This is a genomic window from Mycobacterium ahvazicum (assembly GCF_900176255.2).
Lineage (GTDB): Bacteria > Actinomycetota > Actinomycetes > Mycobacteriales > Mycobacteriaceae > Mycobacterium > Mycobacterium ahvazicum.
Genome location: NZ_FXEG02000002.1, coordinates 224347 through 280243 on the forward strand (window position 1 = coordinate 224347; position 55897 = coordinate 280243).

The 55897-nt window shown below is 66.8% G+C and carries 59 protein-coding genes and 1 pseudogene (2 of these 60 running past the window's edge); 34 read left to right on the forward strand and 26 right to left on the reverse strand.

All coding sequences use genetic code 11. The annotated features are described in order from the left end of the window. Positions 1-199, reverse strand: the 5' portion of a protein-coding gene (locus MAAFP003_RS03250) for an N-acyl-D-amino-acid deacylase family protein (RefSeq protein WP_096284402.1). It extends 1532 nt beyond the left edge of the window; only the first 199 of its 1731 coding nucleotides appear in the window; its start codon is at positions 197-199; its stop codon lies beyond the left edge, outside the window. Positions 200-331: 132 nt separating this feature from the next. Between MAAFP003_RS03250 and MAAFP003_RS03255 the strand changes: the two genes are divergently transcribed. Next, on the forward strand, positions 332-847 hold the full coding sequence (locus MAAFP003_RS03255; RefSeq protein ID WP_096284404.1) for a mycothiol transferase: 516 nt from the start codon (positions 332-334) through the stop codon (positions 845-847). A gap of 9 nt (positions 848-856) precedes the next feature. Beyond that, a pseudogene (locus MAAFP003_RS03260) lies at positions 857-1704 on the forward strand (hypothetical protein). Here the strand turns inward: MAAFP003_RS03260 and MAAFP003_RS03265 are convergent. The 7 genes from MAAFP003_RS03265 to MAAFP003_RS03295 are packed head-to-tail and all read right to left on the reverse strand — an operon-like array spanning position 1701 to position 8870. Further along, on the reverse strand, positions 1701-2402 hold the full coding sequence (locus MAAFP003_RS03265; protein WP_096284406.1) for an anti-sigma factor: 702 nt from the start codon (positions 2400-2402) through the stop codon (positions 1701-1703). The pseudogene MAAFP003_RS03260 and the gene MAAFP003_RS03265 sit on opposite strands and share 4 nt — an antisense overlap. Next, positions 2399-2962 (reverse strand): sigma-70 family RNA polymerase sigma factor, encoded by a 564-nt coding sequence (locus tag MAAFP003_RS03270; RefSeq protein ID WP_096284408.1) that lies wholly within the window; start codon positions 2960-2962, stop codon positions 2399-2401. The genes MAAFP003_RS03265 and MAAFP003_RS03270 overlap by 4 nt, the downstream gene beginning before the upstream one ends. 44 nt (positions 2963-3006) lie before the next feature. Next, entirely contained in the window at positions 3007-3810 is an 804-nt protein-coding gene (locus MAAFP003_RS03275; protein ID WP_096290844.1) for a DUF1295 domain-containing protein, read from the reverse strand. Next, complete coding sequence (locus MAAFP003_RS03280) at positions 3810-5078, reverse strand: class I SAM-dependent methyltransferase (protein WP_096284410.1); 1269 nt, start codon at positions 5076-5078, stop codon at positions 3810-3812. Before MAAFP003_RS03280 ends, MAAFP003_RS03275 begins: the two co-directional genes overlap by 1 nt. Then, positions 5075-5773, reverse strand: a complete 699-nt coding sequence (locus MAAFP003_RS03285) for a DUF1365 domain-containing protein (RefSeq protein WP_096290845.1) — start codon at positions 5771-5773, stop codon at positions 5075-5077. Before MAAFP003_RS03285 ends, MAAFP003_RS03280 begins: the two co-directional genes overlap by 4 nt. Beyond that, entirely contained in the window at positions 5767-7077 is a 1311-nt protein-coding gene (locus MAAFP003_RS03290; RefSeq protein ID WP_096284412.1) for an NAD(P)/FAD-dependent oxidoreductase, read from the reverse strand. The genes MAAFP003_RS03285 and MAAFP003_RS03290 overlap by 7 nt, the downstream gene beginning before the upstream one ends. A gap of 47 nt (positions 7078-7124) precedes the next feature. Further along, complete coding sequence (locus MAAFP003_RS03295; protein ID WP_096284414.1) at positions 7125-8870, reverse strand: cytochrome c biogenesis protein DipZ; 1746 nt, start codon at positions 8868-8870, stop codon at positions 7125-7127. A gap of 109 nt (positions 8871-8979) precedes the next feature. Here MAAFP003_RS03295 and MAAFP003_RS03300 point away from each other — a divergent pair, with 109 nt between their 5' ends. From MAAFP003_RS03300 to MAAFP003_RS03310, 3 genes are all read left to right on the forward strand, one after another. Further along, positions 8980-9669 carry a TetR/AcrR family transcriptional regulator gene (locus MAAFP003_RS03300; RefSeq protein WP_096284416.1) on the forward strand — a complete coding sequence of 230 codons (690 nt, stop codon included), beginning with the start codon at positions 8980-8982 and terminating at the stop codon, positions 9667-9669. Positions 9670-9801: 132 nt separating this feature from the next. Further along, the gene (locus MAAFP003_RS03305) at positions 9802-10245 is read left to right on the forward strand and encodes an MmpS family transport accessory protein (protein WP_243393753.1); all 444 of its coding nucleotides are present in this window, start codon (positions 9802-9804) and stop codon (positions 10243-10245) included. Continuing rightward, entirely contained in the window at positions 10242-13196 is a 2955-nt protein-coding gene (locus tag MAAFP003_RS03310; RefSeq protein WP_096284419.1) for an MMPL/RND family transporter, read from the forward strand. The genes MAAFP003_RS03305 and MAAFP003_RS03310 overlap by 4 nt, the downstream gene beginning before the upstream one ends. A gap of 4 nt (positions 13197-13200) precedes the next feature. Here MAAFP003_RS03310 and MAAFP003_RS03315 read toward each other — a convergent pair whose 3' ends face one another. From MAAFP003_RS03315 to MAAFP003_RS03335, 5 genes are all read right to left on the reverse strand, one after another. Beyond that, positions 13201-13479 (reverse strand): hypothetical protein, encoded by a 279-nt coding sequence (locus MAAFP003_RS03315; protein WP_096284421.1) that lies wholly within the window; start codon positions 13477-13479, stop codon positions 13201-13203. Between the two features lie 141 nt (positions 13480-13620). Further along, positions 13621-14073 (reverse strand): DUF5078 domain-containing protein, encoded by a 453-nt coding sequence (locus tag MAAFP003_RS03320; protein ID WP_096284423.1) that lies wholly within the window; start codon positions 14071-14073, stop codon positions 13621-13623. A 65-nt stretch (positions 14074-14138) separates the two neighbouring features. Continuing rightward, entirely contained in the window at positions 14139-15059 is a 921-nt protein-coding gene (locus MAAFP003_RS03325) for a crotonase/enoyl-CoA hydratase family protein (RefSeq protein ID WP_096284424.1), read from the reverse strand. A 15-nt stretch (positions 15060-15074) separates the two neighbouring features. Then, a complete protein-coding gene (locus MAAFP003_RS03330; protein WP_243393754.1) occupies positions 15075-15401 on the reverse strand; it encodes a hypothetical protein in 327 nt (108 codons plus the stop codon). Beyond that, entirely contained in the window at positions 15398-17434 is a 2037-nt protein-coding gene (locus MAAFP003_RS03335; RefSeq protein ID WP_096284428.1) for a prolyl oligopeptidase family serine peptidase, read from the reverse strand. The genes MAAFP003_RS03330 and MAAFP003_RS03335 overlap by 4 nt, the downstream gene beginning before the upstream one ends. 82 nt (positions 17435-17516) lie before the next feature. Here MAAFP003_RS03335 and exaC point away from each other — a divergent pair, with 82 nt between their 5' ends. From exaC to MAAFP003_RS03365, 6 genes are all read left to right on the forward strand, one after another. Next, complete coding sequence (exaC, locus tag MAAFP003_RS03340) at positions 17517-19040, forward strand: acetaldehyde dehydrogenase ExaC (RefSeq protein WP_096284430.1); 1524 nt, start codon at positions 17517-17519, stop codon at positions 19038-19040. Continuing rightward, the gene (locus MAAFP003_RS03345) at positions 19040-19528 is read left to right on the forward strand and encodes a DUF779 domain-containing protein (protein WP_096284432.1); all 489 of its coding nucleotides are present in this window, start codon (positions 19040-19042) and stop codon (positions 19526-19528) included. Before exaC ends, MAAFP003_RS03345 begins: the two co-directional genes overlap by 1 nt. Positions 19529-19546: 18 nt before the next feature. After that, positions 19547-19825: a putative holin gene (locus MAAFP003_RS03350; protein WP_096284434.1), complete on the forward strand. Its 279-nt coding sequence runs from the start codon at positions 19547-19549 to the stop codon at positions 19823-19825. After that, entirely contained in the window at positions 19818-20441 is a 624-nt protein-coding gene (locus MAAFP003_RS03355) for a hypothetical protein (RefSeq protein ID WP_096284436.1), read from the forward strand. Before MAAFP003_RS03350 ends, MAAFP003_RS03355 begins: the two co-directional genes overlap by 8 nt. Before the next feature lie 69 nt (positions 20442-20510). Further along, a complete protein-coding gene (gene lpdA / locus MAAFP003_RS03360) occupies positions 20511-21920 on the forward strand; it encodes a dihydrolipoyl dehydrogenase (RefSeq protein ID WP_096284438.1) in 1410 nt (469 codons plus the stop codon). A gap of 6 nt (positions 21921-21926) precedes the next feature. Further along, positions 21927-22202, forward strand: coding sequence for a hypothetical protein (locus MAAFP003_RS03365; protein WP_096284440.1), 276 nt, complete (start codon positions 21927-21929; stop codon positions 22200-22202). A gap of 4 nt (positions 22203-22206) precedes the next feature. Here the strand turns inward: MAAFP003_RS03365 and MAAFP003_RS03370 are convergent, their stop codons facing one another. Both MAAFP003_RS03370 and ramB read right to left on the reverse strand, forming a co-directional pair. After that, positions 22207-22785 (reverse strand): carboxymuconolactone decarboxylase family protein, encoded by a 579-nt coding sequence (locus MAAFP003_RS03370; RefSeq protein WP_096284443.1) that lies wholly within the window; start codon positions 22783-22785, stop codon positions 22207-22209. Then, on the reverse strand, positions 22782-24206 hold the full coding sequence (ramB, locus tag MAAFP003_RS03375) for an acetate metabolism transcriptional regulator RamB (protein WP_096284445.1): 1425 nt from the start codon (positions 24204-24206) through the stop codon (positions 22782-22784). The genes MAAFP003_RS03370 and ramB overlap by 4 nt, the downstream gene beginning before the upstream one ends. A 163-nt stretch (positions 24207-24369) precedes the next feature. On the opposite strand from ramB, the gene MAAFP003_RS03380 reads away from it, so the two are divergent. The 4 genes from MAAFP003_RS03380 (at position 24370) to MAAFP003_RS03395 (ending at position 28812) form a co-directional block, all read left to right on the forward strand. Further along, on the forward strand, positions 24370-25164 hold the full coding sequence (locus tag MAAFP003_RS03380) for an acyl-[acyl-carrier-protein] thioesterase (protein WP_096284447.1): 795 nt from the start codon (positions 24370-24372) through the stop codon (positions 25162-25164). 263 nt (positions 25165-25427) lie between these two features. After that, positions 25428-26714: an isocitrate lyase gene (aceA, locus tag MAAFP003_RS03385; protein WP_096284449.1), complete on the forward strand. Its 1287-nt coding sequence runs from the start codon at positions 25428-25430 to the stop codon at positions 26712-26714. A gap of 265 nt (positions 26715-26979) precedes the next feature. Further along, on the forward strand, positions 26980-27843 hold the full coding sequence (locus MAAFP003_RS03390; RefSeq protein WP_096284451.1) for a 3-hydroxybutyryl-CoA dehydrogenase: 864 nt from the start codon (positions 26980-26982) through the stop codon (positions 27841-27843). 108 nt (positions 27844-27951) lie between these two features. Next, complete coding sequence (locus MAAFP003_RS03395; protein WP_096284453.1) at positions 27952-28812, forward strand: cyclopropane mycolic acid synthase family methyltransferase; 861 nt, start codon at positions 27952-27954, stop codon at positions 28810-28812. A gap of 50 nt (positions 28813-28862) precedes the next feature. Here the strand turns inward: MAAFP003_RS03395 and pcaA are convergent, their stop codons facing one another. Both pcaA and MAAFP003_RS03405 read right to left on the reverse strand, forming a co-directional pair. Further along, complete coding sequence (gene pcaA, locus MAAFP003_RS03400; RefSeq protein ID WP_096284455.1) at positions 28863-29726, reverse strand: cyclopropane mycolic acid synthase PcaA; 864 nt, start codon at positions 29724-29726, stop codon at positions 28863-28865. A 179-nt stretch (positions 29727-29905) separates the two neighbouring features. Continuing rightward, a complete protein-coding gene (locus MAAFP003_RS03405; RefSeq protein WP_096284457.1) occupies positions 29906-30607 on the reverse strand; it encodes a TetR/AcrR family transcriptional regulator in 702 nt (233 codons plus the stop codon). Positions 30608-30743: 136 nt separating this feature from the next. Between MAAFP003_RS03405 and MAAFP003_RS03410 the strand changes: the two genes are divergently transcribed. From MAAFP003_RS03410 to deoC, 6 genes are all read left to right on the forward strand, one after another. Further along, positions 30744-32111, forward strand: coding sequence for a DUF445 domain-containing protein (locus tag MAAFP003_RS03410; RefSeq protein WP_165796292.1), 1368 nt, complete (start codon positions 30744-30746; stop codon positions 32109-32111). Between the two features lie 86 nt (positions 32112-32197). Continuing rightward, positions 32198-32605, forward strand: coding sequence for a helix-turn-helix domain-containing protein (locus MAAFP003_RS03415; protein ID WP_096284459.1), 408 nt, complete (start codon positions 32198-32200; stop codon positions 32603-32605). A gap of 312 nt (positions 32606-32917) precedes the next feature. Then, entirely contained in the window at positions 32918-33526 is a 609-nt protein-coding gene (locus tag MAAFP003_RS03420; protein ID WP_096290847.1) for a heparin-binding hemagglutinin, read from the forward strand. 73 nt (positions 33527-33599) lie between these two features. Continuing rightward, on the forward strand, positions 33600-33887 hold the full coding sequence (locus MAAFP003_RS03425) for a DUF2516 family protein (protein WP_207768449.1): 288 nt from the start codon (positions 33600-33602) through the stop codon (positions 33885-33887). 4 nt (positions 33888-33891) lie between these two features. Next, positions 33892-34323, forward strand: a complete 432-nt coding sequence (locus MAAFP003_RS03430) for a DUF2599 domain-containing protein (RefSeq protein WP_096284461.1) — start codon at positions 33892-33894, stop codon at positions 34321-34323. Then, positions 34323-34988, forward strand: a complete 666-nt coding sequence (deoC, locus tag MAAFP003_RS03435; protein ID WP_096284463.1) for a deoxyribose-phosphate aldolase — start codon at positions 34323-34325, stop codon at positions 34986-34988. The genes MAAFP003_RS03430 and deoC overlap by 1 nt, the downstream gene beginning before the upstream one ends. Before the next feature lie 61 nt (positions 34989-35049). Here the strand turns inward: deoC and MAAFP003_RS03440 are convergent, their stop codons facing one another. Genes MAAFP003_RS03440 through MAAFP003_RS03450 form a run of 3 tightly spaced genes read right to left on the reverse strand, consistent with a single transcriptional unit; the run spans position 35050 to position 37388 of the window. Beyond that, on the reverse strand, positions 35050-36006 hold the full coding sequence (locus MAAFP003_RS03440; protein ID WP_096284465.1) for an LmeA family phospholipid-binding protein: 957 nt from the start codon (positions 36004-36006) through the stop codon (positions 35050-35052). Beyond that, complete coding sequence (locus MAAFP003_RS03445; RefSeq protein WP_096284467.1) at positions 36003-36845, reverse strand: carbon-nitrogen hydrolase family protein; 843 nt, start codon at positions 36843-36845, stop codon at positions 36003-36005. Before MAAFP003_RS03445 ends, MAAFP003_RS03440 begins: the two co-directional genes overlap by 4 nt. A 21-nt stretch (positions 36846-36866) precedes the next feature. Continuing rightward, positions 36867-37388 (reverse strand): DUF2505 domain-containing protein, encoded by a 522-nt coding sequence (locus MAAFP003_RS03450; protein ID WP_096284469.1) that lies wholly within the window; start codon positions 37386-37388, stop codon positions 36867-36869. A 26-nt stretch (positions 37389-37414) separates the two neighbouring features. Between MAAFP003_RS03450 and MAAFP003_RS03455 the strand changes: the two genes are divergently transcribed. Further along, positions 37415-38488, forward strand: a complete 1074-nt coding sequence (locus tag MAAFP003_RS03455) for a UDP-N-acetylmuramate dehydrogenase (RefSeq protein WP_096284471.1) — start codon at positions 37415-37417, stop codon at positions 38486-38488. Between the two features lie 39 nt (positions 38489-38527). Beyond that, positions 38528-39913 carry a L,D-transpeptidase gene (locus tag MAAFP003_RS03460; RefSeq protein WP_096284473.1) on the forward strand — a complete coding sequence of 462 codons (1386 nt, stop codon included), beginning with the start codon at positions 38528-38530 and terminating at the stop codon, positions 39911-39913. Here MAAFP003_RS03460 and MAAFP003_RS03465 read toward each other — a convergent pair. Further along, positions 39885-40646: an SDR family oxidoreductase gene (locus MAAFP003_RS03465; RefSeq protein WP_096284475.1), complete on the reverse strand. Its 762-nt coding sequence runs from the start codon at positions 40644-40646 to the stop codon at positions 39885-39887. The two genes, MAAFP003_RS03460 and MAAFP003_RS03465, sit on opposite strands and share 29 nt — an antisense overlap. A gap of 177 nt (positions 40647-40823) precedes the next feature. Here MAAFP003_RS03465 and MAAFP003_RS03475 point away from each other — a divergent pair, with 177 nt between their 5' ends. The 6 genes from MAAFP003_RS03475 (at position 40824) to regX (ending at position 46994) form a co-directional block, all read left to right on the forward strand. Continuing rightward, positions 40824-42131 (forward strand): ROK family protein, encoded by a 1308-nt coding sequence (locus tag MAAFP003_RS03475; protein WP_096284477.1) that lies wholly within the window; start codon positions 40824-40826, stop codon positions 42129-42131. 48 nt (positions 42132-42179) lie between these two features. Further along, on the forward strand, positions 42180-43514 hold the full coding sequence (mshA, locus tag MAAFP003_RS03480) for a D-inositol-3-phosphate glycosyltransferase (RefSeq protein ID WP_165796293.1): 1335 nt from the start codon (positions 42180-42182) through the stop codon (positions 43512-43514). Continuing rightward, entirely contained in the window at positions 43511-44020 is a 510-nt protein-coding gene (locus MAAFP003_RS03485) for a type III secretion system chaperone family protein (protein WP_096284478.1), read from the forward strand. The genes mshA and MAAFP003_RS03485 overlap by 4 nt, the downstream gene beginning before the upstream one ends. Positions 44021-44120: 100 nt before the next feature. Beyond that, a complete protein-coding gene (locus MAAFP003_RS03490) occupies positions 44121-44870 on the forward strand; it encodes a phosphoglyceromutase (RefSeq protein WP_096284480.1) in 750 nt (249 codons plus the stop codon). Between the two features lie 161 nt (positions 44871-45031). Beyond that, entirely contained in the window at positions 45032-46261 is a 1230-nt protein-coding gene (locus MAAFP003_RS03495; RefSeq protein WP_096284482.1) for a sensor histidine kinase, read from the forward strand. 49 nt (positions 46262-46310) lie between these two features. Further along, complete coding sequence (gene regX / locus MAAFP003_RS03500; protein ID WP_090599796.1) at positions 46311-46994, forward strand: two-component sensory transduction protein RegX; 684 nt, start codon at positions 46311-46313, stop codon at positions 46992-46994. 28 nt (positions 46995-47022) lie between these two features. Here the strand turns inward: regX and MAAFP003_RS03505 are convergent, their stop codons facing one another. The 4 genes from MAAFP003_RS03505 to MAAFP003_RS03520 form a co-directional block, all read right to left on the reverse strand. Continuing rightward, complete coding sequence (locus MAAFP003_RS03505; protein WP_207768450.1) at positions 47023-47523, reverse strand: NUDIX hydrolase; 501 nt, start codon at positions 47521-47523, stop codon at positions 47023-47025. Positions 47524-47603: 80 nt separating this feature from the next. Further along, positions 47604-49463 (reverse strand): GMC family oxidoreductase N-terminal domain-containing protein, encoded by a 1860-nt coding sequence (locus MAAFP003_RS03510; protein WP_096284486.1) that lies wholly within the window; start codon positions 49461-49463, stop codon positions 47604-47606. Continuing rightward, positions 49460-49789 carry a hypothetical protein gene (locus MAAFP003_RS03515; RefSeq protein WP_096284488.1) on the reverse strand — a complete coding sequence of 110 codons (330 nt, stop codon included), beginning with the start codon at positions 49787-49789 and terminating at the stop codon, positions 49460-49462. The genes MAAFP003_RS03510 and MAAFP003_RS03515 overlap by 4 nt, the downstream gene beginning before the upstream one ends. Then, positions 49786-50733: a hypothetical protein gene (locus tag MAAFP003_RS03520; RefSeq protein ID WP_096284490.1), complete on the reverse strand. Its 948-nt coding sequence runs from the start codon at positions 50731-50733 to the stop codon at positions 49786-49788. The genes MAAFP003_RS03515 and MAAFP003_RS03520 overlap by 4 nt, the downstream gene beginning before the upstream one ends. A gap of 51 nt (positions 50734-50784) precedes the next feature. On the opposite strand from MAAFP003_RS03520, the gene MAAFP003_RS03525 reads away from it, so the two are divergent. Further along, positions 50785-51504, forward strand: coding sequence for a FadR/GntR family transcriptional regulator (locus tag MAAFP003_RS03525; RefSeq protein ID WP_207768451.1), 720 nt, complete (start codon positions 50785-50787; stop codon positions 51502-51504). Positions 51505-51514: 10 nt separating this feature from the next. Here MAAFP003_RS03525 and MAAFP003_RS03530 read toward each other — a convergent pair whose 3' ends face one another. After that, complete coding sequence (locus MAAFP003_RS03530) at positions 51515-52300, reverse strand: DUF3109 family protein (RefSeq protein ID WP_096284494.1); 786 nt, start codon at positions 52298-52300, stop codon at positions 51515-51517. 128 nt (positions 52301-52428) lie between these two features. On the opposite strand from MAAFP003_RS03530, the gene MAAFP003_RS03535 reads away from it, so the two are divergent. The 4 genes in view from MAAFP003_RS03535 to MAAFP003_RS03550 are tightly spaced (at most 25 nt apart) and all read left to right on the forward strand, a layout consistent with a single transcriptional unit that may run on beyond the window. Beyond that, complete coding sequence (locus MAAFP003_RS03535; RefSeq protein ID WP_207768452.1) at positions 52429-53445, forward strand: Ppx/GppA family phosphatase; 1017 nt, start codon at positions 52429-52431, stop codon at positions 53443-53445. Next, entirely contained in the window at positions 53442-54521 is a 1080-nt protein-coding gene (locus MAAFP003_RS03540; protein WP_096284496.1) for a hypothetical protein, read from the forward strand. The genes MAAFP003_RS03535 and MAAFP003_RS03540 overlap by 4 nt, the downstream gene beginning before the upstream one ends. Before the next feature lie 15 nt (positions 54522-54536). Next, the gene (locus MAAFP003_RS03545) at positions 54537-55379 is read left to right on the forward strand and encodes a sugar phosphate isomerase/epimerase family protein (RefSeq protein ID WP_096284498.1); all 843 of its coding nucleotides are present in this window, start codon (positions 54537-54539) and stop codon (positions 55377-55379) included. Positions 55380-55404: 25 nt separating this feature from the next. Then, positions 55405-55897: the 5' portion of a thioesterase family protein gene (locus MAAFP003_RS03550; RefSeq protein WP_096284500.1), read on the forward strand. 332 nt of this gene lie beyond the right edge of the window; the window shows 493 of its 825 coding nt (coding positions 1-493); its start codon is at positions 55405-55407; its stop codon lies off the right edge, out of view.

Sequence of the window (55897 nt, forward strand, 5' to 3'; positions counted from 1 at the left end):
CGTCGTAGTGCGTGTGCAGGTCGACGAATCCCGGCGTGATCAGCAGGCCGGTCGCGTCGATCTCGCGTACGGCGCTGTCGCCGTTCACCGACCCGACGGCCGTGATGACGCCGCCGGTCACCCCGACGTCGCCGACGTAGGGCTCACCCCCCAGCCCGTCGACGATGGTGCCATTGCGAATCAGCAGGTCGTAGCTCACCTGATCAATCTACGACCGTGCCCCGAGTCGTGCCACGACCAATCCGGGATCGACTACGCGGGTATTGACTGCGCGATCCGCACGGCAACAACGTCTGAGCGGGCTAGCACGGAGGTCCGTAGTGTCGTCGGTATGTCAGATGCCGACGCCGCCGCCCGCGAGTTACTGCGCGATGCCTTCACCCGGTTGATCGAACACGTCGACGAGCTCACCGATGGACTGACCGATGAAGTGTCCAACTACCGGCCCACCCCGGACGCCAACTCCATTGCCTGGCTGATCTGGCACAGCGCCCGGGTGCAGGACATCCAGCTGGCCCACGTCGCCGGTGTCGAGGAGGTCTGGACCCGCGACGGCTGGGTGGACCGCTTCGCGCTGGATCTGCCGCGCCGGGACACCGGTTACGGCCACGGCGCCGCGGAGGTGGCGAGGGTGCGCGCGCCTGCCGAGTTGCTGTCCGGCTACTACCACGCGGTGCACAAGCTCTCGTGTGAGTACATCGCTAGCGTCACCGCCGACGAGTTGGCCCGCGTCGTCGACAGCAACTGGGATCCGCCGGTGACGGCCAGCGCCCGGTTGGTGAGCATCATCGACGACTGCGCCCAGCACCTCGGGCAAGCCGCGTACGTGCGGGGCATCGCGCCGTAGATTGACGGCGTGCGATTCCTCGCGACGCTGACGCTGTGGCTGGCCACCACGATTGCGCTGGCGGTGGCCGTCGGCGGGGCGTGGGTGCAGCTCAACCTCGTCGACGAGAACGGCTACGCGGCGGTGGCCCAGAAAGCGGCGGGGGACCCCGCCCCGCAGTCCGCGATGGCCGGGGAGCTCACCAGCCGGACGATGACGCTGATCGCCGAGCATGGCGGTGGACGCACTCCGGTGGACAGCGCGCAGGTGCGCGACGCGGCCGGCACCTACACCGCCGGTCCGTCCTTCCCGCCGATGTTCGCGACGGCGAACCGGGCGGCGCACCGCTGGCTGTTCGCCGATGCGGGGTCCGATGATTCCTGGACGGTCGACGTGGCACCGATGCTCAACGACCCTGCGTTTCGGCAGATTTTGAGCGAGCACAACGTGTCGGTGCCCGCCACGCTGACCGTTCCGCTGACGGCGTCGGTGCCCCACTCGCTGCGGCAGGGAGAGCTGAGCCGGGTGGGCGCGTGGGGCAGGTGGGCGAGAGCTTGGGGGCGGTGGCACTGTGCGGGCTGTTGGCACTGCTGACGCTGCTGGCCGCCCGGCGCCGCGGCAAGGCGCTGACCGGTCTGGGTGTCTCGGCGCTGCTGGTCGGCGCGGCCGGGTGGGTCGGCATGGAGGTCGGTGCTCGCTACGTCAACGACGCGCTCAATCGCACCAGCGGCGACATCCGCCAGGTCGCCGATGTCATGGTGCGCACCGCCGAAACCGGGATGCGGGTCTGGCTGAACCTGACGTTGGCCGCCGGCGCGGGGCTGGTCGTGGTCGGCGTGATCGTCGCCGTGCTCGGCAGCCTGGTGAAGAAGGCCTAGCTCAGCGGCAAGGTCGCCAATATCGGGCTGGTGGGCTGGGGTGAGCCCGAGCCGGGTTCGACGGTGAAGGCCAGGGCCGTCGACTTGCCGAGGTTGGTCAGCGTCGCTGTCGTCGAGGGCGAGACGGCCGCGGTGCCCATCGTCCCCGCCGACGTCGGGCCCTTGGAGTCGATCAACCACATCTGGTAGACGGTGCCCGGACTGGGCGGCGGCACGTTGTTCATCACCAGCACTCCGGCGCCGCGATCGCGGGAGAACACCACCGTGGCCGTCCCGTTGGCCAGCGGGCGCGAAACCGTCCGCACGTCGGGGGCCGCCATCACCTGCTCGGCCACCGACTGCGTCGGCGTCGGGCGTAACAGCGTCTGCAGGCCGAATGCGGTCAGGGCCGCCACGATCGCCGCCGCGACCGATATCAATGCCGTGGTGCGCCAACGGTTTCGGCGCTTCGCCAGACTTGGGGTGGCCAGGGCCAGCACGGCGGACCGCAGATGCGCGGGCGGTTCGGCGACGGTGGAAGCCGAGACGACGGCCATCGTCTCGCGCACGGCGCGGACTTCCTCGGCGAAAGCCGACGCGACCGGCGCCGGTGCGGCCGCGAGGCGCGAGTCGATGTCCGCGCGCTCCGCGTCGGAGACCGCGTGCAGGGCGTACGGAGTCGCCAGCTCGAGCAGCTCGAAATCAGTGGGTTCGGTCACGGCACGTCCAGGCAGTTACGCAGCCCGCGCAGGGCGTCGCGGATGCGCGATTTGATCGTCGACAAATTGGCGGCCAGACGTTGCGCCACCTCCGTGTACGTCAGTCCGCCGTAGTACGCCAGCTCGATGCACTGCCGCTGCGCATCGGTCAGCCCGCCCAGGCAGTCGGCCACCCGGCGGCGCTCGTCGCCGGCGATCGCCGAGTCGGCGACCACGTCATGGTCGGTGTCGACGTTGGCCGCGCCGTAGCGCGATTCACGGCGACTGCCGGCCTGCTCGGCGCGCACCCGGTCGATCGCGCGCCGGTGCGCCATGGTCAGCAGCCAGGACAGGGCGGAGCCGCGGGCCGGGTCGTAGTCCGAGGCCGAACGCCACACCTCGAGATAGATCTCCTGCGTCGTTTCCTCGCTGTAGCCGGCGTCGCGCAGCACCCGGATCACCAGCCCGAACACCCTGCTCTTGGTCAGGTCGTAGACGGCGGCGAAGGCGTGGGTGTCTCCCCGCGCGACTTCAGGCAGCAACTCGTCCAGGTTGCTGCTCAGCTGCGGAAGTCCGGTCATTGTCAGGTAGCCTATCGCTGTTCACCTGGCCGCCTCGGCGACGGCTATCGACGTGCTGGTCTCGGCGGTCTCGGGACAAAACACGCGGTCCTTTGCTGATATTCCGCGAAGCCCGGCCGGCCGGTCATCAATTTCTCGGTCAGCCGGACCCCGGTCACATAGACCAGGAAGTAGGTCATCAGCAGCGGTGAGCCGACTGTCGCCAGCGACCACCAGCCGGTGATGGTGATCAGCCACAGACCCCACCACACGGCGGCGTCGCCGAAGTAATTGGGGTGACGCGTCCACGCCCACAGGCCGCGGTCCATCACCACACCGCGATTGGCCGGATCGGCCTTGAAGATCCGCAGCTGCCGGTCTCCGACCGCTTCGAAGGCGACGCCGACCAGCCACACCACCACACCGAACACCGGGACGGCGATCAGCGCTCTCGGGGTGGGCCCGGTCACCGCCGACAGCTGCAGCGGGAAGGAGACGAACCAGGTGATCAACGCCTGCAGCAGAAAAACTTTGCGCGCCACCTGCCCGGGCGTGGCATCGCCCAGCATGGCGGCATAGCGCGGATCCTCACCCTTACCGGCGGTCTTGCGGTGGATGTGCCAGCTCAGCCGCACGCCCCAGATCGTCACCAGCGCCAGCAGCAGCCAGCGCCGGACCGGGTCACCTTGGCCGAGCGCCGCGGCGACGGCGGCGATCCCGACGAAGCCGATACCCCAGGCCACGTCGACGACGTTGTAGCGGCCGATGCGTTTGCCGATGGTGAAGGTGACCGAATGCACCACGGCCAGAACCGCAACCGAGGCGCCGCACACCTGGGCCAAGTTCTGTACGAAGCTCACCTCACTCATCAGCACCCCTCGCGCGCGAACGTCCACTGGTAGACGTTCAAGTATCCCGATCGAAAGCCCGCCTCCGAATACGCCAGATACAGCTCCCACATGCGCTGGAACACGTCGTCGAAGTCCATCTGCGCCAATCGGTCTTGCCGCTGCAGGAAGCGCTCCCGCCACAGCCGCAGCGTCTCGGCGTAGTGCGGGCGCAACGAGGTCATGTCGACCGTGCGTAAACCGGTGCGGCGCTCGGTGATTGCGGAGATGGCCTGGGTGGACGGCAACAGTCCACCCGGGAAGATGTACTTCTGGATCCAGGTTCGCGTGTTGCGGCTGGCCATCATCCGCGAGTGCGGCATCGTGATCGCCTGGATCGCAACGCGGCCGCCCAGTCGCACCAGCCGTTCGAGGGTGGTGAAATACCGCTGCCACGCATGGAATCCCACCGCTTCGATCATCTCGACCGACACCACCGCGTCGTAAACTCCGTCAACGTCCCGGTAGTCGCAGAGGTCGATCGTCACCTTGTCGGTCAGCCCCGCCGCGGCAACCCGAAGCCGCGCCAGCTGCTGCTGCTCGACCGACAGGGTCAGCGAGCGGATCTCGGCTCCGCGGGTGGCCGCGCGGATGCACAGCTCGCCCCAACCGGTGCCGATTTCGAGCACCCGGCTGCCCCGGTGAACTCCGGCGAGGTCGAGCAGCCGATCGATCTTGCGCTCTTGCGCGGCAGCCAGATCCGACGCCGACGCCGGCAACCGGTCGAACAGTGCGCAGGAGTACGTCATGGTCTCGTCGAGGAATTCGGCGAACAGGTCGTTGGACAGGTCGTAGTGCTCGGCGATATTGCGCCGGGTGCGATCCCGGCTGGCACTCCACCACCGCGGTCGGAAGGCCGGCCCGATCGGACGCAGCCATTGCAGCGAGCGCGGCACCAATTCGTCGACCGAGCCGGCGAACACCGTAAGCATCCCGCTGAGGTCGTCCGACGACCATTCTCCTGCCATGTAGGACTCGCCGAAGCCGATCAGGCCGTAGCGCCCGATCCGGCGCGCCATCGCTTGCGGTTGGTGGACAATCAAACTCGGCACCGTCGGGTCGGCGGCACCGACCACCGTGCCGTCCGGGTAGGCCACCCGCAGCGGGAGCCGAGCGGCCGCGCGTCGCAGCAGCCGGTCGGCGGCGGCGGCAGAGGCCGCGCTCAGCGGCGCGGACGGCACCTTCGCGATTGCCGGCCAACGTTCGGAATCGATTGCGGCCGAGGGTTTTCGGATGGTTGATACGGTCATCGCCGTACCAACGGAACTCGACGTAACCACAGTGTGATCCCCTGAATTCGGATACGGACGGCCACCACCAGCGGCGCCAGCGGCGAAATGAGTTGCATGATCGCGACCTGCCCGGCGCTCGCCGGCCGCCGCTGCCCGTGCATGTTGGCCACGAACGCGGGCTGGCGGTCGCGGCGCAGTTCGATGGTGATGTTGACTTCGTCGTCTGGCCGCGGTGCTCGCACCAGGTAGTAGCCGTCCACCGCATTGAACGGCGAGACATAGAACTTCTTCTCGGTGACCACCGGCACGTCGGCCGGGGGCAGCAGGTAGGCGTGGCGCTCGCCGTAGGTGTTGTGCACCTCGGCGATCACATGGCGCAGTTGGCCGTCGCGGTCGTGGCACCAGAAGACGCTCAGCGGGTTGAAGACATACCCGAGCACGCGCGCCTGCAGTAGCGCGGTGACCCGACCTTCGGGCGCGGCCATTCCTCGGTCGGCGAAGAAGGCACCGAGCCGGTCGCGCAACGAGCCCGGCTGCCCCGCGGCGAAGTGATCCGAGGCGCGGAACCGGGCGAACGGGCGCAGCCACCAGGGCAGCCGCGGCAACTCGTCGACGTCGACATACCAGCTGTAGCTGCGGTATTCGAACGAATGGCGCACCGGGGCCTGTCGCGAATGACGGATCGTGGTGCGGTAGATCGCCGGTGTCAGCATCGGGCCACCGCGTCGCACTGATTCGCCGTCGGCCAGTCGGCACCGAGGCGCCGCGCCGCGGCCAGCCCCGAGGCGGCGCCGTCCTCGTGGAAGCCCCAGCCGTGGTATGCGCCCGCGAAGACCAGCCGATCGTCGTCCAGTGTGGGCAACAATGCTTGTGCCGCAACCGATTCCGGCGTGTACAGGGGATGGCTGTAGGTCATTTCGGCGATCACCGACGCCGGATCGACGCGGTCGTGACCGCCCAGTGTCACCAGGTACCGGCGGTCACCGTCCAGCCGCATGAGTCTGCTGACGTCATAGCTGACCACGACATGGTCCTTCCCGGGGGTAACCAGGTAGTTCCATGATGCGCGCGCACGGCGATTCCGCGGTAGCACCGATTCGTCGGTGTGCAGCTGCGCCCGATTGGTCGAGTACGGAATCGCGCCCAGCACCGCGCGCTCCCAGGGGGTCGGATCGTCGAGCAACAGCAGCGCCTGGTCGGGATGCACGGCGACGACGGCCGCGTCGAACAGCCGCGGCGGGTGGTCGCCCGCCTGCAGCCGCACGCCGTCGCGCACCCGGCGCAGGGAGTTCACCGGCGTCCCGGTCGACACCTCGGCGAGCCGCGCGGCGATGGCCTGTACGTAGTGCGCCGAACCCCCGGTCACGGTGCGCCAGGTGGGCGAGCCGAACACCGACAGCATGCCGTGGTGGTCGAGGAAGACGAACAGATAGCGCGCCGGGTAGCGCAGGGCGTCGTCGCCGGCACACGACCACACCGCCGCGACCAGCGGGGTGATGAAAAAGTCGATGAAATACGACGAGAAGCGGTGCCGGCGCAGGAAGGATTCCAGCGTCTCCAGTTCCTCCGGCTCGGTGCTGTCATCGCGCAGCAGCAGCGCGGCGGCGCGATGGAATCGGGTGATCTCGGCGAGCATGCGCAGGTGGCGGGGCCGCAGCGACTGTTTGCACGCGAACAATCCGCTGAGGCCCAGGGCGCCGGCGTATTCGAGCCCGATCTCGTCGGCGCGCACCGACATCGACATCTCCGAGGGCTGGGTAGCCACGCCCAGCTCGCCCAGCAGCCGGCCCAGCGTCGGGTAGGTCCGGTCGTTGTGCACCAGAAAAGCCGAGTCGACGCCGATCACCCGGTCGCCGTCGTCCAGGAAATGGGTGTGCGCGTGGCCCCCGAGCCGTACGTCGGCTTCATACAACGTGACGCGGTCGCGGCCGGACAGCAGGTAGGCGGCGGTCAGGCCGGCCACGCCGCTGCCGACGACGGCAACCGACCGTGCGGGTGAGGAGTCCACGACTCTCATTCGTAGCCACGCAGCTGGCGGATGGGCTGCTTCGTGCTTACGGATGTCTAGCCGAAAGTGAACGAAAACACCTGCAAGCCCCTGCTCACTTGCAGGTCGAATTGATCGCGGTGGGCACCGCCATCGGACACGATCTCGTGCAGCGTGGGGACGCCGCTGATCGGTGTGGCGGTGGATTTCCCGTCGCGGGTCATCGTGATGGTTCCGGTGCCGCCGACGACGACGAAGACGTTCTTGGCGGTGTAGTTCAGCCGGATCGCGGCGTCGTCGCTTTCGGCGGTGATGCCCTGGTCGTCGAGGGTCCACCGGCCGCGCAGGGCGAATTTGTCGTTAGCCAGCTGCGGCGGGAAGCTGAACCCGGTGGTGCCCGCCTGGTAGCTGCCGTCACCGCCGTAGGTGGTGGCTTTGTCGGGCGCCAGGTAGGTCTCGGGGGTCAGGTTGGTCTTGGGGGTGGTGTCGGCCCCGTTGACCGGCGGGGGCAGCGCGACATTCGGATTGGCGTCTACCAGCAGTTGGCGGATCAGCTTCTCGGTGCCGTCGTAGTCACCTTCGCCGAACTTGGTGTGCCGCAGCGTTCCGTTCCCGTCGATCAGGTATTCGGCCGGCCAGTACATGTTGTTGAAGGCGTTCCAGGTCGCGTAGTCGTTGTCCATCGCGATCGGGTAGTCGATGTGCAAGCCGGCCGCACCGCTGGCCACGTTGCCGGGAACCCGTTCGAAGGCGTACTCGGGGGTGTGCACCCCGATGACCACCAATCCGCTGTCGCGATACCGGTTGTACCAATCGACGACGTGCGGGATGGCGCGTTGGCAGTTGATGCAGGAGTAGGCCCAGAAGTCGATCAGCACCACCTTGCCCCGCACCGAGGCGGAATCGAGCGGTTTGCCGCCCGGGGTGTTGAGCCATCCGGTGATGCCGGTGATAGCCGGCGCCTGCCCGCACTGTTGCAGCTCGGTAGCGCCGTCGGCGCAGTTGGTGGGCAGCCCGTTGCTGGTGTTGCCCTGATTCAGTTCCAGCACGCTACCCGTGGTGGTCCCCGGTGGGCGGCTCGGAACCAAAGACCGTTGGATGTCGTTGGCGCCCAAGCGATTTTGCATCGCAGTCGTGTAGTCGGGTACGGCGCGCTGCAGCAGTGCGGGCAGGTTGAACACCAGCGCCACCGCCAGCACGATCATCATGATTCCGCCGGCGACCTGAATCTGGCGCTGATGACGGCGGAAAGCGGTAACCCGTTGCGCGACTTGCCGTCCGGCCAGCGCGAAAGCCAACAGCGGTATCGCGTTGCCGAGCGCGAACGTCGCGGTCAGCACGAACGTGGCCGGTCCCAGCGATGTCGTGCCGCCGGCCACCACGATCGCGGCCAGCACCGGCCCCGCGCAGGGTACATACAGGGCACCCAACGTCAGTCCCAGGCCGAAACCATCAGTGCTGCCGCTGTTTTGGCGTTGCGGTAGGAAGGTGAACGGCCGTTCGATCAGGTGTTGAAGCGGCGGGAAGATCAATCCCAGGCCGATCAGAGTGAGCACCACCAGGGCGGTCCACCGGATGGCGTCCTGCGGCAGGTGCAGTGCCGACAGCAGTGCGGAGCCGATCAGGGTGGCCAGGCTGAAGCTGCACACCAGGCCCGCGATCACCAGGTAGGGACGCATGGCCGAACTCAAACCGCGACTGCGGGCTTTGCCACTGCCGCCGTCCATGCCGGACAGAAAAATCACCGGAAGCACGGGCAGGATGCATGGCGAGATGCCGGTGATCAGGCCACCGAGTAGACCGATGAGCGCAATTGTGTGCATACGAGTTATTCGAGGCGGCGGAGGTTACGGACGGGATACAAGACGCTGACGACTCTCCACGGTAACCGCCCTGAAAAACACGTTATGTGCGTTATACAAATCACATGCTGTGCGTTACGCTCGGCCGGTGGCGCAACTCACGTTTCAGCGCGCCCGCACGGCAGAGAACAAGCGCCGGCGTGCGGCCGCACTCGTCGAGGCCGCACGCTCCCTGGCGCGCGAGACCGGTGTCGCGTCGGTGACGCTCACCGCCGTCGCCGGTCGCGCCGGCATTCACTACTCGGCGGTGCGCCGCTACTTCACTTCGCACAAAGAAGTCCTGCTCCATCTCGCCGCCGAGGGGTGGGTGCGATGGTCGGACACGGTGTGCGCGGAGCTGGCCGAGCCGGGCCCCATGTCGCCGGCGCGGGTGGCCGAAACGTTGGCCAACGGGCTGGCGGCCGATCCACTGTTCTGCGACCTGCTCGCCAACCTGCACCTCCACCTCGAACATGAGGTGGAGGTGGAGCGGGTGGTCGACATCCGGCGAACGATCTCGGCCGCCGCGGTCGCCCTCGCCGACGCCATCGAGCGCGCGCTGCCCAAGCTCGGCCGCTCGGGAGCGTTCGACAGCTTGATCGCCGCCTATTCGTTGGCGGCCGCCTTCTGGCAGATCGCCAACCCGCCGGAGCGGCTCACCGATGCCTACGCCGACCAGCCGGAGGCCGTGCCGCCCGAGGAGTGGAATATCGAATTCGGCCCCGCTCTCACCCGGGTACTCACCGCCACTTGCATCGGCCTTCTCGCTGAATCGCCATGACCAGCAAGCGAATTGGGATCGAACTCGGGGCCGGCGCAGTGTCGGCGAACCTGGAGCGGCCCGACGCGCGCCGGAGGCCGGCTAACGCACTCGGACGGGCGGTCGGTCGCTCGGTGAGCAGGAGGTGAGTGGGTGGCAAAGGCGCCTGTTGCCAATGCGGTGCGACGACTGTGGATCGTTCTCGTCATCGCGGTCGTGATCGCGGTCGCGGCCTTCTGCGTCCTTCGCCTGCGCTCTTTCTTCGGCAATCACGACACCTCGGGGATCGGCAGCAGCAGCCTGGACGACATCAAGCCGTTCAACCCCAAGCACGTGGTCTACAAGGTGTACGGGTCGGGGAGCACCGCCAATATCAACTACCTGGACATCAACGCCCAGCCGCGGCGCATCGACAACGTGCCACTGCCCTGGACGCTCTCGGTCACCACCACGCTCCCGTCGGTGAGCGTCAACGTGGTCGCGCAAACCGACGGAGGCCAGATCGGCTGCCAGATCATCGTGAATGACGTAGTCAAGGACGAAAGGTCGGTCACCGGAGTGAACGCCGAAACCTTTTGCATAGTGAAGTCCGCATGACCGACAACCAGGCCGCCGGGCTTCCCCACATGCCGCTGTTTGCGCGGTCGGTGTACAGATTCGCGCCCGTGATCGTCGTGGGCTGGGTAGCGCTGGTGGTGTGCCTGTCCATGTTCGTGCCCGACCTGGAAACGGTCGGCAAGCAACACACGGTGCCGATGAGCCCGAAAGAGGCGGCATCGATGCAGGCGACGCAGCGCGTCGGCAAGGTCTTCAACGAATTCACCAGCGACAGCGCGATCATGATTCTGCTGGAGGGCGACAAGCCGCTCGGTGACGACGCGCACCGCTTCTACGACCAGCTGATCAAGAACCTCGAAGCCGACACGACGCACGTCGAGCACGTCCAGGACTTCTGGGGCGATCCTCTGACGGCGGCCGGCTCCCAGAGCTCGGACGGCAAGGCCGCCTACGTGCAGGTGTATCTGCGGGGTAATCAGGGCGAGACCAAGGCCAACGAGTCCGTCCGATCGGTTCGCCAGCTGGTGGACTCGACGCCACCGCCGCCCGGGGTGAAGGCGTATGTGACCGGTGCGGCGGCCCTGACCGCGGATCAGTCGGCGGCCGGTGACAAGGGCGTCATCCTGGTCACCCTGCTCACGTTCGCCGTGATCATCGTGATGTTGCTGTGGGTGTACCGCTCGGTCATCACCATGTTCATCACGCTGGTGATGGTGGTGCTCGAGCTGTTCGCGGCGCGCCAGGTGGTCGCGTTCCTGGCGCATAACGAGATCATCGGCCTGTCAACCTTCGCGGTGAACCTGCTGGTGTTGATGGTGATCGCGGCGAGTACCGACTACGCCATCTTCGTACTGGGCCGGTATCAGGAGGCACGATCGCTCGGCGAGGACCGAGAACAGGCCTTCTACACCATGTTCCACGGGACCGCGCACGTCGTGCTGGGGTCCGGTCTGACCATCGCCGGCGCGATGTATTGCCTCAGCTTCACCCGCCTTCCGTATTTCCAGAGCCTCGGCGTCCCGTGCGCGGTGGGCACGCTGGTCGCCGTGCTCGCCGCACTCACGCTCGGCCCGGCCATATTGGCGGTGGGCAGCCGCAGCCGCTTCCACCTGTTCGACCCCAAGCGCACGATGCGGACCCAGGGCTGGCGGCGCGTGGGCACCGCGATCGTCCGGTGGCCGGGGCCGATCCTGGGGGTCTCGATCGGCATCGCGCTCATCGGCCTGCTGGCGCTGCCCGGGTACAAGACCAATTACGACAACCGCCAGTACCTGCCGCCGAGCACGAAGGCGGTCGTCGGATACGAAGCCGCGGAGCGGCACTTCTCCAATGCCCGGATGAACCCGGAACTGCTGTTGATCGAGACCGATCACGACATGCGGAATCCGGCAAACATGTTGGTACTGGACCGAATTGCCCGGGGCGTCTTCCATATCCCCGGCGTCGCCCGCGTCCAGACGATCACCAGGCCGCTGGGGGCGCCGATCGAGCACACGTCGATCCCGTTCCAGATCAGCATGCAGAACACGACGCAGGTCGAGAACCAGGAGTACATGAAGAAGCGGATGGCCGACATGCTCACGCAGGCCGACGCGATGCAGATGTCCATCGACACGATGCAGCGGATGTACGACATCACATCGAAGATGGCCGCCGTGACTCACCACATGGACGGCCTCACGCACGAAATGCTGGACGTCACAAGCAATATGCGGGACGAGATCGCCAACTTCGATGACTTCTTCCGACCGATCCGCAGCTACTTCTATTGGGAGAAGCACTGTTTCGACATTCCGGTTTGCTGGTCGCTGCGATCCATCCTGGACGCCCTCGACGGCCTGGATCAGATCGTCGAAAAATTCCAGTACCTGTCGAATGACATCGGTCAGCTGGATGCGTTGCTGCCGCAGATGCTGGCGCAGATGCCGCCGATGATCGCCACGATGTCGACGATGAAGCAGATGATGCTGACGATGCACAGCTCGATGAACTCGATGTACGACCAGATGGACGTGATGAGCCAGAACTCGACGGCGATGGGTCAGGCGTTCGACGCGGCCAAGAACGACGACTCCTTCTACATTCCGCCGGAGGTTTTCGACAACCCCGACTTCAAGCGCGGCCTGAAGATGTTCCTGTCGCCCGACGGGCACGCCGCCCGTTTCATCATTTCCCATGACGTCGCTCCGGCGACGCCCGAAGGCATTTCGCACGTCGACCCGATCAAGTTGGCGGCCAAGGAAGCGATCAAGGGGACGCCACTGGAGGGGTCCAAGATCTGGCTGGGCGGCACGGCCGCGGTCTATAAGGACATGCGAGACGGGTCCAAGTACGACCTGATGATCGCCGGGATATCGGCGGCCAGCCTGATCCTGATCATTATGCTGATCATCACCCGCAGCCTCGTCGCCGCGATCACCATCGTGGGCACCGTGCTGCTTTCGTTGGGAGCCTCCTTCGGCCTCTCGGTGCTTGTCTGGCAGGACATCTTGGGCATCCAACTGCACTGGATGGTGCTGGCGATGTCGGTCATCCTGCTGCTGGCCGTCGGATCCGACTACAACCTGCTGCTGGTATCCCGATTCAAAGAGGAGATCCACGCGGGGTTGAAGACCGGAATCATCCGGTCGATGGCCGGCACCGGTGCGGTGGTGACGTCGGCCGGTCTGGTGTTCGCCGCCACGATGGCGACATTCGCGATCAGCCCGCTACGCGTGATGGGGCAGGTCGGAACCACCATTGCCCTGGGCCTGTTGTTCGACACCCTGATCGTGCGGTCGTTCATGATGCCGTCGGTCGCGGCGTTGATGGGGCGCTGGTTCTGGTGGCCGACGCAGGTGCGCACCCGCCCGGCCAGTCAGATGCTGCGGCCCTACGGGCCTCGCCCGGCGGTCCGCAAACTGCTCGATGCGCCCGTGCTGGTGCCCGGCAACGGCGGCTCACCCAACGGGGAGGCGGCCACTACGGATCGCTTCCCCGCGCACTACTGACGGACTACAGCGCAACCACTTGCGGCAGCACGTCGTTGGTCTCTTCCACCGACTCGCCGCAGGTGCGGCAGTGCGGGCTCGCATAGCGGCGAAGCCGGCCGACCTTTACCCGCGCCTCGGGCTCGATGTGCTGTCCGCGCACCACGCACAGCATGTCGACGATCAGCCCGGCTTCGCGGGCGTGCACGTGCACGATGCGGGTGGTCGGCGCGTCGGAGTCGCCGATGACATCACGCCAGTCGAGGGCTGCGGCGGGGATCGTGGCTGGGGTCGCGGTGCGCATGGCCCCAACTATTCCCGGTGCGCTGGTCACCAAACATCCACCGAACGGCCCGACAACGGCTGATTCTGTTGTCCCCCGATCGGGGGACAAAAAGCAATTAACCCCGGGCCGGGCCCGGGGTTAATCGGTGAGTGCGGGGGGTTACGCCCAGTTCCAGACCGACATGTCGCCGGGCGGGTACTGGTTGCAGATGTCGGTCGACTTGGCGACGACACCCTTGTTGTTGAAGAAGATCTTCATGTGGTTGGGCCAGGCCACCCACAGCGGGTCGGAGACCGGCGCGTAGAAGTTCTCGGAGTAGCCGCGACGGTCCTGCGGCGCCAACGAGTAGAACCAGTGCGCCTTGTCGATCGTCGCCTGCTGGACGTTCGGGTGGTTGTTGAAGTCGATCATGTACCGCTGGTAGTACACCGGGCTGGTGTCCCGGGTGGCGGCCAGGATCTGCTCGGCGTCACACGTGGTGTTGATCATCCGGCGGGGGATCGGGAAGTCCTCCGTGGAGTCCGCCGACGCGGTCGCCGGGACGGTCACAGCGGCCATCCCCATTGCAAAGAACATGGCGCCTGCTCGCAGGCACGAACTCAGCCGAGACATAGCTGTAACGGTAGCACTTCGGGCATCCTGCGGGCGAGTCTTGGCCGACTTTTTAGTCCAGCTTATTAGCCATCGCTATCAGGGACGATGACGTGCGAGGGATCGGGCCGCAGGTCAGGCGGGGCCTGGCTGTAGTCGCCGAACGGGCCGTCGCGGTGCTGCACCGCGGCCCGGACGCCCTCGCTCTGCGCGGTGTTGATGAAGCCGAGCGCGTCGGGCGTATTGCGCATCAGGCCGTCCAGGATGCCGCCCAGCGTTTGGGTGGAGGCCAGTCCCATGTTCTCGTAGGCCTGGTTGACGATCATTTTCTGCGCCTGCAGCTGCGACAGCGGGATGTGTGCCAGCTCGGCGGCGATCTGCGCGACCCGGGCTTCGAGGCGGTCGAACGGCACCGCCTCGTTGATCAGCTCGATCTCGGCGGCCTGGACGCCGGACAGCGGCCGGCCGGTCAGCGAATGCCACTTGGCCTTGGCCAGGCTCAGCCGGTAGAGCCACATGCCGGTCAGGTACGCCCCCCACATCCGGCTGTAGGGAGTGCCGATGACGGCGTCTTCACTGGCGATGATGATGTCGGCGCACAGCGCGTAGTCGCTCGCCCCGCCGACACACCAGCCGTGCACCTGAGCGATCACCGGCTTGGACGCCCGCCAGATCGCCATGAACTTCTGCGTGGGCCCGGTCGCACGGGCGCTGACCATCGCGAAGTCCTTACCCGGATCCCACTTCCCGTCGGTCATCATCGACTCGCCCCAGTGCTGGAATCCGCCGCCGAAGTCGTAGCCACCGGAGAACGCGCGGCCGGCGCCGCGCAGCACGATGACCTTGACACCCGTATCCCGCTCGGCGAGGCCGATGGCGGCCTCGATCTCGTCGGGCATCGGCGGCACGATCGTGTTGAGGTGCTCGGGGCGGTTCAGCGTGATGGTCGCGACCGGACCGGACGTCCTGTACAGCAGGGTCTCGAAGTCGGGCTGGGTATCTGACATAGGCCCCAGTGTGGGCTAGTGGTCCTCGACGGGCGGGTCGGGTTCGCGATTTTCCGGAGTCGACGCGTAGATCTGGTCGCCGATCTTCAGGTAGGGCGTGGTGAAATAGGCGGTGCTCAGCACGAGGGTGGAGAAGATCAGTGTCGTGATGACGGCGTTCGGCCACAGCTGTCCGGTCCCGAAGCCGAAAAGGACGATGCCGAGAGCCGAGGTCCCCCAGTAGAAGTACCGGGCCTTGCGGCGTTGCGAGATGAATCGAAATCGTGCCTGCGCCCACCCCGCGATGATCAGGATCAGACCAGCAATGACCATGCCGAATTCGATGATGTCGAGGATCTTCACGGTTGGCCTCCCAGCGTGCGCCATAGGAACGAATAACTCAGGGCCGATTTGAAGGCGGCTTGCTCATTGTCCGCCGCACCGGCGTGCCCGCCCTCGATGTTCTCGTACAACCAAACCCGGTGGCCCGCGGCCTGCAGTGCCGCGACCATCTTGCGGGCGTGGCCGGGATGCACCCGGTCGTCACGCGTCGACGTGGTGAACAGCACCTGAGGGTAATCACGTGTCGCCGAAATGTTCTGGTACGGAGAGTATTCAGAGATGAATTCCCAGTCGTCCGGGTTGTCGGGGTCGCCGTATTCGGCCACCCATGACGCGCCGGCCAGCAGCAGGTGATAGCGCTTCATGTCCAGCAGCGGCACATCGCAGACCAACGCGCCGAATTTCTCCGGGTATTTGGTCAGCATGATGCCCATCAGCAGGCCGCCGTTGCTGCCGCCCTGGGCGCCCAGCTGCGCGACGCTGGTGAGGCCGCGGTTCACCAAATCGTCTGCCACCGCGGCGAAATCCTCGTCGACCCGGTGCCGGTTTTCGCGCATCGCCTGGGTATGCCAGCGTGGCCCGTACTCGCCGCCGCCGCGAATGTTGGCCATCACGTAGGTGCCGCCGCGAGCCAGCCACAGCCGGCCCAACACCCCGCTGTACCCGGGCGTCCTGGAGGATTCGAAACCGCCGTAACCGCTCAGCAGGGTGGGACCGGGGCCTTCGATCGCGCGTGATCGCACCACGAAGTACGGGATCCTTGTCCCGTCGTTCGACGGCACGAAATACTGCTGCACGTCCAGGTTTTCGGCATCGAAGAATGCCGGCGCGGACTTGATCTGCTCGAGCTCCCCGTCGCCGGTGCCGCGCAGCAGCCGCGACGGCATATCGAATCCACTTGAATCCAAGAAGAATTCGTCGCCGGTGTCGTCGGCGGCCGCGATCACCGTGTTGGTTGCCGGCGGGATTCCGGCGATCGTTTCGCGCCGCCAGGTGCCGGGTGTGACGATTTCGACCCGGCTGGCGACGTCGGCCAACGTGACCAGTAACAGCCGGTCGCGGGTCCACGCCGTCTGGTGCAGGCAGGTGTGCTCGTCTGGTTCGAAGACCACCTGCACATCGGCTGTGCCGGCGAGGAATTCGTCGTAACCGGCGGCCAGCAGCGAGCCGGCGCGATAGGTGGCGGCGCCGAGCGTCCAATCGCTGCGCAGCTCGATCAACAGCCATTCACGGTGGATCGACGTGCTCGCGTCGGTGGGCACGTCGATGCGGATCAGCTCCGATCCGCGTATTTCGTAGAGCTCCGAATTCCAGAAGTCGATGGAACGGCCCGCGAAGCTGCGCTCGAAGCCCGGCGTCCGGTCGGCGTTCGCCCCGGCGCTGACGTCCGTGCGCGTGCCGGAGAAGATCGTCTCGGCCTCGCTCAACGGGGTGCCGCGATGCCATCGCTTCACGATGCGCGGGTATCCGGATTCGGTCAGCGAATCGGGACCGAAGTCCGTGCCGACCAGCACCGTATCCGGGTCGGCCCAGCCGATCTGCGACTTGGCTTCCGGCAGTGCGAAACCGTCGGGGATGAATTGGCGTGTGCGCATGTCGAATTCGCGCACGATCACCGCGTCCGAGCCGCCGGGGGAGAGATTGACCAGGGCGCGGGTGAACTCGGGTTCGATGACCGTGGCGCCCGCCCACACCCACTTCTCGTCGTCCGCGCAGCCGAGCTCGTCGACATCGATCAGCACGTCCCATTCGGGGGAGTCGCCGCGGTAGCTGTCCAGCGTGGTGCGCCGCCAGAGCCCGCGCGGGTTGGCGGCGTCGCGCCAGAAGTTGTAGAGGTAGTCGCCGCGGCGGCGCACATAGGGGATGCGGGCGTCGGTGTCGAGCACCTCCAGCGCCTCGGCGCGCATCCGTTCGAAGTCCGCCTCGTACCGGCCCCCGCAGAACTGCGCCAGCGTCGGCTTGTTGCGCGCGCGCACCCAATCCAGTGCCTCTTCGCCGGTGACGTCCTCGAGCCACAGATACGGGTCGTCGGAGCCGTGATCTGTCGCTGTCATGCAAGCCCTGTCATGGAAGCCATTGTGGTCCCAGCGGTAATGTGAGCTGTATTACAGGTGAAGCAGAACGGGAGTCGAGCTGATGACTGTCTTCGCACGCCCGGGTTCCAGCGGGGCCCTGATGTCGTATGAATCGCGGTACGACAACTTCATCGGGGGTGAGTGGGTCGCCCCCGCCAAGGGTCTCTACTTCGAGAACCCGACGCCGGTGACCGGCCAAACCTTCTGCGAAGTGGCGCGGTCCGACGAGGCCGACATCGACAAGGCGCTCGACGCCGCCCACGCGGCCGCCCCGGCATGGGGCAAGACGTCACCGGCCGAGCGGGCCGCGGTGCTGAGCAAGATCGCGGATCGCATTGAAGCGAACAAGGATTCGTTGGCAGTCGCCGAAGTCTGGGAGAACGGCAAGCCGATCCGCGAGACGCTGGCCGCCGACATCCCGCTGGCCGCCGATCATTTCCGGTATTTCGCCGCCGCGATTCGCGCCCAGGAGGGCTCGCTGTCACAGATCGACGAAGACACCGTGGCCTACCACTTCCACGAGCCGCTCGGCGTCGTCGGCCAGATCATCCCGTGGAACTTCCCGATCCTGATGGGCGCCTGGAAGCTGGCGCCGGCGCTGGCCGCCGGCAACACGGTGGTGCTCAAGCCCGCCGAGCAGACACCGGCGTCGATCCTCTACCTGATGTCGCTGATCGCCGACCTGATCCCGCCGGGTGTGCTCAACATCGTCAGCGGCTTCGGCGTCGAGGCCGGCAAGCCGCTGGCGTCCAGCGACCGCATCGCCAAGGTCTCGTTCACCGGGGAGACCACCACCGGGCGTCTGATCATGCAGTACGCATCGCAGAACCTGATCCCGGTCACGCTGGAGCTCGGCGGCAAGAGCCCGAACATTTTCTTCTCCGACGTGATGGCCGCCAACGACAATTTCCAGGACAAGGCTCTCGAGGGCTTCACAATGTTCGCCCTGAACCAGGGCGAGGTGTGCACCTGCCCGTCGCGCAGCCTGATCCAGTCCGACATTCACGACGAGTTCCTGGAGCTGGCCGCGATCCGGACCAAGGCGGTGCGGCAGGGCGACCCGCTGGACACCGAGACCATGATCGGTTCGCAGGCCTCCAACGATCAGCTGGAGAAAATCCTGTCCTACGTCGAGATCGGCAAGGGGGAGGGCGCCAAGGTCATCACCGGCGGTGAGCGTGCCGAGCTCGGCGGCGATCTGTCCGGCGGCTACTACATGCAGCCGACGATCTTCTCGGGCAACAACACGATGCGCGTCTTCCAGGAGGAGATCTTCGGGCCGGTGGTGACGGTGACGTCGTTCGCCGATTTCGACGACGCGATGAGGATCGCCAACGACACCCTCTACGGTCTGGGTGCCGGGGTGTGGAGCCGCGACGGCAACACGGCCTACCGCGCCGGCCGCGAGATCAAGGCCGGCCGGGTGTGGGTCAACTGCTACCACATGTACCCGCCGCACTCGGCGTTCGGCGGTTATAAGCAATCCGGGTTCGGCCGCGAGACCCACCAGATGGCGCTCGACCACTACCAGCAGACCAAGAACCTGTTGGTGTCCTACGCCGATAAGGCGCAGGGCTTCTTCTGATGCGCGCCACGGCGGCCCCAGCAGGTGTCGTCATCACCGAGGCCGCCGCCGAACTGCTGGTTCGGCTGCAGCAGCGGCACGGGCCGGTGATGTTCCACCAGTCCGGCGGCTGCTGTGACGGGTCGTCACCGATGTGCTACCCGCGTGGCGACTTCCTCGTCGGCGACCGCGACGTGCTGCTCGGCGTCCTCGACGTGGGCGCCGACGGCGTCGCGGTGTGGATCTCGGGCCCGCAGTACGCGGCCTGGAAACACACCCAGCTGGTCATCGATGTCGTGCCCGGCCGCGGCGGCGGATTCAGCCTGGAGGCACCCGAGGGTGTGCGGTTTCTCAGTCGCGGCCGCGTCTTCACCGACGAGGAGAAAGCCCAGCTCGGCGCCGTCCCGGTGATCACCGGCGCCGCCTATGAGCGCGGCGAGCGCCCGTCGGCTCGGGGCCCGGTGATTGACGAAGCCGTGCCGGAAACGTGCCCGCCTCGTAGTCCGTGACTCAGTACCCTCGATGAGGTGATACCGCTACCCCGGCCCTGGCTGCTGGCCAGCGCGATGCTGATCGGCACCGCGGTCGGGTTGCTGGCGGGGGTGGCGTTGACGGTGCTGGTCCATACCCCGGTGCGGCCCGACATCGTCATCGCCGTGGTGGTCGGGCTGCCCGGAGTGATCGGGTTGCTGACGATCCTGTTCTCGGGACGTCGATGGGTCACGACGCTGGGCGCGTTCATTCTGGCCATCGGTCCCGGCTGGTTCGGGGTGCTCGTCGCCCTCGAGGTGACCTCTCGTGCCTGACAAAAAGGCCGAGCACGACCCCGCGACCAGTCCCGGGACGGCGCCGTTCGTCCCGGATTTCGAGGACACCGGCACGCAGGGATTCGTCCCGGACTTCGACGACACCGGTGAGCAGTCGGTGCCGTTCGTGCCGAACTTCGACGACACCGGCGTGCAGCTCATCCCCGTCGCCGCGAAGCAGCCGGCCGAATCCGCGGCCGTCGAAGCCCCGGTCGAGGCGCCCGCTGTTGCCTCCGAAGCGGATGCCGAGCCGGCCGTTGCGCCGGTGCAGTCCGTCACCGTCCCCGGCCGCTACCAGTACCTGAAGTGGTGGAAATTGGCGCTGGTGATCCTCGGCGTGTGGGCCGCGACGGCCGAGGTCGGGCTGAGCCTGTTCTATTGGTGGTTCCACACCATCGACAAGACGCCGGCGGTCTTCATGGCGCTGGTCTACGTCGTCGCGTGCACCGTCGGCGGCGTGATGCTGGCGATGGTTCAGGGCCGGCCGATGATCGCGGCGCTGTCCATTGCGGTGATGTCCGGACCGTTTGCGTCCGTCGCCGCCGCGGCACCGTTGTACGGCTATTACTACTGCGCACGAACGGGTCACTGTCTGGTCGGCGTCATCCCGTATTGACCCATCAGGGTGGTTCGGGTGGCCCACGGTGTCGTGCGGGGAGAAGTCCTCGCCCACTAGTGTGGGCTCGTGACTTCTCACTATGACGTCGTTGTCCTTGGAGCTGGTCCCGGCGGATATGTCGCAGCGATTCGCGCCGCGCAGCTCGGCCTGAACACCGCAATCGTCGAGCCGAAATACTGGGGCGGCGTCTGCCTCAACGTCGGCTGCATCCCGTCCAAGGCGCTGCTGCGCAACGCCGAACTCGCGCACATCTTCACCAAAGAAGCCAAGACGTTCGGCATCAGCGGCGAGGCGACCTTCGACTACGGGGTCGCGTTCGACCGCAGCCGCAAGGTGGCCGAGGGCCGCGTCGCCGGCGTGCACTTCCTGATGAAGAAGAACAAAATCACTGAGATCCACGGTTACGGCCGCTTCACCGACGCTCACACGCTGTCGGTCGAATTGAACGAAGACGGTGGCGCTGGAAATCCGGTCACGGTCACGTTCGACAACGTCATCATCGCCACCGGGAGCAGCACCCGCCTGGTGCCGGGCACGTCGCTGTCGGAAAACGTGGTCACCTACGAAGAACTGATCCTGACACGGGAGCTGCCGCAGTCGATCGTCATCGCCGGCGCCGGGGCGATCGGCATGGAGTTCGGCTATGTGCTGAAGAACTACGGCGTCGACGTCACCATCGTCGAGTTCTTGCCGCGAGCGCTGCCCAACGAGGACGCCGAGGTCTCCAAAGAGGTTGAGAAGCAGTTCAAGAAACTGGGCGTCAAGATCCTGACCGGAACGAAAGTCGAGTCCATCTCCGACGACGGGTCCGTGGTCCGGGTGGCGATTAGCAAGGACGGTAAGTCGGAGGAGCTGAAAGCCGAAAAGGTGTTGCAGGCCATCGGTTTCGCGCCCAACGTCGACGGCTACGGACTGGACAAGGCCGGGGTCGCGCTGACCGACCGCAAGGCCATCGGGATCACCGACTACATGCGCACCAACGTCGACCACGTCTACGCGATCGGCGATGTCACCGGAAAGCTGATGCTGGCCCACGTTGCCGAGGCCATGGGAGTGGTGGCGGCCGAAACCATCGCCGGCGCAGAGACTTTGGCGCTCGGCGACTACCGGATGTTGCCGCGTGCGACGTTCTGCCAGCCGAACGTCGCCAGCTTCGGGCTGACCGAGGAGCAGGCCCGCGAGGAAGGCTACGACGTGGTGGTGGCCAAGTTCCCGTTCACCGCCAACGCCAAAGCGCACGGCGTGGGCGACCCCAGCGGTTTCGTCAAGCTGGTCGCCGACGCCAAGTACGGCGAATTACTGGGCGGCCATCTGGTCGGCCACGACGTGTCCGAGCTGCTGCCCGAACTCACCCTGGCGCAGAAGTGGGACCTGACCGCCACCGAGTTGGCCCGCAACGTGCACACCCACCCGACCATGTCCGAGGCGCTGCAGGAGTGCTTCCACGGCCTGACCGGCCATATGATCAACTTCTGAGCGCCGATGATCCGCGGCGAGACCATTCTCGGTGCCCTGGCCGGTGCGGCGACAGGTTATGTGCTGTGGCTGGTTGCCATTTCGCTCGTCGGTGACAACGCGACAGCGGGCCACTGGGGTCCGCTGGTGTTGCTGGGGTCGGTGCTGTTCGGAGTTTTCGCCGCGATTGGGGGCTTCGTGTTGCGCCGGCGCCGCAAGTACCTGTGGGCGGCGTTCGCCTTCGACTTGCCAATACTGCCGGTGATTTTGACGCTGGCTGTGCTGGCCGACGTCTACGGCTGAGGCACTATCTCGGGTTGTCCAACTCGATGTTCAAGGCGGATATCGTCGCGGCCAGCCCATCGTATTGCGTTGCGAGCAAGCAGAATTCGATGAGCCGGTGTCGGTCGAGGTGCATCGCGAGTTGTCGCCAGGTGTCCTCGCTGATGGACCGGTTCTTGATCAGCTCATCGGTCGCGTTCAGCAGCGCCTGTTGCCGCGCGCTCAGTATCACCCGGGGCCCGTCGCCGTCCGGAGCGTCGGGCCACGCGAAGATCGTCTCCTGCATGTGAGCGTCCAGACCGAATCGGCGTGCCATCTTCCGATGATGCTGCAGCTCGTATTCGCTCGAGCGCAGATGCGCGACGCGCAGGATCACCAATTCGGTGTCCACCCGGGGCAACCGGCCGCGCAACAGCCGGCCGCCGTAGAGCGACCATGCCCAGAACAAACCTTGGCGCTGACCGAGGGTGGTGAACAGATGCATCTCGGGTGCCTGCAATTTGCGGGCAGCGCCTTTGGCCAGCAGCCAGTTGATCGGGCCCAGCCGGCGAAACTTGGTGGACGACGGGATGCGGGCGACGGGGCCGGTCTGCGTGTCGCTCATGGCTGTTTCACCAGGTACGGCGACACCGTGCTGCGGTGCTCGTCGAGATCGAGGGCGCGGCCCAACGCGGGGAAGGCTCGCTGTGGACAGTTATCGCGTTCGCAGACACGGCAACCCGCGCCGATGGGTGTGGCTGAACGGCCTGGGTCTCCGGACAAGTCCAGTCCTTCCGAGTAGACGAGCCGGTGCGCGTGCCGCAGCTCGCAGCCCAGCCCGATCGCGAAGGTTTTACCCGGCTGACCATACCGGGCAGCACGGCGCTCCACGGTGCGGGCCACCCACATGTAGTTGCGTCCGTCGGGCATCTGGGCGATCTGCACCAGGATCTTGCCCGGGTTGGCAAACGTCTCGTAGACGTTCCACAGCGGGCAGGTGCCGCCGCTGGAGGAGAAGTGAAAACCGGTGGCGGACTGGCGCTTCGACATGTTGCCGGCGCGATCCACCCGGACGAACGAGAACGGCACTCCCCGCATCGACGGCCGTTGCATCGTGGAGAGCCGGTGCGCGATGGTTTCGTAGCTCACCGAGTAGAACGCCGACAGGCGCTCGACGTCGTAGCGGAAATTCTCGGTGACGTCGTGGAATTGGCGGTAGGGCAGCACCGCGGCGGCGGCGAAGTAATTGGCCAGCCCCAGCCGGGCCAGCGTGTGGGACTCGTCGCTGGTGAATTTGCCCTCGGCGACCATGCTGTCGATCAGGTCGCCGAATTCGAGGTAGGCCAGCTCGGCGGCCATCTTGAAGACCTGCTGGCCCAGCGACAGGTGATTGCTCATCTCCAGCGTCTTGGTCTTGGGCTCGTAGCGGTGCAGGACCGTGTCGCCCAGGTCGATGCGCCTGTTGATGTGGACGCCGTGCACCTCGGTGAGCCGCCGGGTCAATTCGCGGGCCAGGTCGCCGTGGTTCAGCCGGGTGTGGACCGTCAGGTCTTCGGCCGCGGTGTCCAGCTCGTGCAGGTAGTTCTGCCGTTGGTAGAAGTAGTCGCGCACCTCCTCGTGCGGCATCGTGATGGATCCGCTGCCGCTGCCGTCGGAGTAGCGCTCCTCGGTGGCGGCGGCCAGCTGGGCGGTGGTGAGCCGGTAGCGCCGGTGCAGGTTGACCACCGCGCGGGCCAGGGCCGGGTGGGCGTTGACCATCTCGGCGACCTCGGGTGCGTCGACGTTGATGTCCAGATCGCGATCCATGGTCACCTCGCGCAACTCGGCGACCAGGCGGGTGTCGTCCTGGGAGGCGAAGAAGGTCGCGTCCACGCCGAACACCTCGGTGATCCGCAGCAGTACGGCCACCGTGAGGGGGCGGACGTCGTGCTCGATCTGGTTGAGGTAGCTCGGCGAGATCTCGAGCAGTTGGGCCAGCGCGGCCTGTGAGAACCCGCGCTCGTTGCGCAGCTGGCGAACGCGCGACCCGACGAACGTTTTGGACATTATGCCAGCTTACCCGGGTTGCGAAGAATGGATTTGCAGACTTGGCAACCACGAATCCGCGTCGTCAGGTTTGGCGTTTGTCCGCGCTCGTTGGCATGATTCGCCTCGGGGTCTCGGGTAAACCCCCGGGATTCCGCACGTGAGGCAATTGGGGAGCGAAGTCGTGAGCCTGGACAAATCAATGATGCCGGTGCCCGACGGTCACCCCGACGTGTTCGACCGGGAGTGGCCGCTGCGAGTCGGCGACATCGACCGCACCGGACGGCTGCGGTTGGACGCCGCCTGCCGGCACATTCAGGACATCGGCCAGGACCAGCTGCGCGAGATGGGCTTTGAGGAGACCCATCCGCTGTGGATCGTCCGGCGCACGATGCTCGATTTATTGCGGCCGATCGAGTTCCAGGACATGCTGCGCTGCCGGCGCTGGTGTTCGGGCACCTCCAACCGGTGGTGCGAGATGCGGGTCCGGGTGGACGGACGCAAGGGCGGCCTGATCGAATCCGAGGCCTTCTGGATCAACATCAACCGGGAAACCCAGATGCCGTCGCGCATCTCCGACGACTTCCTCGAGGGATTGCACAAGACCACGTCCGTCGACCGGTTGCGGTGGAAGGGCTACCTGAAGCCGGGCAGCCGCGACGACGCGGCCGAGATCCACGAGTTCCCGATCCGGGTCACCGACATCGATCTGTTCGACCACGTCAACAACTCGGTCTATTGGAGCGTCATCGAGGACTACCTGGCGTCGCATGTGGACTTGATGCGGGAGCCGCTGCGCATCACGATCGAGCACGAGGCGCCGGTGGCGCTGGGCGACAAGCTGGAGATCATCTCGCACATTCATCCGGCCGGATCGACCGAGCAGTTCGGCGCCGGACTCGTCGACCGCCCTGTTAGAACGCTCACATATGCGGTCGGAGACGAGACGAAAGCGGTCGCTTCGCTCTTCAATCTCTAACCGGACAAGCGTCCTGGTAAATCGCTGGCTGACCTGCGGATACCGGTTACTGACGGGTAGCTTCTGTAACGGTTCAGTTGCCGTACATCTTTGCAAACTTTGCAAAATGGGCGCGGAGTCGTGGCCAAAATTGGCAATGAAAATGGGTGGACCAGCATCAACAGCCTGTGCCATGGTCGTGTTAGCACACGAGCGAAGTTGAGCCTTAATCATCGCAAGACGCGCGGTCCGGCTCAGAATTCAGAATCAAAGGAGTAAGCCCAATGTCTGTTGTTGGCACCCCGAAGAGCGCCGAGCAGATCCAGCACGACTGGGACACCAACCCCCGTTGGAAGGACACCAGCCGCACCTACACCGCTGAGGACGTGGTGGCCCTGCAGGGCAGCGTCGTCGAGGAGCACACCCTGGCCCGTCGCGGCGCCGAGGTGCTCTGGGAGCAGCTGCACGACCTGGAGTACATCAACGCCCTGGGCGCCCTGACCGGCAACATGGCCGTGCAGCAGGTGCGCGCCGGCCTGAAGGCCATCTACCTGTCCGGTTGGCAGGTCGCCGGTGACGCGAACCTGTCCGGCCACACTTACCCCGACCAGAGCCTGTACCCGGCCAACTCCGTGCCGCAGGTCATCCGTCGCATCAACAACGCGCTGCTGCGCGCCGATGAGATCGCCAAGGTCGAAGGCGACCGGTCGGTGGAGAACTGGCTGGCCCCGATCGTCGCCGACGGCGAGGCCGGTTTCGGTGGCGCTCTCAACGTGTACGAGCTTCAGAAGGCGATGATCGCCGCAGGCGTCGCGGGGTCGCACTGGGAAGATCAGCTGGCTTCGGAGAAGAAGTGCGGCCACCTCGGTGGCAAGGTGCTGATCCCGACTCAGCAGCACATCCGCACCCTGACCTCGGCGCGTCTGGCCGCCGACGTCGCCGGTGTGCCGACGGTCGTGATCGCCCGTACCGACGCCGAGGCGGCCACCCTGATCACCTCGGATGTCGACGAGCGCGACCAGCCGTTCATCACTGGTGAGCGGACCAAGGAAGGCTTCTACCGCGTCCGCAACGGCCTGGAGCCGTGCATCGCGCGGGCCAAGGCCTACGCGCCGTACTCGGACCTGATCTGGATGGAGACCGGGACCCCGGACCTCGAGCTCGCGGCCAAGTTCGCTGAGGGCGTCAAGTCCGAGTTCCCCGACCAGATGCTGGCCTACAACTGCTCGCCTTCCTTCAACTGGAAGAAGCACCTGGACGACTCCACCATCGCGAAGTTCCAAAAAGAGCTTGGCGCAATGGGATTCAAGTTCCAGTTCATCACGCTGGCCGGCTTCCACGCACTGAACTACTCGATGTTCGATCTGGCCTACGGCTACGCCCGCAACCAGATGAGCGCCTACGTCGAGCTGCAGGAGCGCGAGTTCGCCGCCGAGGAGCGCGGCTACACCGCGACCAAGCACCAGCGCGAGGTCGGTGCCGGTTACTTCGACCGCATCGCCACCACGGTGGACCCGACGTCGTCGACCACCGCGCTGACCGGCTCGACCGAAGAGGGTCAGTTTCACTGAGTCTGAGCGGGCGTAAGTCCGCGAGGAGGAAGTGAAACCGGCAGGTTAAGTCACTGAGTCTGAGCGGGCGTAAGTCCGCGAGGAGGAAGTGAAACCGGCAGGTTAAGTCACTGAGTCTGAGCGGGCGTAAGTCCGCGAGGAGGAAGTGAAACCGGCAGGTGAAGTCACTGATCTCGGCCTAACCAGGGCTGAAGTAGCATAGGCCCCGCCCGGCGATCCTGGGCGGGGCCTATTGCGGTCTAGACCATACGACTGGAGAAACGCAGTGAGCGACAAAGGAATTCAGCGGGTTGGGGTTGTCGGGGCCGGCCAGATGGGGTCAGGAATCGCCGAGGTCTCGGTCCGCGCCGGCGTCGCGGTCACGGTGTACGAGACCACCGAGGCGCTGATCACCGCGGGCCGGAACCGCATCGTGAAATCGCTGGAGCGTGGCGTCAGCGCCGGCAAGGTGACCGAGCGCGAACGTGACCGCGCCCTGAGCCAGCTCACCTTCACCACCGACCTGAGCGACCTCGCCGACCGTCAGCTGGTCATCGAGGCGATCATCGAGGACGACGCCGTCAAGGCCGAGGTTTTCGCCAAACTCGACGAGGTGATCACCGATCCCGACGCGGTGCTGGCCTCGAACACCTCGAGCATTCCGATCATGAAGATCGCGGCCGCCACCAAGAACCCTCAGCGGGTGCTCGGCCTGCACTTCTTCAATCCGGTGCCGGTGCTGCCGCTCGTCGAATTGGTGAGCACCCTGGTTACCGACGAAGCCGCCGCCGCGCGCACCGAGGAGTTCGCCAGTTCGGTGCTGGGCAAGCAGGTGGTGCGCTGTTCGGACCGGTCTGGCTTCGTGGTGAATGCCCTGTTGGTGCCCTACCTGCTGTCGGCCGTCCGGATGGTCGAGGCGGGATTCGCCACCGTCGAGGATGTGGACAAGGCGGTCGTCGCCGGCCTGTCGCACCCGATGGGTCCGCTACGGCTGTCGGATCTTGTCGGCTTGGACACACTCAAACTGATCGCCGACAAGATGTTCGAAGAATTCAAAGAACCGCACTACGGCCCGCCGCCGCTGCTGCTGCGCATGGTGGAGGCGGGCATGTTGGGCAAGAAATCGGGTCAGGGTTTCTACACGTACTGAGCCGAAAAGCGAAGTCATCCGCCGACTGTCGCATTGCGTCTTCAGAGCCATAAGCCAGCGTCAGGTATTATTTCCGCGGTCACCAACGCGAGAGGTATCTATCCCCCCATGACGCAGCTCAGGCCGTATTACGAAGAGTCGCAGTCCATCTACGACGTGTCGGACGAATTTTTCGCACTGTTCCTGGACCCGACGATGGGCTACACCTGCGCTTACTTCGAGCGTGACGACATGACGCTGGAAGAAGCCCAGAACGCGAAGTTCGATCTGGCGCTGGGCAAGCTGAACCTCGAGCCCGGGATGACCTTGCTCGACATCGGCTGCGGCTGGGGCGGAGCGCTGCAACGCGCCGTCGAGAAGTTCGACGTCAACGTCATCGGAATCACGCTCAGCCGCAACCAGTTCGAGTACAGCAGGAAGCGGATGGCCAAGGTCGCCACCGACCGCACCGTCGAGATTCGGTTGCAGGGCTGGGAAGAATTCGAGGACCGGGTCGACCGGATCGTCACGATCGGCGCGTTCGAAGCCTTCAAGTCGGAGCGTTATCCCGCGTTCTTCGACCGTGCCTACAACATCCTGCCCGACGACGGCCGGATGTTACTTCACACAATTCTGGCTTACACACAGAAGCAGATGCACGAAAACGGCGTCAAATTGACGATGAACGACATCCGATTCATGAAGTTCATCGGCGAGGTGATTTTCCCAGGCGGACAGCTGCCGGCAGTGGAAGACCTGCTGAAGCTCGCACCCGACGCTGGATTCTCGGTCGAACAGGTGCACTTGCTGCAGCCGCATTACGCCCGGACCCTGAACATGTGGGCCGCCAACCTTGAGGCCAATAAGGACAAGGCGATCGAGATCCAGTCCGAAGAGATCTACGACCGGTACATGCACTACTTGACGGGCTGCGAGAACTTCTTCCGCAAGGGCATCTGCAACGTCGGGCAATTCACCTGCGTGAAGTAGCTACCGACAGCAGTGGCGGGCCGGACTGATTCGGCCGGCCCGCTTTTCGTCTACTTCTCCAGCGTGAACTGGTCGACGTCGGTGTAGCCCTGACGGAACAGCTTGGCGCAGCCGGTCAGGTACTTCATGTAGCGGTCGTAGACCTTCTGCGACTGGATCTCGATCGCCGTGTCTTTGTTGGCTTCCAGCGCGGCCGCCCACATGTCCAGGGTGCGCGCGTAGTGCAGCTGCAGCGACTGGGTCCGGGTGAGACGAAAGCCGGCGTCGGCCGCGTGCTCTTCCACCAGCGCCGGCGTCGGCAGCCAGCCGCCGGGGAAAATCTCGGCCAGGATGAACTGCGTGAAGTGAACGACCTCGTGGGTCAGCGGCAGGCCTTTGGCCCTGGCTTCCTTGAACGAGGGGCGCACGATGGTGTGCAGCATCATCACGCCGTTGGCCGGCAGCACCGAGTAGGCCATCTCGAAAAAGCGGGCCCAGCGGGCGCGGCCGAAGTGCTCGAAAGCGCCGATCGAGACGATCCGGTCGACCGGCTCGTCGAACTTCTCCCAGCCCTCCAGCAGCACTCGCCGGGTCCGCGCGGTGTCGAGCTGGTCGAACGACTTCTGAACGTGCTCGGCCTGGTTCTCCGAGAGGGTCAGGCCCACGACGTTGACGTCGTATTTTTCGATGGCGCGCCGCAGCGTGGCGCCCCAGCCGCAGCCGATGTCCAGCAATGTCATGCCCGGCTCGAGTCCCAACTTCGACAGTGACAGGTCGATCTTGGCGAGCTGCGCCTCTTCCAGGGTCATGTCGTCACGCTCGAAGTACGCGCAGCTGTAGGTCTGGGACGGGTCCAGAAAAAGGCGGAAGAAGTCGTCAGACAGGTCGTAGTGCGCCTGCACGTTCCCGAAATGCGGCGTGAGCTGTACGGCCATAACGAAAGAAGCCTTTCTGTATCCCGGAGGCGGGGACGAAGTGGGGAATGCCCATCGGCCTCCGGTGCATGCCCTCTGCATGCTATCGGGTTGGGTCGGCGCAGTTCGTGCGCGCGGCCGTCACATAGGGTCACACGAGACGGCCGCAATTCACAAACGAATCGCACGCCAGGGGCGGTTTAGGGCTCCCGCGGTGGTGCGATCGGCGACGGATGCGGCTCCTCGCGGAACTTCTCCAGCGATCCGCCGACTTCGACAATTCCGCACAGGGCGTTCCAGCTGAGCATGGTCAAGTAGTCGATGAGTTCGTCTCGGGTCATCCGCGGATTAGACATCCACGAGTGTGTGGCCAACTGCACACCGCCGACGATCAGGTAGGACCATGGTTCCGCGCCGCCGGTGTCGATCCCGGCCTGCAGCATGCGCCGGCGCATCAGCACCGCGATCATGCGCGCGATGATCCGCTCGGAGTCGGCGATCACTTTGCTCTTGCTGGCCGAGCTGTTGGCCATCACGAACCGGTAGGGCTCGGGTTCGTTCGCCACGGTGTCGACGTAGACGCGGATGACCTCGCGGGTCAGGTCCAGGCCGTCGAGATTGGATGTCAGCGCGGCGGCCATGTTCGGAATCAGCGTGGTCTGCGCGAAGCGCATCATCACCGCGGTCGTGAGGTCGTTCTTGTCGACGAAGTAGCGATACAGAACAGTCTTGGAAACCCCGATCTCGGCAGCGATCTCGTCCATGCTGAGGTAGCGGCCGTGTCGGCGGATCGCGTCGATCGTGCCGTCAACCAGCTCGTTACGGCGTTCCACCTTGTGCTGGTGCCAACGCCGCTTACGACCGTCCGTCTTCACGATTACAGCCGGGATTTCCTCTGCCACTGTCGACGATTCCCATTCACTAGACGCTCTCGATACTACGGCGTGGGGGCCTGTTTGGCGGACGGGACGCCCGGTGTGAGGGGCTCCACCGGCGGTGTCCCAACACGAACTCGCCGCAGCGAGACATGATGGTGGGGTGTCACATAGAGCCGAGGGGTCGAATCCGGCCGCAACGCGGCCGGAGCCGACCACGCCCACGGCCGCGGCGGGCCGGACTCGTACGTCCTTCGCCGAGTCGTTCGCCGGCGCCGATCCCGAGGCGGACGCGCAGCGCCGGGTGGCGCTTCGCCGGATGAAATTGGTGGCACTGAGCTTCCTGGTCGGTGCCACGGTGGTATTTCTGGCCTGCCGATGGGCACAGGCGCACGGCGGTGCGGGCGCCTGGGTCGGTTACGTCGGCGCGGCCGCCGAGGCCGGCATGGTGGGTGCGCTGGCGGACTGGTTTGCGGTGACCGCGTTGTTCAAACACCCGTTGGGCATCCCGATCCCGCACACCGCGATCATCAAGCGGAAGAAGGACCAGCTCGGCGAGGGCCTGGGCACCTTCGTGCGGGAAAACTTCCTGTCGCCCGAGGTGGTCGAAACCAAGCTGCTCGACGCCGAGGTGCCGGGCCGGCTCGGCAAGTGGCTATCGGAGCGTGCGCATGCCGAGCGGGTGGCCAGCGAGGCCGCGACGGTGCTCCGGGTTCTGGTCGAGTTGCTGCGCGACGAGGACGTCCAGCAGGTGATCGACCGGATGATCGTGCGGCGCATCGCCGAACCGCAGTGGGGGCCGCCGGTGGGCCGGGTGCTGGCGACGCTGCTCGCCGAGAACCGGCAGGAAGCCCTGATCCAATTGCTCGCGGACCGGGCCTTTCAGTGGTCGCTGAATGCGGGCGAGATCATCCAGCGGGTGGTCGAGCGTGATTCGCCGACCTGGTCGCCGCGATTCATCGACCATCTCGTCGGCGATCGCATCCACCGCGAGCTGATGGACTTCACCGACAAGGTGCGCCGCAATCCGGACCACGAGCTGCGCCGGTCGGCGACCCGCTTCCTGTTCGAGTTCGCCGACGATCTGCAAAACGACCCGGACACCATCGCGCGCGCCGACGCGATCAAAGACCAGCTGATGGCCCGCGACGAAATCGCCAACGCGGCCGCGACGGCGTGGAAGACGCTGAAGCGGCTGGTGCTCGAGGGCGTCGACGATCCCTCCAGTGCGTTGCGGACCCGCATCGCGGACAGCGTCGTGCGCATCGGGGAGTCGCTGCGCGACGACGCCGAGCTGCGCGACAAGGTCGATGGCTGGATCGTGCGGGCGGCTCAGCATCTGGTCTCGCAGTACGGGGTCGAGATCACCGCGATCATCACCGACACGATCGAACGCTGGGATGCCGAGGAAGCGAGCCGGCGCATCGAGCTGCACGTGGGCCGTGACCTGCAGTTCATCCGGATCAACGGCACCGTGGTCGGATCGCTGGCCGGGCTGGTGATCTACACCATCGCGCAGCTCTTTTTCTAGGGGTGCTAACTACTGCTTGCAAATGCAAGCACATGTCCGTACGCTCGTTGCTGTCAAGGTCAGTCATCGGACCGTAGGAGCACGCAATGCCACCGGAGGAGACGCTCTCCGCCAAGGTGTCGACAGCGGCTTCCGACATCGGCAGCTTCATCAGAAGCCAGCGCGAACTCGCGCAGGTTTCGGTACGACAACTTGCCGAGCTGGCCGGTGTCAGCAATCCCTATCTGAGCCAGGTTGAGCGCGGACTGCGCAAACCTTCTGCCGACGTGCTGAGTCAGATCGCGAAAGCGCTGCGGGTTTCCGCCGAGGTCCTCTACGTGCGGGCCGGGATCCTGGAGCCGAGCGACAAGAGCCAAGTGCGTGACGCGGTCATCACCGACACGGCGATCACCGAGCGTCAGAAGCAGATTCTGCTCGAGATCTATACCTCATTTGCCCAGCAAAACGAATCGATCCACGAGGAGTGTTCGCCCGAACCCGACAACCACGAGTGAGGTAGCCCGGCCCGGGCCGGCTCAGCTGCGACAACGCCTGAGCACGAGTTGGTGACGTATCGCCCAACGGCCGCCGGGTTACCCAGAAGGGAAGGATGCACCGATTCCCACTTACTCCGCGGCGCGACGCTGCGCCGACACCCACTCGATCGTCAACCCGACCCGACCAACCAGGAGGTTTATCGGCAAGTCGCGTGCCAGGTCAATCCGCGGGTCTTGACCACTCCACGCACCAGGAGCCGACGCTTGCCTCGACTTCCATACCAAACACTCCAACCCTGAGAACGACAACGAACCATGAAAGGAAACACCATGGCTGAAAACACGAACATCGAAGAATTGCGGGCGCCGTTGCTGGCGGCCCTGGGCGCGGCAGACCTGGCCCTGGCCACCGTGAACGAGCTCATCGGCAGCCTGCGTGACCGCGCCGAGGACACCCGCACCGACACCCGCAGCCGGGTCGAGGAGAGCCGCGCTCGCATCGCCAAGCTGCAGGAAGACCTGCCCGAACAGTTCACCGAGCTGCGTGAGCGCTTCACCCCGGAGGAACTGCGTAAGGCCGCCGAGGGCTACCTGGACGCCGCGACCAACCGCTACAACGAGCTGGTCGAGCGCGGCGAGGCTGCGCTGCAGCGGCTGCGCAGCCAGCGGCCGTTCGAGGAGACCCAGGCGCGCGCCGAGGGCTACGTCGACCAGGCCGTCGAGCTGACCCAGGAAGCGCTGGGCACCGTGGCCAACCAGACCCGCGCGGTCGGCGAGCGGGCCGCCAAGCTGGTCGGCATCGAGCTGCCCAAGAAGGCCGAGTCGGCGACCAAGGCAGTGGCGAAGAAGGCTCCGGCCAAGAAGGCGCCGGCCAAGAAGGCTCCGGCCAAGAAGGCTCCGGCGAAGAAGGCTCCCGCCAAGAAGGTCACCCAGAAGTAGTTTCGGATACCGAGTTGCCCTTCGGGGCAACTCGGATTCGACGTTTACGACGCTGCCCGCATACCCTTGAGTCGTGAATCATGCTGTGGGTACCGTCATGTTGGTCTTGCAGATCGGCGTCCTGGTGATGTCGGTGTACGCATTCATTCATGCGGCGATGCAGCGACCCGATGCTTACACCGCTGCGGATAAGCTGACCAAGCCGGTATGGCTGGTGATCCTGGGCCTGGCCGTTGCGTTGACATCGATCCTGAGCTTCGTTTTCGGCGTGCTCGGCATGGCGATCTCCGCCTGCGCGGCGGGTGTCTACCTGGTCGACGTGCGGCCCAAACTTCTCGAAATCCAGGGCAAGTCGCGCTGACTCGGTGAAGGCCGTGCTGGCCGCGGGCTTCGCGCTGCTGGTCTGGGTGCCCACCGGGCCCGTTACGGGCACCGCCCGGGCCGATCCCGGCACCGGTGCGGTCAACCCCAACCCGCCGTTTGTCGGTCACACCGAGTGGACGCAGTCGGGGCGGCTGGCCAGCTTGCGGGTCTTTCCGACGCCATCGGGGCGGCTGGCCTCCCGCGAGCCCAACAACCCAGGTGCGGCCGACGAGGCCTGGGCCGAGGTGTTGGCGATGGCACCGAACGCCGATACCCCCGGCATGCATGCCCAATTCATCTGCCATTGGCAATTCGCCGAATTGGCGCAACCCGGCAAGACGAGCTGGAACCTCGAACCGTGGCGGCCCGTCGTCGACGACGCCGAGATGGCCGCGTCCGGCTGTAATCCCGGCGGCCCGGAGGAGCCCAACTGATGATGCGTCGAGAACAGCTCGCGGCACTCGTCGACCACACGCTGCTCAAACCCGAGGCCACCGGCGCCGACGTGGTCGCGCTGCTGGCCGAAGCCGCGGACCTGGCCGTCTACGCGGTGTGCGTATCACCGTCGATGGTCCCGGTCGCCGCGGCGGCCGGTGGGGTCCGCGTCGCGACGGTGGCCGGCTTTCCGTCCGGCAAGCACGTCTCGTCGATCAAGGCGCAGGAGGCCGCCCAGGCGGTGGCATCCGGGGCGAGTGAAGTCGACATGGTCATCGACATCGGCGCCGCGCTGGCCGGCGAGCTGGACGCGGTACGTTCCGACATCGCGGCGGTGCGCGCGGCCATACCCGACGCCGTTCTCAAGGTGATCGTGGAATCGGCTGTGCTGCTGGGTGATTCGGACGGGCGCACGCTGACCGACGTGTGCCGGGCAGCCGAAGAGGCCGGCGCGGACTTCGTCAAGACCTCGACCGGGTTTCACCCCGCGGGCGGCGCGTCGGTGCGGGCCGTCGCGCTGATGGCCGAGGCCGTCGGCGGTCGCCTGGGGGTCAAGGCCAGCGGCGGCATTCGCACCGCGGCCGACGCGGTCGCGATGCTGGACGCCGGGGCGACCAGGCTCGGCCTATCCGGGACACGGGCCGTCCTCGACGGACTCGGCTGACGCCGGCCCCTAGCGGCGGCCCCGCGGCGTGCCAGGGCGGCAATACCCAGCCGGGCAAGCCCTAGATGTTGGCGAAGCAGGAATCGTTGTTTTCACCGGCCGGGATCGTGGCGTTCTGGGTCGAGAAATGGCTCGTCACGCCGGTCGGGGTCACTTGCACGCTGTCCGCGTGAATACCCAGCGGGTAGTCGGCGGTCAGCTTCGCGGTGTACGCGTCGAGGGTGGACTGGACGCTTTCGCGAGGCAGCGTGAAGCCCAGCGCGTTGAAGCTCTGAATCTGCAGCTGAATCCCCTTGCCGGACACCACAGGCTTGGTCGTGATGTTGTCCAGCATTCCCTTCAGTTCGATGGTGCCGTCGGCGGGATGGGTAGTCACGCTGTTGGTGACAAACGGGCCCAGCACCGGGACCGCGTTCTGCACCGAATCCTTGATGCCGTCACTGGTCCAGGTGATGGTCGCATCGAGCGATCCGATGGTGCCCTTGGACGACGACGTCCGGTCCAGCTTGACGTCTTTGATGACGATGTCGATCTTCATGCCCTTGGCATCGCGGATCTGGTTGCCGGCCGTCGACACCGAGATGTTGGTGAAGTGCTGCGTCGCGAGCTGCCACAGCAGCAGCGGCGCGACTCCGAACGACGCCGTGGCCTGGTCTTGGACCTCGCAGGCCACCGCCTCGGCGACCTTGGTGTCGGCCACGTGGCGGGCGTAGAGCTCGCCGCCGATCAGCCCCGCGAGCAGCAGCGACACCACGATGACGCAGATCAGAACGATGGACAGCGGGTCACGAAATCTCTTCTTCTTTGCCGGCGGCTCGGGCTGCTCGCTGGGCCGGCTGACCCGCTCGGTGGGGCTCAGCGGTGGCAGCGGCGGCGGCGCATAGCTGGCCTGCTGCGTGTCCGCCCCGGCCGGATAGTGCTGCTCGGTCGGGGCGGAGGTCGGGCCGAACGGACCGTGATCCTCGCTGGCCCCCCACGTGGACGGGCCCTCGTGCGGTGGTCCTTGCGGGTTCGTCACCCAACCGATTCTGCCCTATCGCTACGAGCAAAGTCGGACTGGTTGCGCAGCACCGCGATGCTTTCGCGAGCCTTCGCGACCAAGGCGGTGTCGATGTCGGCCAGTACCAGTTGTGGGTCGGGACCGGCCGAGGCGACCACCTCGCCCAGCGGCGAGGCCACCAGGCTGCCGCCGACGCCGGTCGGGGCGCCCGCGGAAGATCCCGAGCCCGCCAGTGTGGCAGCGGGATCGGCTTGGCCGGCCGCGGCGACGTAGCTCATCGAGTCCAGCGCGCGGGCGCGGGCCAGCAAGGTCCACTGTGCGAGCTTTCCCGGACCCGAGCCCCAGGACGCGCAGACCGCGATGAGCTGGGCGCCGCGCCGGGCCAGTTCGGTGTAGAGCTCGGGGAAGCGGATGTCGTAGCAAACGGTCAACCCCACCCCGACGCCGTCGACGGTGATCACCACCGGTTCCCGGCCTGGGGCGACGGTGCGCGACTCGGTGAAGCCGAACGCGTCGTAGAGATGGATCTTGTCGTAGTAGGCGTCCGGCTGATTCGGTGTGCCGGGCCCGGCCGCGATCAGCGTGTTCGTCACGCGCCCGTCGCCGGCCGGGGTGAACATACCGGCGATCACCGTGACGGCGGACGCGGTCGCGATCTGCCGCACCCCGTCGGCCCACGGCCCGTCGACCGGCTCGGCGATCGGTGCCAGCGGGACGCCGAACCGGCACATGGTCGCTTCGGGAAACACCACCAGCGTCGCGCCGGCGTCGGCGGCCCGGGCGGTGTAGTCGCGCACCTGTTCCAGATTGGCCGCCGGATCGCTGCCACTCAGCATTTGCGCCAACGCGATTCGCATGGCCGCCAGCTTAGAAGCGAATCACGCGTTGTTGGTGATCCATTCGGTGGTGAAGCGCTGCTCCCTGCTCACCAGATCGGCCAGATGCGTGCCGATGATGTTCTCCACCTTGCCGCCGATCAGCGGAATCCGGACGTGGATGCTGACCCGGAACGTCAGGCGTGCGCCGCCGCGGTCAATCGGCGACAGTTCGGCGGTGCCCAGGACGTTCACCGGGGTGTCCACGATCGAGCCCTTGATGGACGCCGTGGCGACGCCGTCGGTGACCGGCCCCCACGTCTCCTCGCGTCTGAAGAACAGATCGCCCCGGTGCAACTGGGTGACCATCGCGGGCAGGTTATGGCTGTGCACTTCCTGCAGCGTCACCACTTCGATGGTGCCGTCGTCGCCGGATTCCCCTCCCAAGCGGATCGACTCCAGCCGCGCCTCGTCGACCGGAATGTCGGCCAGCCTGGCCCGCCAGTAGTCGGGCTCGGCGAACGCCTGGTGCAGGTCTTCGACGCTGTCCTGATAGTCGGCGGACAAGTCGAATGAGCGGGGCATAGCAGGTCAGGCTACCGTTACGGGCCGTGACCGGATCGATCTTCGCTGGTGCGCGCGTCGCTGAGGCGGTGCCGCTGGCGCCGCTGACCACGTTGCGCGTCGGACCGGTCGCGCAACGCCTGATCACCTGCACCAGCAGCGAACAGGTTGTCGGCGTGCTGGACGAGTTGGACGGCGCACGTGACGGGCCGGTGCTGGTGTTCTCCGGCGGCTCCAATCTGGTGATCGCCGACGACCTGACGGACCTGACCGCCGTGCACCTGGCCACCCGCGGGATCACCGTGGACGGCCACCTGCTGCGCGCCGAGGCCGGGGCGGTGTGGGACGACGTGGTCGTCGCGGCGATCGAGGGCGGGCTGGGCGGCCTCGAGTGCCTGTCCGGCATACCGGGATCGGCGGGAGCCACGCCGGTGCAAAACGTCGGCGCCTACGGCGCGGAGGTGTCCGACACCATCACCCGGGTGCGGGTGCTGGATCGCGGCAGCGGTGCGGTGCGCTGGATACCCGGCGACGAGCTGGCCTTCGGCTATCGCACCAGCATGTTCAAGCGGGCCGGTCAGCAGGTGCCTGGCGTGGTGCTGGAAGTGGAGTTCGCACTGGACGATTCGGGCCGCAGCGCGCCCTTGCGCTACGGCGAGCTCACCGCGGCGCTGAATGCGGCCAGCGGTGAGCGTGCGGACCCGCGCGCGGTACGCGAGGCGGTGCTGGCCCTGCGTGCGCGCAAGGGCATGGTGCTCGACGCCGCCGATTACGACACCTGGAGCGTGGGTTCGTTCTTCACCAACCCCGTCGTCGCGCCGCAGTTCTATGAGTCGCTGGCCGGGCGCACCGACGGGCCGGTGCCCAACTACCCGGCGCCCGACGGCGTCAAGCTGGCCGCCGCGTGGCTGGTGGAGCACGCGGGCTTCGGCAAGGGCTATCCCGGCGACCCGGCCGCGCCCTGCCGGTTGTCCACCAAGCACGCGCTTGCTCTGACCAATCGGGGCAACGCCACCACGGCGGATGTGATCACCCTGGCGCGAACCATTCGCGACGGGGTCCGTGACGTGTTTGGCATCACACTGGAACCCGAACCGGTGCTGCTCGGCTGCCGCCTTTAGCTGTGGATTCCGTGTGTCTGTAGGCTTTCGCGACTCGTCGTGGCGCAAGCGGTGTCGGTACTGCCGGTATCTTTTATTGTCGTGAGCACATCCCCCGAACAGCCGCCGATCAATCGGCGGCTGGCGTTGGCAGCCCTTGGGCTGGGTGTGTTCGCGCCGAGCGTGCTGGCCGCCTGTAGCGGCCCCGCGGCCAAGCAAGCGCAGAAGAACAAGGAGCAGTCGGCGCCGAGTCTGAAATACCAACCCGCCTTGGACAACGAGGGGGCCGCTGCCGACGTGGTTCCCATCGCGCCGGTCAGCGTCATGGTCAGCGACGGCTGGTTCCAGAAGGTGGCGTTGACGAATTCGGCCGGCAAGGTCGTTGCCGGAGCGTTCAACTCCGACCGCACCGTCTACACGACCACCGAGCCGTTGGGCTATGACACCAGCTATAGCTGGAGCGGCTCGGTCGTCGGCCACGACGGCAAGACCGTGCCCGTGACGGGCAAATTAACCACCGTCGCGCCCAGCAAGAAGATTGACGGCGGATTCCAGTTGGCCGACGGCCAGACGGTCGGCGTCGCCGCGCCGATCATCATCCAGTTCGACGCGCCGATCAGCGACAAGGCCGCCGTCGAACGGGCACTGACCATCACCACCAACCCGCCCGTCGAGGGCAGCTGGGCCTGGCTGCCCGACGAGCAGCAGGGCGCGCGCATCCACTACCGGCCGCGCGAGTACTACCCGGCGGGCACCACCATCAACGTCGACGCCAAGTTCTACGGCCTGCCGTTCGGCGACGGCGCCTACGGCCTGCAGGACATGTCTTTGAAGATCCAGATCGGCCGCAAGCAGGTCGTCAAGGCGGAGGTGTCGTCGCACCGCATCCAGGTCGTCACCGACGCGGGCGTGATCATGGACTTCCCGTGCAGCTACGGCGAGGCCGACAAGGCGCGCAACGTCACCCGCAACGGCATCCACGTGGTGACCGAGAAGTACGCGGACTTCTACATGTCCAACCCCGCGGCCGGCTACAGCCACGTACACGAACGCTGGGCGGTGCGGATCTCCAACAACGGCGAGTTCATTCACGCCAACCCGATGAGCGCTGGCGCACAAGGCAACACGAACGTCACCAACGGCTGCATCAACCTGTCGACCGAGGACGCCGCGGAGTACTACCCGACCGCGATGTACGGCGACCCGGTCGAGGTGACCGGCAGCTCGATCCAGTTGTCCTACTCCGACGGCGACATCTGGGACTGGGCCGTCGATTGGGACACCTGGGTGGCCATGTCGGCTCTACCACCGCCCAATGCGCACCCGCCGGCCAGTCAGATCCCCGTCACCGCGCCGGTCACGCCGTCGACGGCGCCGAGTCTGTCGGGGACGCCGACCACCACGACCACGACGACGACTACGTCCTCGCCTGGCCCTGGCGGTTAAACCGCATCGCATTGGCCTGATCGCGTGGCTTGAGCACGATCAGGTCCAGGTCGACGTGGGACGGCCGTGACGCCACGAACCCGATCACCTCGGCCACGTCGGCCGCCGTCAGCGGTGTGATGCCGGCGTAGACCGAGTCCGCGCGTTCCTGATCGCCGTCGAATCGCACCAGTGAGAACTCGGTTTCCACTGCGCCCGGCGCGATTTCGGTGAGCCGCACCGGCTTGCCCAGCAGTTCACCGCGCAGCGTGCGGTGCACCGCGCCCTGGGCGTGCTTGGCCGCGGTGTAGCCGGCACCGCCGTCGTAGACCTCGAGCGCGGCCACCGAGGTGACGGTGACGATCAGGCCGTCGCCGGAGTCGATCAGCTTGGGCAGCAGTGCGCGGGTGACCCGCAGCGTCCCAAGCACGTTGGTCTCCCACATCCAGCGCCAGTGCTCGAGGTCGGCGTCGGCGACGGGCGCCAATCCGCGAGCGCCGCCGGCGTTGTTGACCAATACATCGACCCGGCCCAGTTTGCTGGCGAGCGCGGCTACTGCCGCGTCGTCTGTGACGTCAGCCACAATTGCGGTGCCGGCTATCTCTTTCGCGAGGGCGGTTATCCGGTCCTCGCGCCTTGCCACAGCGACGACGTGAAACCCAAGGGCGGCAAGGGTTTTGGCTGTTGCTTCGCCGATCCCGGAACTGGCACCGGTCACTACCGCAACCCGTTGATGCGCGTTATTTGAACTCACTGAGCCAACTCTAATAAACGTGCTAAATTCCTGAGGTGCACCACAGCGCCCTGTTCAACAACACTGCCGCGTGTCTTTGCGCGGCATGTGCGTGTTGTTGCCGCGCACTTTGCCGCGCCTGAACCCAAAACAGGTTGTGGCCAAGACCGGCCATTGGAACTCGGACAAAGGACGCTCGTGCGCTCGACTTCTCTCACCCACACCCATCATTCGCCCAGCCGTGCGGGCCACCTGCGGCTGCACCGCCAGATCCTGCCGCCGTCGCTGCACATCTCCGACTCGGCCGCGGCCTCGGTGTTCCGGGCGGTCCGGCTGCGCGGCCCGGTCGGCCGCGACGTCATCGCCGGGGTCACCTCGCTGAGCATCGCGACGGTGAACCGGCAGGTCATCGCCCTGCTCGACGCGGGCCTGCTGCGGGAACGCGCAGACCTGGCCGTCTCCGGAGCCATCGGACGCCCACGGGTTCCGGTGGAGATCAACCACGAACCGTTCGTGGCGCTGGGCATCCACATCGGTGCGCGGACCACCAGCATCGTGGCCACCGACCTGTTCGGCCGCACGCTGGACACGGTGGAAACGCCGACGCCGCTGAGCCCGCCGGCCGCCGCTCTGACGTCGCTGGCCGAAAGCGCCACCCGCTATCTGAGGCGCTGGCACCGCCGGCGGCCGTTGTGGGTCGGGGTCGCCATCGGTGGCACTGTCGACGGCGCCACCGGCCACGTCGACCACCCGCGGCTGGGCTGGCGGCAAGCGCCCGTCGGGCCGGTGCTGGCCGACGCGCTGAGCCTGCCGGTGTCGGTGGCTTCGCACGTGGACGCGATGGCCGGCGCCGAGCTGCTGCTGGGTATGCGGCGGTTCGCGCCGAGCTCGCCGACCAGCCTGTACGTCTACGCCCGCGAAACCGTGGGCTACGCGCTGGTGATCGGCGGACGGGTGCACTGCCCGTCGAGCGGTCCGGGCACGATCGCGGGCCTGCCCGCGCACTCCGAGTTGCTCGGCGGCACCGGGCAGCTGGAGTCCACGGTCAGCGACGAGGCCGTGCTTGCCGCGGCTCGCCGGCTGCGCATCCTGCCCCCGGCCCCGGCTGGGCGCGCCAACGGACCCGCCGCTGGCATCACCGATCTGCTGCGTCTGGCCCGGGCCGGCAACCAGCCGGCCAAGGACCTGCTCGCGGAGCGCGCCCGAGTCCTGGGTGAGGCGGTCGCGCTGCTGCGCGACTTGCTCAACCCCGACGAACTGGTGGTCGGCGGCCAGGCATTCACCGAGTATCCCGAGGCGATGGAGCAGGTGGAGGTGGCATTCGCCGAGCGTTCGGTGTTGCCGCCGCGGGATATCCGCGTCACGGCCTTCGGTAACCGCGTGCAAGAGGCCGGGGCGGGCATCGTGTCCCTGGGCGGGCTCTACGCCGACCCGCTGGGCGCGATGCGCCGCGCCGGGGTGATCGGCTCCCGGATCCCGGAAGCCGTCGACGAGTCGTCCGCCTAACGCGAACGCCTTAGGCCGGTGGCCGGACCGTGCTGTAAAGATGAAGGAGTGCGGCACGACGACGTCCTCCTGCGCAGCGATCCGCGCCGGGTCGCGCTGTTGGCAGTGCACACCTCGCCCCTGGCTCAACCGGGTACCGGTGATGCCGGCGGGATGAACGTGTACGTGCTGCAAAGTGCGTTGCATCTGGCCCGGCGGGGCATCGAGGTGGAGATCTTCACCCGGGCCACCGCGTCGGCCGATCCGCCGGTCGTCGAGGTTGAGCCCGGCGTGCTGGTGCGTAACGTCGTGGCCGGGCCGTTCGAGGGCTTGGACAAATACGACCTGCCCACCCAGCTGTGTGCGTTCGCGGCCGGGGTGCTGCGTGCCGAGGCGTCGCATGAGCCCGGTTACTACGACATCGTGCACTCGCACTACTGGCTGTCCGGACAGGTCGGCTGGCTGGCGCGCGACCGTTGGGCGGTGCCGCTGGTGCACACCGCGCACACCCTGGCCGCGGTGAAGAACGCCGCACTGGCCGCCGGAGACAGGCCCGAGCCGCCGCTGCGCACGGTGGGGGAGCAGCAGGTCGTCGATGAGGCGGACCGGCTGATCGTCAACACCGAAGACGAAGCGCGGCAATTGGTTTCGATCCACCATGCCGTCCCCGAGCGGATCGACGTGGTCCATCCCGGCGTCGACCTGGAGGTGTTCCATCCGGGCGAACGCCGGGCGGCCCGTGCCGCGCTGGGGCTTGGGCTCGACGAACAGATCGTGGTGTTCGTCGGACGAATCCAGCCGCTGAAGGCGCCCGACATCGTGCTGCGGGCAGCGGCGAAACTGCCGGGCGTGCGCATCGTGGTGGCCGGCGGCCCTTCGGGCAGTGGTCTGGCCACCCCGGACGGACTGGTTCGCCTGGCCGACGAACTCGGGATCAGCGATCGGGTGACTTTTCTGCCGCCGCAGTCCCGGCCGAATTTGGCGACCCTGTTCCAGGCCGCGAATCTTGTTGCGGTGCCCAGCTATTCGGAGTCTTTCGGCTTGGTCGCCGTCGAGGCGCAGGCGTGCGGCACGCCGGTGGTGGCGGCAGCGGTCGGCGGGCTGCCGGTCGCGGTGCGCGACGGTGTCACCGGCTCGCTGGTGCCAGGGCATGACGTCGACGACTGGGCCCGCGCACTCGACGAGCTGCTGCGCCTGGACGGCACGGCGCGGGGCGCGGCGATGAGCCGGGCCGCGGCCGCGCACGCGGCGACGTTCTCGTGGGAGCACACCACCGACGCGTTGCTGGCCAGCTATCGGCGCGCCATCGGCGATTTCACCGCCGCACGGCAGCGCCGGGTGCGCGACCGGGTGGCGGCGCGTAAACCGCGTCGCTGGACGCCGCGTCGCGGGGTTGGCGCATGAGCCCGTCGGTGCAGCAGGTGATCGAGCGTGCGCTCGATGCCAGCGAGCTGACGTACTCGAAACATGAAGGCGCACATGGCGGTTTGCCGGGTCTGGTGGTGGAGTTGCCCGGCGAGCGCAGGCTCAAGACCAACACGATCCTGAGCATCGGCGAGCACTCGGTGCGCATCGAGGCGTTCGTGTGCCGCAAGCCCGACGAGAACCACGAGGGCGTGTACCGGTTCCTGCTCAAGCGCAACCGCCGGCTGTACGGAGTCGCCTACACGCTGGACAACGTCGGCGACATCTACCTGGTCGGCCGGATGTCGCTGGCCTCGGTGGATGCCGACGAGATCGACCGGGTGCTCGGGCAAGTGCTCGAAGCGGTGGATTCGGACTTCAATACGTTGCTGGAGTTGGGTTTTCGCTCGTCGATCCAGAAGGAATGGGATTGGCGGGGATCGCGGGGCGAATCGTTGAAGAATCTGGAGGCGTTCGCCCACCTGATCGACGACGAAGACGGCTAGCCCAGCTCGCGAGCGCAACGTGGCTGCGATTTCTGGGCCCGATTTTCGCAGTGCCCTTACGCTCGACGCGCGTCGCACCCTGCGTGAGAGACTGACCGGCATGGGTGACACTGCGACGCTGGTACTGCTTCGCCACGGCGAAAGCGAATGGAACTCGCTGAACCTGTTTACCGGATGGGTCGATGTCGGGCTGACTGAAAAGGGCCGGGCCGAAGCGGTTCGCAGCGGCGAGCTGCTGACCGAGCACGGCCTGCTGCCCGACGTGCTGTACACCTCGCTGCTGCGCCGCGCGATCACCACGGCGCACCTGGCGCTGGACGCCGCCGACCGGCTGTGGCTCCCGGTACGACGCAGCTGGCGGCTCAACGAACGCCACTACGGGGCGCTGCAAGGCCTGGACAAAGCCGAGACCAAGGCCCGCTACGGGGACGAGCAATTCATGGCCTGGCGGCGCAGCTACGACACCCCGCCGCCGCCGATCGAGAAGGGCAGCAAGTTCAGCCAGGATGGTGACCCGCGCTACGCCGACATCAGTGGCGGCCCGCTCACCGAATGTCTGGCCGACGTGGTGGTGCGTTTCCTGCCGTACTTCACCGACGTGATCGTCCCGGATCTGCGCTTCGGCAAGACGGTGCTGATCGTCGCCCACGGCAACTCGCTGCGCGCCCTCGTCAAACACCTCGACCAGATCTCCGACGACGAGATCTCCGAGTTGAACATCCCGACTGGCATTCCGCTGCGCTACGACCTGGACGCCGATCTGCGTCCGGTGGTGCCCGGCGGCACCTACCTGGACCCGGAAGCAGCGGCTGCGGGCGCCGCGGCGGTAGCCAGCCAGGGTGCCCGGTAGGATTCAAACGCGGTTCATTTTCGCCGCTTTTGAGCGCGGAAAGCCCGTAGGCCAAATTCCGCATGAACGACAGCCGAACACCTGTAGCGCAAGTTGTGACTTGTCCGATTTTGGCCTCGTTCCGCTAGGGCTGCGTTCACCAGATTTGTAGGATTTTGTTCGTGACTGTGTTCTCGGCGCTGTTGCTGGCCGGGGTCTTGTCCTTGCTGGCGCTGGCCGTCGGAGTGGCGGCCGGCACTCGGTTGTCCGCACGGGTGGTGCAACGGCGGCAGCGCGTGGCCACCGAGTCGACCGGCATCACCGTCGCGCAGATGCTGCAACGAATCGTCACCCTGATGCCGCTGGGCGCCGCGGTCGTGGATTCGCATCGCGACGTCGTCTACCTCAACGAGCGGGCCAAGGAATTGGGCCTGGTGCGCGATCGGCAGCTCGACGACCAAGCCTGGCAAGCGGCGCAGCAGGCGCTGGGCGGGGAGGTCGTCGAGTTCGACCTACAGCCCGGCAAGCGCGGGGCCGCCGGACGGTCCGGGATATCGGTGCACGGGCAGGCAACGCTGCTCAGTGAGGAAGACCGCCGGTTCGCTGTGGTCTTCGTTCACGACCAGTCCGACCATGCGCGTATGGAAGCCACGCGGCGCGACTTCGTAGCCAACGTCAGCCACGAGCTCAAGACGCCGGTCGGCGCCATGGCGCTGCTCGCCGAGGCCCTGCTGGCGTCGGCGGACGACTCCGAAACCGTGCGCCGCTTCGCCGAGAAGGTGCTGATCGAGGCCAACCGGTTGGGCGACATGGTGGCTGAGCTCATCGAGCTCTCCCGGCTGCAGGGTGCCGAGCGATTGCCCAACGTTGTCGCTGTCGAGGTCGATACCGTTGTGGCCGAAGCGATTTCACGCCACAAGGTGGCTGCGGACAATGCCAAGATCGAGATTCGCACCGACGCGCCCTCCGGTTTGCGGGTACTGGGGGACCAAACGCTGCTGGTGACCGCATTGGCCAATCTGGTCTCTAATGCGATCGCCTACTCGCCGCCGGGTTCGCCGGTGTCGATCAGCCGTTGCCGTCGTGGCGACAACATCGAGATCGCGGTTACCGACCGCGGGATCGGGATTGCGCTAGAAGACCAGGAGCGGGTCTTCGAGCGGTTTTTCCGGGGGGACAAGGCGCGTTCGCGAGCCACCGGTGGCAGTGGGCTGGGGCTGGCGATCGTCAAACACGTTGCGGCCAATCATGACGGCAGCATCGGGGTGTGGAGCAAGCCGGGAACCGGTTCGACGTTCACCTTGTCGATCCCGGCCTATCAGGACACCGATAGCGACGAAGAAACCGAGCAACCCCGGGCCCGCGAGGCGCGGCCCAACAGGTCCCAACGAGAGGAAGAACTAAGTCGATGACCCGCGGATACGACGATGCAGAGCGCAGCGATGAGGAGGAGTGGCGCCCGTGACCAGTGTGCTGATCGTGGAGGACGAGGAGTCGCTTGCCGATCCACTGGCCTTCCTGCTTCGCAAGGAGGGCTTCGAAGCCACCGTGGTGACCGATGGGTCAGCGGCGCTGTCCGAGTTCGACCGGGCAGGCGCGGACATCGTGCTGCTTGATTTGATGCTGCCGGGCATGTCGGGCACCGACGTCTGCAAGCAGCTGCGCGCTCGCTCCAGCGTGCCGGTGATCATGGTGACGGCCCGGGACAGCGAGATCGACAAAGTTGTCGGCCTGGAGCTCGGCGCCGATGACTATGTGACCAAGCCCTATTCGGCGCGCGAGCTGATTGCCCGGATCCGGGCGGTGCTGCGCCGGGGCGGCGACGACGACTCCGAGATCAGTGACGGCGTATTGGAGTCCGGTCCGGTCCGGATGGACGTCGAGCGGCATGTCGTTTCGGTGAACGGCGACACAATCACGTTGCCGCTCAAGGAGTTTGACCTCCTCGAGTACCTGATGCGCAACAGCGGCCGGGTGCTGACCCGTGGACAGCTGATCGATCGGGTGTGGGGCGCGGACTACGTCGGCGACACCAAGACGCTCGACGTCCACGTCAAGCGGCTGCGGTCCAAGATCGAAGCCGACCCGGCCAACCCGGTGCACCTGGTGACGGTGCGCGGGCTGGGCTACAAGCTCGAAGGGTAGCCCCAGCCCGCGGTCGGCAAGGGCACCGTCATGGGGCCCGCGGCGCCAACTCATCGCCGCGCGAGGAGTCGAACAGGGTCCGCTCCTCGTCGGCCGCGCCTACTTCGATGCGCCGGCGCATGTTCGCTGTCATCGGTGGCAACTCGTCGAGATCGAACCATCTCGCCTCGGTGCTCTCGTCGTCGGCCGCATACGGCTCCCCGGATAGCCAGTTCATCCGAAATATGTGATCCAGGTACTGCGCGTGATCGCCGTTGGCGTGCACCGTCGGCTGGCCCACCTTGACCCAGGCCAGTCTGACAGCCTGCACCTGAACCCCGGTTTCTTCGAGCACTTCGCGCACAGCGCAATCCGCCGGATTCTCGCCCGGTTCCACGATCCCCGTCACCGCTGTCCAGGCGCCATTATCCGAGCGCTTCACCAACAGCACTTTGTGCTCATGAATGGTGACGGCGGTAACGCCGGGCAACCACAACGGCGCATGGCCGATCGCGCGACGCAACTCAACGATGAAGTCGGGAACCGGCACTCCCCTTCCTAACACGAGTGGCGGCACCACCGGCGCGGCGGCGCCCGCGCCGCACCCTCGACCCGAGGATGCACACCGCATCAGCGAGCCGCGACCACCTCGTCCGCGACCGCCAGCGCCAGCGCCATGATGGACACCTGCGGGTTCACCTCGGGGCAGCTGGGCAGGATCGACGCGTCGGCAACCCACACTCCGTCGATGCCGCGCAATCGTCCCGCTGTGTCGACGGGGCAGACCTGTTCATCTGCGCCGGCCGCCGCGGTGCCGGTGGGATGGAAGGCGGCCAGGTGCAGGCTCCTGGGATTGCTGCGGCTCAGCGCATCCCTTAAGGCCGACAGCGACGTCACCGTCGGTGCGCCGGGCAGACCGGTGAGCACCTCGACCGCACCCGCCGCGAACAACAGGCGGCCCATCGCCTCGACGGCGGTCACCAGCTTGGCGATGTCGGCACGAGAGATGTTGTAGCGCATCACTGTCTCGCCGCGCACCGCGAAGACCGAGCCCACTCCGCGGTCGGCGACCATGGCGCCGACCGTCGCGACTTGAGGTGCGCGGTCGAGCCAGCCGAGCAGCTCGGCGCCGTAGCCGGGAAAGACCATCGACCCCATTCCCGGCGGCGTCGAGGTTGCTTCGATCAACACGCCGTCCGACTCGTGAAATTCGTGGACGGCCGCGCTCTGCAACACGCCGTGCCAGGCGTACACATCATCGGCGAAGCGCCCGGCGAGCATCGTCGCCGGATGCAGCGCGAGATTTCGGCCCAGGCGCGGATGCGCACCAAACCCGCTGCGCCGCAACAATCCCGGTGTCTCGGTGGCGCCGGCGGCAACCACCACCGACTCGGCGAGGATGTCCAGCGCGGTGTCGTCTGGCCGTCGGGCCCGCACTCCGCGGGCCCGGCCGTTGCGGTGCAGTACCCGTTCGACGCGCGCCTGCGAGATGATCCGCGCGCCCGCGGCGCAGGCTTGTGGCAGCGCGTTGAGGTGCACACCGAACTTGGCGTTGCGGGGGCAGCCGATCGCGCATTGGCAACAACCTTCGCAGCCCGGCGCGTTTCGGGGGATCGGTGCCGCGTCCCATCCCAGCGTCGCAGCGGCATCAAGCAACAGGCGCCCGTTGCGACCCATGATCTGCAGGGGCACCGGCGCGACCCGCAGCGTGCGCTCGACATCGTCGAGATGGTGGGCCAGCCGGTCCGGGTCAGCCAGGTCGAGGCCGAACTCGTCGCGCCAGCGCCGCTGCACCGAAAGCGGTGGCCGGTAACACGTTCCGGAGTTCACCATGGTGGTGCCGCCGACCGCCCGGCCCAGGGGCAGGACTATGGACGGGCGTCCCAGTGCGACGGTTGCGCCGGCGCCGCGATACAACCCGGCATATCGGTCGATCGGATGGGTAGTGCGCAGCTCCTCAACCGTCCAACGGCGTCCCTCCTCGAGCACCACGGTGTCGAGGCCGGCTTGCGCCAGGGTGCGCGCCGCCATGGCGCCGCCGGCACCGGAGCCGACGATCACCACATCGGCGGTCATCACGGAGCGACTATCGGCCGAGGAGATGACCGTCAGGCGCGCATCGGGGCGCGCCGTATCGTGCGCCTGCGCCCGTGAAAGTAGCTCTGGGGCAAAGGTATCCGCGCCGTTGGCAAGCAGGACGATCGCCTTCATCGCCTCGACGGCCACTCCGGCATCCGGGCCGAGTGCGGCGAGCCGGCGCAGCACTTGATCACGCTGGCCGGCGTCGAGGCGCGAATTCGAGCGACCGGTGGTGAGGTAGCTTGCCGCACTCATGCACAGCAGTCCGGCCCGCACCGCCAGCCGTGTCGTCGCGGGCAGCTGCGTGAGGTAGCGCTCGACGCGGTCGACCAATTGAGCCGATGGCGGACCGCCGTGCTCCTCGGGCAGCAGCGCGGTGCCGAACGAGGCCAACGCGGCCCGGCGGCTCATACCAAACGCCCGAGCCGGCGGCCCAATTTGATGAAGAACGGGTAGGTCGCGAAGATGGCCCCCGCCGCCGCGTGCAGCGGCCAGCCCGCCTCCTCGGTCTTGACGCCGAAAACCCCGCTGTTCCACATGAAGTCGCGGCCATTGCGGGCACGGAAGGGGCGCCACAGCATGCCCAGTCCGGGCACGTTGTGGTAGAGGCCGAACGATCCGCCGAAGAAGACGCCCAGCGTGGCGGCCTCGGCGGCATCGCGGCGATCCGGCGGCAGTTGGCGCTCGATGAGCAGTCCGGAGGCGAACAGCAGCGGCGGGTCGAGCAGAAAGCTCATGTCGTTGTCCTTTCGTTGAGGGCGGGCGCCTCGCTGCCGCGCAGGCCGACTTCGGCGTGGCCGGTGCCCAGCACCGACCACCGGCGTTCGTCGACCTCGACGTAGATGTCGGCCTGTTCGGTGTTGGTGCACACCGCCGTGCCGCCGTCGGGATCGGTATAACCCAGGCTCACGCAGCGCTCCGGCGGCTGGTCGACGCGGATGAGCACGCGGCGACCGCCGATGCGTCCTTCCAGCTGCCAGTGCCGCAGGCCGAGGGTGGTGCGCATTCTCAGTGACGGCAATGTGCTTGCGGGCCAATCCTTTCCGTCGATACGAAAGCGAACGAACGCCAGCGGCGCCAGCCTGCGCAGGCCCGGTTTGTGTGATACCGCGGTGACGACCTCCAGGACGTCGCCGTTCCCGAGGTCGGCGTGGATCCAGCCCCAGCGTTTGGCGTTGCCATGTCCGTAGATGTGGGCGACGCCGCCGCGCCAGCCGTCGACGTGATGGGTGAGGCCGCCGACGGTCAGTGCGCCGGTGAAGTCGGCGGTCGGAGCGAGAACGACTTGAGCCCCGGGCAGCAGTTCGCGATCCCACACCGGCTTCGGGAAGGTCCACAGTGGCGCGCCGGCGTCTTTCCAGGCCAGTTCCCAAGCCAGGGCTCCGGCTCGTCCGGTCAGTTCTTCGGGAGCCGCGCGCACCCCGGCCGAGTCGAACCAGGCGCCGATCGCCGGTTGAACCGGCTCGGGTCCGAAACGCTCGGTGTGCGGTGCGGCGTCGGCCGGAAACCAGGTCGCCCAGCCGTGTGCGTAAGGGGCGCGAGCGTCGCTCGGTGCGACCGTTTCGCAGTGAATCCACAGGCCGGCCCGGGTCGACGGGTCCGAGAGGGTGGCGTACCAGACCTCCAGCCGACCTGTCTTGCCCCGCCAGCGCGCGGCCGCGGCCAATAGCTTCTCGTCCACCGCGTCGCCTCCACCACGTTGTCGGTCTCGCCCACTATATTGGTTGAACCAATGAACCAGTCAAATGTGCTTCGGCCACCCGACCGCCAGCGGGTGGACGAACAGATCACCGCGTCGATCGCCGACGCGATCCTCGACGGCGCGTTCCCGCCGGGCTCGGCGCTGCCGCCGGAGCGGGAGCTGGCCGAGCAACTCGGGGTCAACCGCACGTCGCTGCGACAGGGTCTGGCGCGGCTGCAGCAGATGGGCCTGATCGAGGCCCGGCACGGCAGCGGCAACGTGGTCCGGGATCCTCAGCAACTCACCCACCCCGCTGTGGTCGAAGCGTTGATACGGAAGTTGGGTCCCGAGTTTTTGGTCGAGCTCCTCGAGATCCGCGCGGCGCTGGGCCCGTTGATCGGGCGGTTGGCCGCGCAACGGTGCGGTCCCGAAGATGACGAGGCGTTGCGCGCCGCGCTGGCCGGCGTGCAGGACGCCGACAGCGCCGCAGCGCGCCAGGCGGCCGACCTCGCCTTCTTCCAGGTGCTCATCCACGGCACGCGTAACCGTGCGTTGGGGCTGCTGTATCGCTGGGTCGACCATTCCTTCGGCGGTCGCGAGCATGAGCTCACACCGGCCTACGACGAGCCTGAGCCGGTGATTGCCGATCTGCGGGCGATCACCGAGGCGGTGCTGGCGCGCGACGACGCCGCGGCTGCCGCGGCTGTCGAGGCGTATCTGCTTGCCAGCGCGCTGCGAATGGTCGCGGCGTACCGGTCGCAGTCGACCTGACCTGCGGGGGCTACTCCGCGATTCGCGTCGCCGGGTGGATGGCGATGAGCCCTAATTGACTGCGGCGCTTGCACATTGCCGCCAATTCGGCATAGGCCTTGGAACCGAGGAGCTCGGTGAGTTCGTCGGCGAGGCTTTCCCACACCTGCTTGGCCCCGACGTGCGCTGCCGGATCGCCGGTGCAGTACCAGTGCAAGTCGGCACCACCAGAGCCCCAGCCGCGGCGATCGTATTCGGTGATCCAGGTCTTCAGGATCTCGGTGCCGTCGGGCCGCGTCACCCACTCTTGACTGCGCCGGATCGGCAGCTGCCAGCAGACCTCGGGTTTCATCGTCAACGGCGGCACGCCCAGCTTGAGGGCCTTGCTGTGCAGCGCGCAGCCGACGCCGCCGGGAAAACCGGGGCGGTTCAGGAAAATGCACGCGCCCTTGTATTTTCGGGTGCGGTGTTGCGGTTGACCGTCGTGCTCGTCGAGTTCGAGATATCCCTTACGGCCCAAACCTTTTTCGCGGAATTGCCAGTCGGCGTCGGTGAGTTGTTTGACGGCGTCGTCCAGGCCGGCGCGGTCGTCGTCGTCGGACAGGAACGCGCCATGCGAGCAACACCCGTCGTCGGGGCGTCCCTCGACCGTGCCGCGGCAGGCCGGGGTGCCGAACACGCACGTCCAGCGCGACAGCAACCACGTGAGGTCGGCCGCGATCAAGTGCTCCGGGTTGTCCGGATCGAAGAACTCCACCCATTCACGGGCAAAATCCAATTCCACTTCTTGCCCGGGCTCGGGGTGCGAATTCGCCACGGATGCAACGTTAGACCAATATTCCTGCTGTTCGCTTCGCTGACACCCGAGCCGGCACCGGTGTGAATTGCCACTCTCCTCAGCGGGGCGCAACCCACGGCTCATCGTTGTCCCGCTAGTTTGTTTTCGTGCGATTAGGCGTGCTCGACGTGGGTAGCAATACGGTCCATCTGCTGGTGGTGGACGCCCACCGCGGTGGGCACCCCACCCCGATGAGTTCGACGAAGGCCACCTTGCGGTTGGCCGAAGCCACCGACAGCTCGGGAAAGATCACCAAGCGCGGGGCCGAAAAGCTGATCTCCACGATCGACGAGTTCGCCAAGATCGCCGTCAGCTCAGGCTGCGCGGAGCTGATGGCCTTCGCCACCTCCGCGGTCCGCGACGCCGAGAATTCCGACGACGTGCTGAGCCGGGTGCGCAAAGAGACCGGTGTCGCGTTGCAAGTGCTGACCGGGGTGGACGAGTCGCGGCTGACCTTCCTGGCGGTGCGCCGCTGGTACGGATGGAGTGCCGGGCGGATCATCAACCTCGACATCGGCGGCGGCTCGCTGGAGCTGTCCAGCGGCGTCGACGAAGAACCCGAAGTCGCCTTGTCGATGCCGCTGGGTGCCGGGCGGCTGACCCGCGAGTGGCTGCCCGACGACCCGCCCGGGCGGCGCCGGGTGGCGATGCTGCGCGATTGGCTGGACGCCGAGCTGGCTGACGCCAGCCTCGCCGTGCTCGAAGCTGGCGCCCCGGACCTCGCGGTGGCAACGTCGAAGACGTTCCGGTCGTTGGCCCGGCTGACCGGTGCGGCGCCCTCGGCCGCCGGACCGCGGGTCAAGCGGACGCTGACGGCCAACGGCCTCAGGCAACTCATATCTTTCATATCTAGGATGACCACCGCTGACAGGGCGGAATTGGAAGGAGTCAGCGCCGAGCGGGCGCCGCAGATCGTGGCGGGCGCTTTGGTGGCGGAGGCGAGTATGCGAGCGCTGTCGATCGAAACAGTGGATATCTGCCCGTGGGCGTTACGGGAAGGTCTCATCTTGCGCAAGCTCGACAGCGAAGCCGACGGAACAGCCCTCGTAGAGACTTCGGTGCGCAATGCTGGAGGTCAGGCAGCAGATCGGAACGCCAGCCGATCGAGAGGCGACAAACCATGACCGGACCACACCCAGAGACCGAGAGCCCCGGCACTCGGCCCATCTCGGTGGCCGAACTGCTGGCCAGGAATGGCACCATCGGCGCCCCGGCGGTCACCCGGCGACGGCGCCGCCGGCGCGGCGACAGCGATACGGTCACCGTCGCCGAACTGACCGGCGAGATTCCCGTCATCCGCGACGACGAAGAGCACGGCGAGACAACACACGAGGCCAATGGGGCCGTCGAGGTCGCCGAACCCGAGGCCGATCTCGAAGCGGCGCCCGAACCCGCCTCGCAAGCCGGCGTCGCCGAACCGGTCACCGAGGACCGGCCCACGCCGGCGGCCCGGCCCGAGGCGGCCCGGCCCGAGCCCCGCTGGCCCAAGTCGCCGCCGCAGCCGCCCCGGGTAGGGCCCGAGCGCAGTGCTTACCCCCGGCCCACGCGCCGTCCCGATACACCCGAGGCCGGGCCGCCCGCCGAGAACCCGGCCGGGCCCGCCGGTGAGCCCGCGGCACCCTCCGGCGCCGAGGACATGAGCCCGGACCCGGTCGACCATTACGCCGACATTCCGGTGGACGTCATGGATTCCGACGTGCGCGAAGCCGAACCCGCGACCGAGGATTCCGCTTACGTGCGCTCCTACCTGCAGACGTCTGATTCGACGCTGTTCGGCGGACAGACCCTCGCCGACGAAGTGGCCCGGCGGCGCAGCGACCAGCGAGAGGGTGCCGACGCGGACGCGTCGACCTCGGAAGAGGCGCCCGTTAAGGCCGGCGTCGACGTCGCGCGCGCGGACAAACCCAAGGACACCCAGCCGGCGCCCGGCAAACTCGAGGCGCTCTGGCGCGGCAGCTTGATCGTGTTGCAGTCGATGCTGGCCGTCGCATTCGGCGCCGGGCTCTTCATCGCGTTCGACCAGCTGTGGCGATGGAATAGCCTGGTGGCCCTGGTCCTGTCGGTGCTGGTCATCCTCGGTCTGGTGGCCGGAGTGCGGGTGGTGCGCAAAACCGAGGACATCGCGAGCACGCTGATCGCGGTGGCAGTCGGGGCGCTGATCACCCTGGGACCGCTGGCGCTATCGATGCAGTCCGGCTAGGCGTCGCCCCCAACAGTGCGCCCAGCAATCAAGGTCGGCCTGTCCACGGCCTCGGTCTACCCATTGAGGGCCGAGGCCGCATTCGAGTACGCGGCCCGGCTGGGCTACGACGGCGTCGAGCTGATGGTGTGGAGCGAGTCGGTCAGCCAGGACATCTCCGCCGTCAAGAAGCTGTCGCAGCGCTATCAGGTGCCGGTCCTTTCGGTCCACGCGCCCTGCCTGCTGATCTCACAGCGGGTGTGGGGCTCCAATCCGATTCCCAAGCTGGAACGCAGCGTGCGCGCCGCCGAGGAACTCGGCGCGCAAACCGTCGTCGTGCACCCGCCGTTCCGCTGGCAGCGGCGCTACGCCGAAGGATTCAGCGAACAGGTAACCGCCCTGGAAGCGTCCAGCGACGTGATGGTCGCGGTGGAGAACATGTTCCCGTTCCGGGCGGACCGGTTCTTCGGGACCGACCAGTCGCGGGAACGGATGCGCCGGCGCGGCGGCGGGCCGGGCCCGGCGATTTCGGCATTCTCGCCGTCTTACGACCCGCTGGACGGCGACCACGCGCACTACACGCTGGACCTGTCGCATACCTCGACCGCCGGCACCGACGCGCTGGAAATGACCGAGCGGATGGGCGCCGGGCTGGTGCATTTGCATCTGTGCGACGGCAGCGGCCTGCCCGCCGACGAGCATCTGGTGCCCGGGCGCGGCACTCAACCCACCGCCGAGGTGTGCCAGCTGCTGGCGGCCGGCCATTTCGCCGGCCACGCCATCCTCGAGGTGTCCACGTCCAGCGCCCGCTCGGCCAGCGAGCGCGAAGCCATGCTCGCCGAATCGCTGCAGTTCGCCCGCACGCATCTGATGCGCTGACCGCGCAGTGACCCCTCAGGAGACCATGACCGCGCTATTCACCACTGCAATGACGCTGCGGAAGGTCGATCCGGGGGTATTCGAGGGAGAGCTCAACACGCACTGGACCATCGGTCCCAAGGTGCACGGCGGCGCGATGCTGGCGTTGTGTGCCAACGCGGCGCGTCACGCCTGTGCCGAGGCGGGGCACGAACCGGTGGCGGTGTCGGCGAGCTTCCTGTGGGCACCCGACCCGGGGCCGATGCGGCTGATCACGTCGATCCGCAAGCGCGGCCGGCGGATCAGCGTCGTCGACGTCGAACTCACCCAGGGGGATCGCACGGCCGTGCACGCGGTGGTCAACCTCGGCGAGCCGGAGCACTTCGAACCCGGCGGCGACACCGCGCCGCTTTTGTCGGCGAATCCGGTCCTGGACCTGATGTCGCCGGAACCGCCCGACGACATCGAACCGATCGGGCCCGGCCACCCGCTGGCCGGCCTGGTGCACCTGGGCGAGGGCTGCGATGTGCGGCCGCTGC

Excerpts from the sequence above, each read along its gene's own strand:
- MAAFP003_RS03255 (WP_096284404.1), top strand. The coding sequence starts at position 332 with ATGTCAGATGCCGACGCCGCCGCCCGCGAGTTACTGCGCGATGCCTTC.
- MAAFP003_RS03270 (WP_096284408.1), bottom strand. The coding sequence starts at position 2,962 with ATGACCGGACTTCCGCAGCTGAGCAGCAACCTGGACGAGTTGCTGCCT.
- MAAFP003_RS03275 (WP_096290844.1), bottom strand. The coding sequence starts at position 3,810 with ATGAGTGAGGTGAGCTTCGTACAGAACTTGGCCCAGGTGTGCGGCGCC.
- MAAFP003_RS03280 (WP_096284410.1), bottom strand. The coding sequence starts at position 5,078 with ATGACCGTATCAACCATCCGAAAACCCTCGGCCGCAATCGATTCCGAA.
- MAAFP003_RS03285 (WP_096290845.1), bottom strand. The coding sequence starts at position 5,773 with ATGCTGACACCGGCGATCTACCGCACCACGATCCGTCATTCGCGACAG.
- MAAFP003_RS03290 (WP_096284412.1), bottom strand. The coding sequence starts at position 7,077 with ATGAGAGTCGTGGACTCCTCACCCGCACGGTCGGTTGCCGTCGTCGGC.
- MAAFP003_RS03295 (WP_096284414.1), bottom strand. The coding sequence starts at position 8,870 with ATGCACACAATTGCGCTCATCGGTCTACTCGGTGGCCTGATCACCGGC.
- MAAFP003_RS03310 (WP_096284419.1), top strand. The coding sequence starts at position 10,242 with ATGACCGACAACCAGGCCGCCGGGCTTCCCCACATGCCGCTGTTTGCG.
- MAAFP003_RS03315 (WP_096284421.1), bottom strand. The coding sequence starts at position 13,479 with ATGCGCACCGCGACCCCAGCCACGATCCCCGCCGCAGCCCTCGACTGG.
- MAAFP003_RS03320 (WP_096284423.1), bottom strand. The coding sequence starts at position 14,073 with ATGTCTCGGCTGAGTTCGTGCCTGCGAGCAGGCGCCATGTTCTTTGCA.
- MAAFP003_RS03325 (WP_096284424.1), bottom strand. The coding sequence starts at position 15,059 with ATGTCAGATACCCAGCCCGACTTCGAGACCCTGCTGTACAGGACGTCC.
- MAAFP003_RS03335 (WP_096284428.1), bottom strand. The coding sequence starts at position 17,434 with ATGACAGCGACAGATCACGGCTCCGACGACCCGTATCTGTGGCTCGAG.
- exaC (WP_096284430.1), top strand. The coding sequence starts at position 17,517 with ATGACTGTCTTCGCACGCCCGGGTTCCAGCGGGGCCCTGATGTCGTAT.
- MAAFP003_RS03345 (WP_096284432.1), top strand. The coding sequence starts at position 19,040 with ATGCGCGCCACGGCGGCCCCAGCAGGTGTCGTCATCACCGAGGCCGCC.
- MAAFP003_RS03365 (WP_096284440.1), top strand. The coding sequence starts at position 21,927 with ATGATCCGCGGCGAGACCATTCTCGGTGCCCTGGCCGGTGCGGCGACA.
- MAAFP003_RS03370 (WP_096284443.1), bottom strand. The coding sequence starts at position 22,785 with ATGAGCGACACGCAGACCGGCCCCGTCGCCCGCATCCCGTCGTCCACC.
- ramB (WP_096284445.1), bottom strand. The coding sequence starts at position 24,206 with ATGTCCAAAACGTTCGTCGGGTCGCGCGTTCGCCAGCTGCGCAACGAG.
- aceA (WP_096284449.1), top strand. The coding sequence starts at position 25,428 with ATGTCTGTTGTTGGCACCCCGAAGAGCGCCGAGCAGATCCAGCACGAC.
- MAAFP003_RS03395 (WP_096284453.1), top strand. The coding sequence starts at position 27,952 with ATGACGCAGCTCAGGCCGTATTACGAAGAGTCGCAGTCCATCTACGAC.
- pcaA (WP_096284455.1), bottom strand. The coding sequence starts at position 29,726 with ATGGCCGTACAGCTCACGCCGCATTTCGGGAACGTGCAGGCGCACTAC.
- MAAFP003_RS03415 (WP_096284459.1), top strand. The coding sequence starts at position 32,198 with ATGCCACCGGAGGAGACGCTCTCCGCCAAGGTGTCGACAGCGGCTTCC.
- MAAFP003_RS03420 (WP_096290847.1), top strand. The coding sequence starts at position 32,918 with ATGGCTGAAAACACGAACATCGAAGAATTGCGGGCGCCGTTGCTGGCG.
- deoC (WP_096284463.1), top strand. The coding sequence starts at position 34,323 with ATGATGCGTCGAGAACAGCTCGCGGCACTCGTCGACCACACGCTGCTC.
- MAAFP003_RS03445 (WP_096284467.1), bottom strand. The coding sequence starts at position 36,845 with ATGCGAATCGCGTTGGCGCAAATGCTGAGTGGCAGCGATCCGGCGGCC.
- MAAFP003_RS03450 (WP_096284469.1), bottom strand. The coding sequence starts at position 37,388 with ATGCCCCGCTCATTCGACTTGTCCGCCGACTATCAGGACAGCGTCGAA.
- MAAFP003_RS03485 (WP_096284478.1), top strand. The coding sequence starts at position 43,511 with ATGAGCCCGTCGGTGCAGCAGGTGATCGAGCGTGCGCTCGATGCCAGC.
- MAAFP003_RS03490 (WP_096284480.1), top strand. The coding sequence starts at position 44,121 with ATGGGTGACACTGCGACGCTGGTACTGCTTCGCCACGGCGAAAGCGAA.
- MAAFP003_RS03510 (WP_096284486.1), bottom strand. The coding sequence starts at position 49,463 with ATGAGCCGCCGGGCCGCGTTGGCCTCGTTCGGCACCGCGCTGCTGCCC.
- MAAFP003_RS03515 (WP_096284488.1), bottom strand. The coding sequence starts at position 49,789 with ATGAGCTTTCTGCTCGACCCGCCGCTGCTGTTCGCCTCCGGACTGCTC.
- MAAFP003_RS03525 (WP_207768451.1), top strand. The coding sequence starts at position 50,785 with ATGAACCAGTCAAATGTGCTTCGGCCACCCGACCGCCAGCGGGTGGAC.
- MAAFP003_RS03540 (WP_096284496.1), top strand. The coding sequence starts at position 53,442 with ATGACCGGACCACACCCAGAGACCGAGAGCCCCGGCACTCGGCCCATC.